Genomic DNA, 55198 nt, shown 5'->3' with positions numbered 1-55198 from the left:
TAAACTCATTGCATGTGCCCGGGTCCAAGGCCCACTGGCAATCAATGGGACGAACGCAATGGCTACCTTTCAGGTCGTAACCGAGCAACATGGCGAACTCAACTGTTGGCGTATCAACAGTGACCGCGCCGAACTCCTGATCGCCCAGCAGGGCGCACAGGTCCTCAGCTACCAGCAGGTAGGCGAACCGCCGCTGCTGTGGCTGAGCGACCAGGCCATCTTCCGCCAGGGCAAGTCGGTACGCGCCGGGGTACCAGTGTGCTGGCCATGGTTTGGCAATCTGCAGCGCAACCCTCAGGCTGCCCAGGCCATGTACCAGGGAACACCGGCGCCTGCCCACGGGCTTGCGCGCACGCGTGACTGGAAATTGCTGGGTATCGAGGAAGTGGGCGAGTTCCTGCGGATCAAGTTCGAGCTGCCTGAAGCGCGGGGCGACCTGCCGGGTTGGCCTCATGATGTCGAGCTGAAACTGGTGGTGGAGATGGGCACAGAGCTAAAACTGAGCCTGACCAGCCGCAACATGGGCAATACCCCCGTGACCATCAGCCAGGCCCTGCATAGCTACTTCGCGGTCAGCGATGTGCGCCAGGCGCGGGTCGAGGGTGTCGACGGGCTGGGTTATATCGAGACCCTGGCGGGCTGGGAACAGCGCCAGCAGCAGGGGGCACTGACGTTTGCCGGGGAGACGGACCGGATCTACCTGAACACCCCACAGACCCTCAGCATCGTCGACCCGCATTGGAGTCGGCGGATTACCTTGACCAGCAGCGGCTCGCGCTCGGCGGTGATCTGGAACCCGTGGACCGAGCGGGCCAAGGAGCTGGCGGACATGGCTGACGATGGATGGCAGCGGATGTTGTGCATCGAGACAGCGAATGTGTGGGATGACCTGGTGGAGCTGGAGCCTGGGGCGAGTCATTCGCTGGGCGTCCAGATCGGTTGTGAAAATATCTGAGCCCTGCTCTTTTATTACCGGCCTCTTCGCGGGCTTGCCCGCTCCCACAGGTTCTCCACAAGCCTCGAAACTGTGGGTTACCTGTGGGAGCGGGCAAGCCCGCGAAGAGGCCGGGGCAATTATCAAAGGTCTGCGTCTTCCACCACCCTCACCTTGTTTGCATCCAGCGCATAGGCCGCATCGGCCAGGTCATTGCTGACCTTTTCCACCTTCAGCTTGCCGCTGACCCACAGCGGTGTGTAGATGTCATCGATCTTCAACCCTTTCGGGTAGCGCACCAGCACCAGCTGGTTCGGCGGCGGTGGTGGCACATGGATGCACGCGCCTGGGTACGGCACCAGGAAGAACAGCGTGCTGTTGCCCTTGGCATCGCTTTCCAGCGGTACCGGGTAGCCGCCCAGGCGGATATCCCTGTTGTTCATGGCCGCCACGGTCTTGGTCGAGTACATCACCGCCGGCAAACCCTTGCCCTGCTTGAGGCCGCCCTTGTCAGTGAAGGTGCCCATGGCTTCCGGCGAGTTGTGGTCGATTTCAGGCATTTGTTCCAGCGCCTTCTGATCCGACTTGGGCATCAGCTCCAGCCAGTCGGTTTCGGGCAGTTCGGCATGGGCCAGCGTACTGGCCAACAGCAAGGGGACAAGGAAAAAGGCACGCATGAAAATGCTCGGCAACTCGAATGAATTGCCGAGCATTCTAACCAGTAATCAGCGTTTCTTGATGAATCCGTAGATCACCAGCAGCACCACGGCACCGACCAGCGCGCCAAGGAAGCCCGCCGCTTGCCCAGCCTGGTATATACCCAGCGCCTGGCCGCCATAGGTAGCCAACAAGGAGCCGGCAATACCCAGCAGGATGGTCATGATCCAGCCCATGCTGTCATCGCCCGGCTTGATGAAGCGGGCCAGCAAGCCGACGATGAGGCCGATGAAGATGGTTCCAATGATACCCATGGCAATCCCTCTGCAGTGAAGTTGGAACAAGCCAAAGCCTAGACGGGCTTCGGCTTGCTGCCATATTCAGAGGGCGTGCCGCTTGCAGAAGTTCGATTCGATGCCCGATCAGTTGCTGATCAGCGCCTCTACTTCGGCAATCTTGCGCTCGAGGGTGGCCATATCAGCGCAGCGCAGGGTGGCGTGTCCAACTTTGCGGCCAACCTTGAAGGCTTTGCCGTAGTGGTGCAGGTGGCAGTCCCCGATGGCGAGAACCTTGTCCACGGCCGGCACTTCACCGATGAAGTTGAGCATCGCGCTCTCGCCCACCTTGGCGGTCGAGCCCAGTGGCAGGCCGGCAACGGCACGCAGATGGTTCTCGAACTGGCTGCACTCGGCACCTTCGATGGTCCAGTGCCCGGAGTTGTGCACGCGCGGGGCGATTTCGTTGGCCTTCAAGCCACCATCAACTTCGAAGAACTCGAAGGCCATCACGCCAACGTAATCCAGCTTCTGCAACACGCGGCCGACGTAATCTTCGGCCAGCGCCTGCAGCGGGTGTGCCTGACTGGCCACCGACAGGCGCAGGATGCCGCTCTCGTGGGTGTTGTGCACCAGCGGGTAGAAGCGGGTTTCGCCATCGCGGCCACGCACGGCCACCAGCGATACTTCGCCAGTGAACGGCACGAAGCCTTCCAGCAGGCATGGCACGCTGCCCAGCTCGGCGAAGGTACCCACCACGTCTTCTGGCGTGCGCAGCACCTTCTGGCCCTTGCCGTCGTAACCCAGGGTGCGGGTTTTCAGTACGGCCGGCAGGCCGATGCTGGCCACTGCGGCGTCCAGATCTGCCTGCGAGAGGATGTCGGCGAAGGCCGGAGTGGGGATGCCCAGGTCGCGGAACATGCTCTTTTCGAACAGGCGGTCACGGGCGATGCGCAGCGATTCGGCGCTGGGGTACACCGGCACGAACTGCGAAAGGAAGGCGACGGTCTCGGCCGGGACGCTTTCGAACTCGAAGGTGACCAGGTCGACTTCGTCGGCCAGCTGACGCAGGTGGTCCTGGTCGCCGTAGTCGGCACGCAGGTGCTCGCCCAGGGGCGCAGCGCAGGCGTCCGGTGCCGGGTCGAGGAAGGCGAAGTTCATGCCCAGCGGGGTACCCGCCAAGGCCAGCATGCGGCCCAGCTGGCCGCCACCGATTACACCGATCTTCATGGGTTGAGCCTCAAGCCTGGCGCGGGTCTGGGTTGTCCAGCACGGTGTCGGTCTGTTCCGTGCGGAACTGCTTCAACGCCGCGTGGTACTGCGGGTACTTGGCGCCCAGAATGCTGGCCGACAACAGGGCAGCGTTGACTGCACCGGCACGGCCGATGGCCAGGGTGGCAACCGGCACACCGGCAGGCATCTGCACGATCGACAGCAGCGAATCGACGCCCGACAGCATCGACGACTGCACCGGCACGCCCAGCACCGGCAGGTGGGTCTTGGCGGCGCACATGCCTGGCAGGTGGGCTGCGCCACCGGCACCGGCGATGATCACCTCGATGCCACGGCCCTCAGCCTCCTCGGCATACTGGAACAGCAGATCCGGGGTGCGGTGGGCGGAAACCACCTTCACTTCGTAGGGAATGCCGAGTTTTTCCAGCATATCGGCGGTGTGGCTAAGGGTGGACCAATCGGACTTGGAGCCCATGATCACGCCAACCAGTGCACTCATCGTCGAGCCTCTCCTGCAAGCGCCTTCTGGCGCGCTAAAAGCAACAAGCCACGCAGGTGGGCCGGCGTGGCTTGTCATACGGATTCTGAATCGACCAGTCGGCCGAAGGCGCGGGATTGTAACGTATTTAAAGGCTGGCCGCCCACCCCTACAAGCACATGCCGGATCAAAGGGCAAGCTGTCTCGTGGGACAACTTTTTCCTGCTGCCTCGGGGTCGACGAGGGCTGCACGCTCGCAGCCCTTCCTCGAGCACTTTGGTACGTCTACATGAAAACTCCATGCTTCTTCGCACTTTCGTTTGGTCTGGCACTCAGCGTGCAATTGCCTAGTGCTTCGGCAGCCCAAGCGCTCACCGTCACCGTCTATGTGCACGACGACCTGGCCGATATGCACGACGGGCAATTGAACGAAGACTTCTTCCAGCATTGGCTGAACGAAATGCGCAGTTTCAGCCAACATCCCATTGAAGTGATATTTCAACGCAATATAAAACACATAACCGATATTGCTTATGCAGGAATGCCGTCCGAAAAGCTCCTGGATGCTTTCAGCCGGCAGGTGTACGCACAAAAGCGACACCGACTCTACTCTCTCATGGATAAACATCTCCTGCTCACCCGCAACAGCTACGATCATCGCGGCCTGAACTACAACGCCGGCTTGGCCTATTTCAAGCAGAAAACGGCCATTGCCTCTGTGGCCGCATACGGTGCTGCAGCTCATGAAATTGGCCATCTGCTAGGCGCCACCCATGAAGACGCCGAACTGAAGTTCAATGGCTGGGTGTGCGAAACGTACACGCACCCCCGTGTACCAGCACGCTCCGACTGCTACCGCTACAGCGACAGGAATCGTGCAAATATCACTGAATACCTGAAGGACAATTCAAAGTGACGCTTCACCTTGTGCTCCAGACGACTCCAGCTTGCGCCATAGCAAGCGGACGTTAGCCTTACGCACCAGCGCGCAGCGGTACAGGCGGATTTCCAGCGGCACATGCCATTGGCTACCGCCGCAGATCGCCAGTTCACCGCGTTCGAGCTCGCCACGCATGGACAGGCGCGGCACCCAGGCGATGCCCATCCCTTCCAGGGCCATGCTCTTGAGGCTGTCGGCCATGGCGGTTTCATAGACGGTGGTATACCGCAGGTTGCGCTGGCGCAGCAGTAAGTTGACCGAGCGGCCGAGGAATGCGCCGGCGGTATAGGCCAACAATGGCACGCTGCCCTCGCCTTCCAGGTCGAACAACGGCTTGCCATCGGCATCCACGGCGCACACCGGCAGCATTTCAGTGGTACCCATGTGCAGTGACGGGAAGATTTCGGCATCCATCTGCAAGGCCGCGTCCGGATCGTAGAACGCCAGCATCAGGTCGCAGCCGCCCTCGCGCAGTGCATGTACGGCATCTCCGACGTTGGTCGCAACAAGGCGGGTGGCGATGTTCAAACCGTCGTTGCGCAACTGGGCCACCCAACGGGGGAAGAAGCCCGACGCCAAGGAGTGTGCCGCAGCGACTTGCACCACTTCGCCCTGCCCGCCTTCAAGATGATGCAAATGGCGGAGAATTTCGCTCAACTGGTCGACAACAGTACGCGCCGTGACGAGAAATAGCTGCCCGGCCTCGGTCAGCTCGATGGGTGTGCGAGAGCGGTTAACCAGTTGCAGGCCCAACGCCGCCTCAAGGCTGCGAATGCGCCGGCTGAAGGCCGGTTGGGTAACGAAACGCCGCTCTGCCGCCTGGGAAAAACTGCGGGTAGCGGCCAGAGCGCTGAAGTCTTCCAGCCATTTGCTTTCAAGGTTCACAAAGCACATCTCCCGGCGTGCACCAAAATGGAACACGCTCGAATATCAATTGGCGTCACATGAAACACTATGCCGTTTGTGCATAGGTTAGCGTGCAATAGCATTGGCCGCAAAAACACCTTCAGGCCTAGGATTGGCGCCATTCCGGCATGTGCCGGGTCAAAATCGAGATGATATACATCATGTCCTCTGCTGCATCGTTCCGCGTCGAAAAAGACTTGTTGGGTACCCTTGAAGTTCCTGCAGATGCCTACTACGGCATCCAGACCCTGCGCGCTGCCAACAACTTCCACCTCTCCGGTGTTCCGCTGTCGCACTACCCGAAGCTGGTCGTGGCCCTGGCCATGGTCAAGCAGGCCGCTGCCGACGCCAACCGTGAGCTGGGTCACCTGAGCGATGCCAAGCACGCTGCCATTTCCGCAGCCTGTGCCCGCCTGATCAAAGGCGATTACCACGACCAGTTCGTAGTTGACATGATCCAAGGCGGCGCTGGTACTTCTACCAACATGAACGCCAACGAAGTCATTGCCAACGTTGCGCTGGAGGCCATGGGCCACCAGAAGGGTGAGTACCAGTACCTGCACCCGAACAACGACGTGAACATGGCGCAGTCGACCAACGACGCCTACCCGACCGCAATCCGCCTGGGCCTGTTGCTGGGTCACGACGCGCTGCTGGCCAGCCTTGATAGCCTGATCCAGGCCTTTGCTGCCAAGGGTAAAGAATTCGACCACGTACTGAAGATGGGCCGTACCCAGCTGCAGGACGCCGTACCAATGACCCTGGGCCAGGAATTCCGCGCCTTCGCCACCACCATGAACGAAGACCTGCAGCGCCTGCGCTCGCTGGCTCCGGAACTGCTGACCGAAATCAACCTGGGTGGTACCGCCATCGGTACTGGCATCAACGCCGATCCTGGCTACCAGGCCTTGGCCGTACAGCGCCTGGCCACCATCAGCGGCCATCCGCTGGTACCGGCTGCCGACCTGATCGAAGCCACCTCCGACATGGGCGCCTTCGTGCTGTTCTCCGGCATGCTCAAGCGCACAGCGGTCAAGCTGTCGAAGATCTGCAACGACCTGCGCCTGCTGTCCAGCGGCCCGCGTACCGGCATCAACGAGATCAACCTGCCGGCGCGTCAGCCAGGCAGCTCGATCATGCCAGGCAAGGTCAACCCGGTTATTCCAGAGGCTGTAAACCAGGTGGCCTTCGCCATCATGGGCAACGACCTGGCCCTGACCGTCGCCGCCGAAGGTGGCCAACTGCAGCTGAACGTGATGGAGCCGCTGATCGCCTACAAGATCTTCGACTCGATCCGCCTGCTGCAACGCGCCATGGACATGCTGCGCGAGCACTGCATCGTCGGCATCACCGCCAACGAACAGCGCTGCCGCGAACTGGTCGAGCACTCGATCGGCCTGGTTACCGCACTGAACCCGTACATCGGCTACGAAAACGCCACCCGTATCGCCCGCGTTGCCCTGGAAAGTGGCCGCGGCGTACTGGAACTGGTGCGCGAAGAGAAGCTGCTGGACGACGCGATGCTCGACGACATCCTGCGTCCGGAAAACATGATCGCTCCACGTCTGGTTCCGCTGAAGGCGTAATCAGGCCGCTGTAAACAGTCTCACCAGGTCGAGGGACTAGACACCTCTCAACCTTTCCAAGGCCCGAGCGCTTGCTTCGGGCCTTTTTTTTGCCTGAAGGTTTTGGGGGCCGCTTTTGCGGGCCTTCGCGACACCAGACCGCGCCTGCAGAGTATGTGGTTTACCTGCAGCCCCGGATATCGGCACACAACTTGCTCCATAATGCGTCCCAGCCCCACGGGATTACCCAGCATGCTGCACAGCCACCTGACCACCCTCAACGCAGTTTCGCTGATTCTCAACGTCTTCCAGGCAGACGGTTGCGAGGCTTCGGCGCTGCTGGCCGGCAGCGGCATTGGCCCGGCAGACCTGGGGCATGCCGATGCGCGCATCACCACCCAGCAGGAGTTGCAGGTTTGCGCCAATGCCGTGGCCCGACGCGAGGACATTGGCCTGGAGCTGGGCCAGCGCATGCATGTGTCGTGCTACGGCATGCTCGGTTACGCGCTGCTCTCCAGTGCCACTTTGGGTGACGCCTTACGCCTGGCGCTGCAATATCCGGCACTGCTGGGAACAGTCTTCAAGCTGCGCTTGCTCGACGACGGCCAACGTGTCTGGTTCAGCGCCAGCGATTACCAGGACAGCCCGGCGCTGAGCGCTTTCAACGCCGAATTCTGCCTGGTGTCGCTGAAAGTCATCTGCGACGACCTGCTTGGCCGTCCGTTGCCGCTGCTTGGCGCACGCTTTGAACACCCTCGCCCTGGTTACCACGCGCTCTATGCCGGAGCGTTTCCATGCCCGATCGGTTTCGCCGCCGAGGACAATGCCTTTGCCTTCGAACGGCGATGGCTGGATATGCCGCTGCCGCTGGCCGACCCGATTACTCACAAAGCCATGAGCGAGCGCTGCCGGCGCCTGAACCTTGAATTCACCGGTCGCCAGGCATGGCTGGGACGGATTCGCCAGTTGCTGGCGCAGCAACTGGATGCAGCCCCTGGGCTGGAAGGGCTTGCGCGGCAGATGAACTGCTCGTCGCGCACCCTGCGCCGGCATTTGCAGGCGCTGGGCTGCAGTTATCAACAACTGCTGGACGAACTGAGGTTCGAGCGGGCCAAGCAGTTGCTGACTGATGAGCAGATGCCCATTTACCGGATTGCCGAGACACTGGGGTTCAGTGAGACGGCCAGCTTCCGGCACGCCTTCCAGCGGTGGAGTGGCGTGGCGCCCAGCCATTTTCGTGGTTGACCTGTTCTGGCCTCTTCGCGGGTAAACCCGCTCCTACAGGGGCGTCACAACCCCTGACGCCTTGGTGGCCATTGTAGGAGCGGGTTCACCCGCGAAAGGGCCGAGCCTGCCGGCCAATGTCCAAAGGCCGTTCACCGTTGCCGCCGCTGCCTTACCCGCGACGAGGCTGGGATAGGTCACCGCCCATCTGGCCATAGACCTTGGCCATATCGATCCCCTTTTGGCCGTTTGCGTCGTTCTCCCCTACTGATCAGCCCGTGACAATGGACCCACGCCAGTCCCCACCGGAGAACAACAATGCTGACGATCTATTCCGATGACCACCGCCTGCACCACGGCCGCTGCGAGCTGATCGATGGCAAGCTGATGCCCTGTTTCGAAATGCCTTCGCGCGCCGACCATGTGCTCGACCAAGTGAAAAAACGCGACCTCGGCGATATCCAGGGCCCCACCGATTTCGGCCGTGCGCCGTTGCTGCGCATCCACAGCGCCGACTACCTGAATTTCTTCGAAGGCGCCTGGGCCCGCTGGGCTGCACTGGGCCACGAGGGTGACCTGCTGCCCTTCACCTGGCCGGCCCGCACACTGCGCCAGGTCAAACCGACCGGCCTGCATGGCGAACTGGGTTACTACAGCTTTGATGCCGGCGCCCCCATCACCGCGGGTACCTGGCAGGCGGCCTATAGTGCTGCGCAAGTTGCCCTGACCGCACAGGCAGCGATTGAGCAAGGCGCCCATGCGGCGTTCGCCCTGTGCCGTCCGCCAGGACACCACGCTGCCGGTGAAGTGATGGGCGGCTACTGCTACCTGAATAACGCCGCCATCGCCGCCCAGGCCTTCCTCGACCAAGGCCGAAGCAAGGTCGCCATCCTTGACGTCGACTACCACCACGGCAACGGCACCCAAGACATCTTCTACAGCCGCGACGACGTGTTCTTCGCTTCGATCCACGGCGACCCGCAGGACGAATTCCCGTTCTTCCTAGGCTATGCCGATGAAACCGGCGAAGGCGCAGGCCAGGGCTACAACATCAACTACCCCTTGCCGGCCGGTAGCGACTGGGCCGCCTGGAGCGCAGCCCTGGAAGATGCCTGCAAGCGCATCGCCAGCTATGACGCCGACGTGCTGGTCATCTCCCTGGGTGTGGACACCTTCAAGGACGACCCCATCTCGCAATTCAAGCTGGACAGCCCGGACTATCTGGAAATGGGCAAGCGCATCGGCCAACTCGGCAAGCCGACCCTGTTCGTGATGGAAGGCGGCTACGCTGTGGAAGAAATCGGCATCAACGCGGTCAATGTGCTGGAAGGCTTCCAGCGCGCCCAGCCAGGAGCCCGATAATGGTCCGACTCAAACGTCTGCTCGCCCCGCTCATCACTGCCACCCTGTTCGCGGGCGCGCTGCACGCACAAGCCGAGCAGCGTACCTTGCGTGTATACAACTGGTTCGATTACATCACCCCGCAGACCTTGACTGCGTTCCAGAAGGACAGCGGCGTCAAGCTGGTGTACGACATCTTCGACACCAACGAGGCGCTGGAGGCCAAGCTGCTAACCGGCAACTCCGGTTATGACGTGGTAGTGCCGTCCAACGTGTTCCTCGCCAAACAGATCGAAGCCGGGGTGTTCCAGCCGCTGGATCGCAGCAAGCTGCCGAACTGGAAACACCTGGACCCGGCGCTGATGAAGCTGATCGAAGCCAATGACCCGGGCAACAAGTTTGCCGTGCCGTATATGTACGGCACCGTGCTGATCGGCTTCAACCCGGCCAAGGTCAAGGCTGCACTCGGCGACAACGCGCCGGTGGACAGCTGGGACCTGATTTTCAAGGAAGAGAACATCGCCAAGCTCAAGCAGTGCGGCGTGGCCCTGCTCGACTCGCCGTCGGAGATTCTACCGGTGGCCCTGCAGTACCTGGGCTTGCCGCCGAACAGCGACAAACCGGCCGACTACAAGAAGGCCGAGGCGCTGATGCTGAAGATTCGTCCGCATATCACGTACTTCCACTCCTCGAAGTACATGGCAGATATCGCCAATGGCGACATCTGCGTGGCGGTGGGCTACAGCGGCAGCTTCTCGCAGGCTGCCAACCGCGCCCGCGAGGCGAACAACGGCGTGGTGGTGGACATGCGCCTGCCCAAGGAAGGCGCGCCGATCTGGTTCGACATGCTGGCGATTCCAAAGGGCGCAGCCAACCCGGAGGATGCGCATACCTTCATCAACTACCTGCTGCGGCCAGAGGTCATTGCGCCGATCAGCGACTTCGTTGGGTATCCGAACCCGAACAAGGATGCGACCGACAAGGTGAATCCGACGATTCGCAACAACCCCAACCTGTATCCGACGGCAGAGGCGATGGCCAAGCTGTATACCCTCAAGCCTTTGACACGAAATGCCGAACGGGCCAGGACCCGCGCCTGGACGCGGATAAAGTCCGGTACCTGATATTGAACTGGGGGCTGCTTTGCAGCCCCCTTCATTTTCTCCAGACTTTGCGTAGTTTCATCAAGGCCTCGGCTATCTCGCCCTCCGGCACCGCAGCAAAGCCCAACACCAGCCCTGCCCGTTTATCCACAGGCTCCTCGCTGTCCGCCAACCAGAAATTACTCAGTGGCGTCACCTCCACCCCCACCGCCTCGGCCCTGGCCACCAGTTCCTGTTCCCGAGCAAAGTTATCCACATCGACCTTCACATGCAGCCCAGCCGCCACTTCCAGCATTGCGCCCAACCCCGGAATATCCACAGGCCAACCGGCCATGAGCACATCGCGCCGCTTCAACGCCGCCTTGCGCATGCGGCGGATATGCCGCTGAAAATGGCCTCGCGCCATGAACTCGGCCATCACGCACTGGCTGCTGACCTCCGAATGCCGTACCGCCAACGCTTTGCCCTGGCTGAACGCCTGCACCAGACTCGATGGAAGCACCAGGTAGCCCAGACGCAACGCCGGGAAGGCTATCTTGCCGAAAGTACCGACATACAGCACCCGCCCGTGCCGGTCGAGCGCCGCCAGCGGCGCTAGCGGGGCACCGCTGTAGCGATACTCGCCGTCGTAGTCGTCCTCGATGATCCAGCCGCCACTGCGTTCAGCCCAGGCCAGCAATGCCAGGCGACGTGCAAGGCTCATGGTCACCCCGGTCGGGTATTGGTGCGCAGGCGTGACATAGGTCAGCCGACAATCCGTCAACTGTTCGAGCCGGTCGCAGTCCAGCCCGTCTTCATCCACAGGTACGCCAACCACCCGCCCCCCCGCGAGCGTGAAGGCATGCGCGGCCGCCCGATAGCCTGGGTTTTCCACAGCCACACCGTCGCCCGATTGCAGCAGCAACTGTGCACAAAGGCTGATGGCCTGCTGCGCACCGCTTGTGATCACAATTTGTTCAGCTGTGCAGTTCAGCCCCCGCGAGCGGCGTAAGTAGGCCGCAATCAGATCGCGCAAAGCCGGTTCACCTGCCGGGTCACCATAGCCCAGTTGCGCAGGGGACGGGTTGCGCCAGAAACCCGCCTGTAGCTTGGCCCATACGTCAAACGGGAACAGGTCGAATGCCGGAATGCCGACTCGAAATGCACGCGGCGCGCCACTTCTGGGAGGTGGTAAATGGTTGCTTTTCAGGCGCTGCAGAGGCTCACGGAAAAGTCTTTCGCTGGATAAATCCTCAGTGTTTTCTTCAGGAAATGTGGATAAACCTGTTGATAAGCACAGGGATAACCCTGTGGATACTTCTGTGGACAGTTTGGGCAGTAGGCTAACGTAAGTGCCATCGCCGACCCGACTTTCGATGAAGCCCTCGGCATACAGCTGATCATAGGCGCGCACCACACTGTTGCGTGAAAGCGCCAACATGGCAGCCAGGTCGCGCGTGGCCGGCAGCCGCGTACCACTGCTCAGACGCCCATCCAGTACCCGTGCTCGCAACGCCTGATACAGCTGCTGGCTAAGCCCGCGGCGGCGATCAAGGGCAATCCCGGCAGGGTCGAAAGGCAGTATGAGGGGGGACTCACTCATGGTATTGGACCTATCAAAACAGGCAGAAATGGCTCTTACATAGAACCAATAGCCTGCCTAGGATGGAGCCATTCGACAAGGATCCCGCCATGTACACCAGTAAGCCCCACCAGGAACATGACCTCACCCGCCTGCACCAGCACATGCTAGACACCCGCCTGGCCGTTCTGATCAGCCAAGGCGAGCAGGGCCTTCTGGCCACACACCTGCCGGTGCTGGTCGATACCGCCGAGGGCGTTTACGGCACTGTGTATGCTCACCTGGCCCGGGCCAACCGCCAATGGCAAGACCTGCAGCAAGGCGCAGAAGCGCTGCTGGTATTCCCGGGCGCCGATGCTTATGTCAGCCCCAGCTATTACCCAAGCAAGGCCGATAACCCCAAGGTGGTGCCGACCTGGAACTACCTGGCGGTGCACGCTTATGGCCCGGCCGAAGTCATCCATGAGGCCGAGCCGCTACTGGCTATCGTAAGCCGCCTGACCGACCGCCACGAACAGGGTCGCAGCGAACCATGGAAAGTCACCGATGCACCTGCCGACTACATCGAGGGCATGCTGCGTGCCATCGTCGGCATCCGCCTGCCCATTGCGCGCCTTCAAGGTGCACGCAAGCTCAGCCAGAACCGCTCCGGGCAAGACGTCGCTGGCGTGCGCGAAGGCCTGACCGCCAGCCCCGATCAACTGGACAAACAACTCGCGGCGCACATGCGCCAAGCCTGAAGGAATAGCCCCATGACCAGCGTTACTCTGCGCCCTGTCACTGCCCAGGATCACGCCGCCTGGCACACCCTGTGGCAGGCCTACTTGCACTTCTACGAGACCAAACTGGCCGATGCCATCAGCCTGAGCACCTGGCAACGCTTGCTCGACCCCAACGAGCCAACCCATTCGGCACTGGCCTGGGTCGACGGCAAGGCGGTGGGGATGGTCAACTTCATCTACCATCGTTCCAACTGGAGCATCGAGAATTCCTGCTACCTACAGGACCTGTATGTGGACAGCACGCAACGTGGCCTGGGCATTGGTCGACAGCTGATCGAGTACGTCTACACCACTGCCAAGGCCGACAACTGCATCAAGGTGCACTGGCTGACCCACGAAACCAACGCCACTGCCATCAGCCTGTACCAGCAGGTTGCAGAGCGCTCGGGTTTCATCCAATTCCGCAAAGGCTTGTAGGTCGAACATGACAGACGCATTGAACTGGAAACCCGCCGCCACCCCCAAGGCCGAGCCAATTGAAGGCCGCTTCATCCGCCTGGAGAAGCTCGATCCAGAGCGCCATGGCGAAGACCTCTGGGAGGTGCTGCAGGGCCCAGCCTCCGATCCGGTGCTGTGGGACTACCTGCCCTACGGCCCGTTCGCCGAACGTGCCGCCTTTGACCGCTGGCTGGAAGGTAATGCTGCTGGCCGCGACCCGCTTTTCTACACCGTCATCGACCGCGCCAATGGCCAGGCCCAAGGCATTCTCAGCCTGATGTCGATCGTGCCTGACCACGGCCGAATAGAGATCGGGCACATCGCCTTCGGCGCCGCCATGCAGCGCACGCCCAAGGGTACCGAGGCGGTATACCTGCTGGGCAAGCTGGGCTTCGAGCTGGGTAATCGGCGGCTGGAGTGGAAGTGCAATAACGCCAATGCCCGCTCCAAACGTGCGGCAGAGCGATTCGGCTTCGTCTACGAAGGGGTGTTCCGCAAGCACTTGGTGGTGAAAGACCATAACCGCGATACGGCGTGGTATTCGATTACCGATGATGAATGGCCGGCGGTAGCTGCCGGGTTTGAGCGGTGGCTGAGCGAAGAGAACCAGCAGCCGGGTGGCCAAGTGGATAGCCTTGAGGTGTGCCGCAAAGGTTGAACGGTGTGCTGAATCAGCGGGCCTTTTCGCGGATGACCCCGCTCTTGCGGGGGATGCGCGTCATGAGGTGGACTACCCGCGAAGAGGCTAGTGAATCCGGCACAAAAAAAGGGGAGCATCCGCTCCCCAGAGGTTAACCACTTGTAGATGAGGGCTTAAATCAGCCTTCGATCTCGATCAGGATCTCACCCGGCGTCACGCGATCACCCTTGGCCACATGGATGGCCACGATCTTGCCGGCGATGGCTGCCTGCACTTCGGTTTCCATCTTCATGGCTTCGGTGATCAAGACCGCCTGGCCGGCCTTGACCATGTCACCTTCCTTGACCAGCACATCAACGATGTTCCCTGGCATGGTGGTGCTTACGTGGCCAGGGTCAGTAGCTTGTTTGCGCTTGCTACCGCCACCGCTGACGAACTCGTTGAGCGGCTCGAATACCACTTCTTCCGGCATGCCGTCGATCGACAGGTAGAAGTGACGCTTGCCTTCGGCCTTAACGCCCACACCGGTGATGTCGACGCGGTAGGTTTCGCCGTGAACGTCGATGACGAACTCGGTCGGCACGCCTTCACCACCTGGGGCAGCCACGGCACCGGCTTCCGGAATCGGCAGCAGAACTTCAGGCGTCAGCGTGCCAGCTTCGCGTTCTTCGAGGAACTTGCGGCCAATGTCCGGGAACATGGCGAAGGTCAGCACGTCTTCTTCGCAACGGGCCAGGGCACCGATGTCGCTACGCAACTTGGCCATTTCCGGCTTCAGCAGGTCAGCCGGGCGCACATCGATCACTTCTTCGCTGCCGATAGCCTGGCGACGCAGTTGTTCGTTGACCACACCCGGGGCCTTGCCATAACCACCTTGCAGGTACAGCTTCACCTCATTGGTGATGGTCTTGTAGCGCTCACCCGCCAGCACGTTGAAGAAGGCCTGGGTGCCGACGATCTGCGAGGTCGGGGTGACCAGCGGCGGGAAGCCGAGGTCTTCACGAACACGCGGGATCTCGGCCAGCACTTCGTTCATGCGGTTAAGGGCGCCCTGCTCCTTGAGCTGGTTGGCCAGGTTGGAAATCATGCCGCCCGGTACCTGGTTGACCTGCACGCGGGTGTCCACCGTTGTGAACTCGCTTTCGAACTGGTGATACTTCTTGCGCACGCCATAGAAGTACAACCCGATTTCCTGCAGAAGCTCCAGGTCCAGGCCGGTGTCGAATTCGCTGCCCTTGAGTGCAGCAACCATCGACTCGGTACCCGGGTGGCTGGTGCCCCAAGCGAAGCTGGAGATGGCGGTGTCGATGTGGTCGGCGCCATTTTCCACGGCCTTGAGCTGGCACATGGCAGCCAGACCGGCGGTATCGTGGGAGTGGATGAACACCGGCAGCGACTGTTCAGCCTTCAGCGCCTTGACCAACTCGCCAGTGGCGAACGGGGTCAGCAGGCCAGCCATGTCCTTGATCGCCACCGAGTCGCAACCCATGGCTTCCATCTGCTTGGCCTGCTTCACGAAGGCTTCGATGGTGTGTACCGGGCTGGTGGTGTAAGCGATGGTGCCCTGGGCGTGCTTGCCGGCGGCCTTGACCGCTTCGATGGCCACGCGCAGGTTACGCACGTCGTTCATGGCGTCGAAAATGCGGAACACATCAATGCCGTTAACCGCAGCCTTGGCGACGAAGGCCTTGACCACGTCGTCGCTGTAGTGGCGGTAGCCCAACAGGTTCTGACCGCGAAGCAGCATTTGCAGGCGGGTGTTGGGCAGCGCTGCACGCAGCTTGCGCAGGCGCTCCCACGGGTCTTCCTTGAGGAAGCGCACGCAGGCGTCGAAGGTGGCACCACCCCAGACTTCCAGCGACCAGTAGCCAACCTTGTCGAGCTTGTCGCAGATCGGCAGCATGTCTTCGGTACGCATGCGGGTGGCCAGCAGGGACTGGTGAGCGTCGCGCAGGATCGTGTCGGTTACGTGAATTTTCTTGGACATTATGGGGTTCCTCACAGGCCTGCGTGGGCGGCGATGGCGGCAGCGATGGCCAGGGCCAGCTCTTCGGGTTTGCGCTTGATCGAGTAGTTGGTCAATTCAGGGTGGCTTTCGACGAAGCTGGTATTGAACTGGCCGCTACGGAATTCCGGATTGCGCAGGATTTCCTGGTAGTACGCGGCGGTGGTCTTCACCCCTTGCACGCGCATGTCGTCCAGGGCCCGCAGGCCGCGGTCCATGGCTTCTTCCCAGGTCAACGCCCACACCACCAGTTTCAGGCACATGGAGTCGTAGAACGGCGGAATGGTATAGCCGGTGTAGATCGCCGTGTCGGTACGCACGCCTGGGCCGCCGGGGGCATAGTAACGGGTGATCTTGCCGAAGCTGGGCAGGAAGTTGTTTTTCGGGTCTTCAGCATTGATACGGAACTGCAAAGCGTAGCCACGGTGCTGAATATCTTCCTGCTTGACCGACAGTGGCAGCCCCGAGGCAATGCGGATCTGCTCGCGAACGATGTCGATCCCGGTGATTTCCTCGGTAATGGTGTGTTCCACCTGCACCCGGGTGTTCATTTCCATGAAGTACACTTCGCCATCGGCGAGCAGGAACTCCACAGTACCGGCGTTCTCGTAATTCACCGCTTTGGCCGCACGCACCGCCAGGTCGCCGATGTAGGCTCGCTGCTCGGGAGTGAGCTGTGGGCTCGGGGCAATTTCGATGAGCTTCTGGTTACGGCGCTGGATAGAGCAGTCGCGCTCGAACAGGTGCACTACGTTGCCGAAGCTGTCACCGAGAATTTGCGCCTCGATGTGCTTTGGGTTGACGATGCACTTCTCCAGGAACACTTCGGCCGAACCAAAGGCCTTGGTCGCCTCGGAAATTACCCGCGGGAAGTTCTGTTCCAGTTCTTCACGGCTATTGCAGCGGCGAATACCGCGGCCGCCACCACCGGAGGTGGCCTTGAGCATCACCGGATAACCGATGCGGTCACCTTCGCTCAGGGCTTCATGAATATCGGCAACGTTGCCTTCGGTGCCCGGGGTTACCGGCACACCGGCGGCAATCATGGTGCGGCGCGCTTCGGTCTTGTCGCCCATACGGCGGATCACGTCGGCGGCCGGGCCAATGAACTTGATCCCGCGCTCGGCGCAAATCTCTGCCAGTTCGGCGTTTTCCGAAAGGAAACCATAGCCCGGGTGCAGGGCATCACAGCCGGTTTCCACAGCCAGGTTCACCAGCTTGCGCGGGTTCAGGTAACCGGCCAGCGGCTCGGCACCGATGCTGTGGGCTTCGTCAGCGCGCTTGACGTGCAAGGCATGCCGGTCGGCGTCGGAAAAGATCGCTACCGAGCGAATGCCCATCTCGGCGCAAGCACGCACGATCCGAACTGCGATTTCACCTCGGTTGGCGATCAGGATTTTTTTTATCACTGGAGTCTTCCCAAAGCCGTAGGAACAGTCGAGCCGGTTCTACCGGTCGGCGCGTGACCAGACGTTGCTGGCCAGTCGCGTATTCACCCTAGCGCTGTAGGTCGATAAACAAAAATCAATATTTGTTAGAGGCTGTATTAGTAAAAGCTTATAGTTGGGTAACAGGGTGTTGCCGAAGAGCCGATTAAAATGCGTAAGTCCTTGATGCGTATGACATTGCGTCAACTCCAGATCTTCAATGAGGTGTGCGATTTGCGCTCGTACAGCCGTGCTGCGGAGGAGATGGCGCTGACGCAACCCGCCGTTAGTCTACAGATTCGCCAGCTTGAAGAGCTGATCGGCCAGCCACTGTTCGAGTACGTGGGCAAGAAGCTCTACCTGACCGAGGCGGCCGAGGCCCTTCAGCGCGCCAGCCACGATATCTTCGGGCGCCTGGAAAGCCTGGACATGCAGCTGTCGGACATGCAGGGCTCATTGCAGGGTCAGTTGAAACTGGCGATTGAGTCCAGTGCCAAGTACTTCGTGCCACACCTGTTCGCCGCCTTCAAGCAGCGTCACCCGGAGGTCAACCTGACCCTGACGGTAGTCAACCGCGCCCAAGCCATCCGCCGCCTTTCCGATAACCGCGACGACCTGATCATCATGTCGATGGTGCCGCAAGACATGGGCCTGGAGTTTCTGCCGTTCCTCAACAACCCGATCGTTGCGGTTGCCCCGCCGAACCACCCGCTGTGCAAGCTGGAGCAGTTGCGCATGCAGGACCTGGAGCCTCATACCCTGTTAGTCCGCGAGCAGGGTTCGGGAACACGCAAGGCGTGCGAAGAGTACTTCAAGGACAAGCGCGTGCATTTCGCCCAGACGCTTGAGGTAGCCTCGGCCGATGCCCAGCGCGAATGCGTGATCGCCGGCTTGGGGATCGCCCTGCTGACCCGTCACGCAGTCAACCTGGAACTGGCCACCGGTGTGCTGAAGGAATTACCGGTCGAGGAACTGCCGCTGTACCGTAGCTGGTGCGTGGTGCAGGCCAAGGCCAAGCGGCAGTCGCCGGTGGCCTTGGCGTTCCTGGCATTCATCCGCGGCGAACGTGCATTGATCAGCGCGCTTGTTGAACGTTTTTCGGGGAAGTTGCCGCCGATGACTGCCATACCGTGAGTGCTTGCAGCTCAGGGTAGTCCGCCAGGTCGCGGAGCAGTTGACGTTGGTCGCAATAGCTTTCGATCGCGCGGCGGTATTCCATGCGGCGCTGATCCTTTTCCTGCTGCTTGCGAGCCTTGGCGTTGGGTTGGTACGTACCGTCGAAGTCACGAGCCATTGCCTGTCTCCCAGATAGGATGCGAGAGTTTCAGACTGGCCTTGATGGTTTACCGTTTTGCGGTGGAATGGTGACAGAATCGTGAATTTTCACGGCCTGTACCGGCCTCTTTCCACAGGAATTGCACCGATTTATAGAGGTGCACAGTACCTGTGGAAGCGGGCAAGCCCGCGAAGAGGCCAGTACAGGTTGAATTCAGTCGTCTGTAGCCTTGATCGACTTGGGCGACAGACGCAGGCTGCGCAAGCTGCGCTTCACGCTCTTCAGGTGGTTGACCAGGCTAGGCCCGCGCGCCATGGCAACGCCCATGGCCAGCACGTCGATCACCACCAGGTGGGCAATACGCGAGGTCAGAGGGGTATAGATCTCGGTGTCTTCATGCACGTCGATCGCCAGGTTGACCGTCGACAGCTCGGCCAGCGGCGTCTGGCTGGGGCACAAGGTAATCAGGTTGGCGCCGCTCTCACGCACCAGGTTGGCGGTGATCAGCAGGTCCTTGGAACGGCCCGACTGGGAAATACACACCGCCACATCACCCGGTTTCAGGGTAACCGCCGACATCGCTTGCATGTGCGGGTCGGAATACGCTGCCGCGCTGAGCAGCAGGCGGAAGAATTTGTGCTGGGCATCGGCTGCAACCGCACCGGACGCGCCAAAGCCATAGAACTCTACCCGCTGCGCCTGGGCCATGGCGCTCACTGCTTGTTGCAGCGCCTGCGGATCAAGGTGCTCGCGCACTTCCATCAGGGTGTGCAGGGTGGTGTCGAATATCTTCAGACTGTAGTCAGCGACCGAGTCATCTTCGTGGATGGCGAACTGACCGAAACTGGCCCCTGCAGCCAGGCTTTGTGCCAGCTTCAGCTTCAGGTCCTGGAAGCCCGAGCAGCCAATGGCCCGGCAGAAACGCACGATGGTCGGTTCACTGATACCCACGCTGTGCGCCAAGTCGGCCATGGAGCTGTGCATGACGGCAGCCGGGTCGAGCAGCACGTGGTCGGCCACTTTCAGTTCCGATTTGCGCAGCAGGTGGCGCGATTGGGCGATATGTTGCAACAGATTCACAGGCTGGACTCGGTTATGATCGGCTTGCCGGGTTGTAGCTTTCTTGTAGTTATACTACATGGACGCCAACCCGCCCAGTTAAACGAACGTGGAGAGTGGCGGTTTGACTATTCCTTGCGACATTCTGGTCTTCGGCGGCACCGGTGATCTGGCCCTGCACAAATTGCTTCCGGCGCTCTACCACCTGTTTCGCGAGGCCCGTCTGAACCCTGCCGTGCGGGTCATCGCACTGGCCAGACGCAACCTGCCACGCCTCGACTACCTGAAACTTGCCGAACGCCATTGTCGCGCGCAGATTGCCCGCAGCGACTTCGACGAGGAGGTGTGGCAGCGGTTTTCTGCACGGGTCGACTACTTCCCGATGGATGCTTCACAAAGCGCCGACTTCGGCCGCCTGGCACGCTACCTGGGCGAACCCGGTGGGCTGACGCGCATCTTCTACCTGGCCACCGCTCCCAACCTGTTCGTGCCGATTGCCAACCACCTGCGCATTGCCGGACTGGCCGACACCGAAGCGCGCATCGTGCTGGAAAAACCGATCGGCCATTCGCTGGAATCCGCCACTGCCATCAATGAAGCGATTGGCACGGTGTTCGAAGAAAGCCAGGTGTTCCGCATCGACCACTACCTGGGCAAGGAAACCGTGCAGAACCTGATGGCCCTGCGTTTTGCCAATGCCCTGCTGGAGCCGGTGTGGCGCAACAACCAGGTCGACCATGTCCAGATCAGCGTTTGCGAGACGCTGGGCGTAGAAAACCGCGGTGCCTACTACGATCGCGCCGGGGCTATTCGCGACATGCTGCAGAACCACCTTCTGCAACTGCTGTGCCTGGTGGCCATGGAGCCACCTGCGCAGTTCGAGGCCGAAGCGGTACGCGACGAAAAGGTGAAAATCCTGCGCGCCCTCAAGCCGATCACTGGCCAGGATGTGCAGGACAAGACAGTACGCGGCCAATATGGCGCCGGGCGTATCGGCGGCCAGGAAGTGCCGGCCTACTACTTTGAAAAGGATGTCGACAACGACAGCGATACCGAGACTTTCGTGGCCATCGAGGCGCACATCGACAACTGGCGCTGGGCGGGCGTGCCCTTCTATCTGCGCACCGGCAAACGCATGGCGCGGCGCGCTTCGCAGATCGTCATCCAGTTCAAGCCAGTGCCTCACGAACTGTTCAGTGGCGGCCAGGTAAACCAGCTACTGATACAGCTGCAACCGGACGAACGCATCAGCCTGCGCATGATGACCAAGAGCCCAGGCAAGGGCATGCGCCTGGAGCCCGTGGAGCTGGACCTTAATCTGGCCCAGGTGTTCAGCCAGACTCGCCGCTGGGAAGCCTACGAGCGTTTGCTGCTGGATGTGCTCGAAGGTGATTCGACACTGTTCATGCGCCGCGATGAAGTGGAAGCAGCCTGGGCCTGGGTAGATCCAATCATCAAGGGCTGTGAAGAGCACTTCCAGGCGCCCCGCCCCTACCCGGCTGGCAGTTCTGGGCCCGAGCAAGCCAACAGCCTGCTCGCCAGGCATGGCAGGCACTGGCATGGCTGAATTACCTGCGCGTTGACGCTACCTTCAATCTGAAACAGGCGCAGATAAAGTTCAAAGGGGCGAAGTCCTTTGCCTTGAAGGCCATTGACTGACCATGCGTCAGCCAGCTTGCGCAGGCCGTAAGCTGACCCCGGACCGATGAGCGGGATGCAGCCAGGTGAATATTCATACAGTAGATATTTGCCCCTTACCCGGCATCGCCCTAGAATGGCCCGATGCGCACAGACGACCTCTCTCTCCTGCTGAACTCCCTCAACGATGCCCAACGCCAGGCCGTAGCGGCCACGCTCGGGCGTCAACTGGTGCTTGCCGGTGCCGGTTCCGGTAAAACCCGCGTGCTGGTACACCGTATCGCCTGGCTGATCCAGGTCGAGCAGGCATCGCCGCACTCGATCCTGTCGGTGACGTTCACCAACAAGGCCGCAGCAGAAATGCGCCAGCGGATCGAACAACTGCTGGGCATCAACCCGGCAGGCATGTGGGTCGGCACCTTCCACGGCCTGGCCCATCGTCTGTTGCGGGCCCACTGGCAGGAAGCACGGCTGGTGCAGAATTTCCAGATCCTCGACAGCGACGACCAGCAGCGTCTGATCAAGCGGGTGATGCGCGAGTTGGGCCTGGACGAGCAGAAGTGGCCGGCACGCCAGGCCCAGTGGTTCATCAACGGGCAGAAAGACGAAGGCCTGCGCCCGCAGCATATCCAGGCGGGGGGCGACCTGTTCCTGGCGACCATGCGCGAGGTCTACACCGCCTACGAGCAGGCTTGCGAGCGCGCCGGGGTCATCGATTTCTCCGAGCTGCTGCTTCGCGCCCTGGACCTGTGGCGTGACCACCCGGGCCTGCTGGAGCACTATCAGCGACGCTTCCGCCACGTGCTGGTGGACGAGTTCCAGGATACCAACGCCGTGCAGTACGCCTGGTTGCGCCTGCTGGCACGCGGCGGCGACAGCCTGATGGCGGTAGGCGATGACGACCAGTCGATCTACGGCTGGCGCGGCGCCAAGATCGAAAACATTCACCAGTACACCGCCGACTTCCCCGACGCCGAAATGATCCGCCTGGAGCAGAACTACCGCTCCACCGGCGGCATCCTCAAGGCGGCCAACGCGCTGATCGCCAATAACAGCGGGCGCCTGGGCAAGGAACTGTGGACCGACATGGGCGAAGGCGAACCACTGACCCTGTACGCGGCCTACAACGAGCACGATGAAGCGCGCTATGTAGTGGAAACCATCGAGAGCCTGGTCAAGCAGGGCAATGCGCGCAACGAGATCGCCATCCTGTACCGCTCCAACGCCCAGTCGCGAGTGCTGGAAGAAGCCCTGCTGCGTGAGCGTATCCCCTACCGCATCTATGGCGGCCAGCGCTTCTTCGAGCGCGCCGAAATCAAGAATGCCATGGCGTACCTGCGCCTGATCGAAGGGCGTGGCAACGATGCCGCTCTGGAGCGGGTGATCAACGTGCCGCCGCGCGGTATTGGTGAAAAAACCGTCGAAGCCATCCGCGAGCACGCCCGCCACAGCCAGCTGTCCATGTGGGAGGCCATGTGCCAGCTGCTCGCCGCCAAGGCCCTGAAGGGTCGCGCCGCCAGTGCCCTGGGGGCCTTTATCGAGCTAATCGAGGGGCTGGCCGCCAAAGTCGTGGACATGCCGCTGCATACCATGACCCAGACCGCCATAGAACAGTCCGGCCTGATCACCTATCACCAGGAAGAAAAAGGTGAAAAGGGCCAGGCACGGGTAGAAAACCTTGAGGAACTGGTCAGTGCCGCACGCAACTTCGAGTCCACCGACGAAGACGCCGACCTGTCTCCGCTCTCGGCTTTCCTTGGCCACGCCTCACTCGAAGCTGGCGATACTCAGGCTGACGAGCATGAAGACAGCATCCAGCTGATGACCCTGCACAGCGCCAAAGGCCTGGAGTTCCCCTATGTGTTCCTGGTGGGCATGGAAGAAGGCTTGTTCCCGCACAAGATGAGCCTGGAAGAACCCGGCCGCCTGGAAGAGGAACGACGCCTGGCCTATGTAGGCATCACCCGCGCCATGCGCCAGCTGGTCATGACCTACGCCGAAACACGCCGCCTTTATGGCAGCGAGACGTATAACAAGGTGTCGCGTTTCGTGCGTGAAATTCCGGCCGGCCTGGTTCAGGAAGTACGCCTGTCCAACAGTGTCAGCCGCCCGTTCGGCGGGGCCAAGACGGCCACCAACAGCAACCTGTTCGCCAATGCCAGCATTCCGCAGACCGCGTTCAACCTGGGTCAGCGTGTGCAGCATGCGGTATTTGGCGAAGGCGTGATCCTCAACTTCGAGGGTTCTGGCGCTCAGGCGCGGGTGCAGGTGAATTTTGCCGAAGGTAGCAAATGGCTGATGCTTGGGTATGCCAAGCTCGAGGCTGTCTAAAGCCCACAAGGGTCGGGCCTGCCAACTTTGTAACATCAGGCAAAAGCTCGAAACACTATGTCGCTGGTCATGTGCCCGGGAACCTGTGCACCATGACGCGCGTGCAATCCACAACAGGGGATATCCCACTTATGCAACGTTTTCTTAGCATCGCACTGGCGCTCTGCGTCGGCCTGACGCTGAGCCTGGACGCCAGCGCCAAGCGTTTCGGCGGCGGCAAGAGCTCGGGCTCCGCGCCTATCCACCAGACCCGCCAGGCTACGCCAACCACGCCTGCAGCCGCGCCGACCGCACCTGGCCGTGCACCGGCTGCCGCCAGCGGTGCTTCGCGCTGGTTGGGCCCACTGGCCGGCCTCGCCGCCGGTGGCCTGCTGGCTTCCATGTTCATGGGCGACGGTTTCGAAGGCTTCCAGATCATGGACTTCCTGATCGTGGCGCTCATCGCCTTCCTCGTGTTCCGCTTCATCGCCGCGCGCCGCCGCCAGCAGCAGCCACAAATGGCCATGCCGGGCCATGCGCCGATGCAGCGTGAGGCTCACGCTCAGCCTGCGCAACCGTCGATTTTCGGTGGTTCGGCCGCACCTGCTGCCGCAGCAGCCCCGGTGATCAACGCGCCGGCCTGGTTCAACGAGCAGAGCTTCCTGGCTGCAGCCCGTAGCCATTTCCAGTCGCTGCAGCAGCACTGGGATGCCAACGAAATGGACAAGATCAGCGAGTTCGTTACCCCGCAAATGCTCGAGTTCCTCAAGCGTGAGCGTGCTGAACTGGGTGATGGCTTCCAGTCTACCTACATCGATAACCTGGAAGTGCAGCTGGACGGTGTCGATGATCGCGCCGACCGCACCGACGCTACCCTGACCTTCCGTGGCGTGTCGAAGAATTCGCGCTTCGACCAGGGCGAAGTGTTCAGCGAAAGCTGGCACATGGTTCGCGCCCAAGGCGAGAACCAGCCTTGGCTGGTAGCCGGTATCCGTCAAAACGGCTAATCGCTGCGTGCTAAACAGAGAACCCCGGGCTTGCCCGGGGTTTTTGCTTTTGCCAAAGTGGGCTACTAGGGTATAAGGCGCAGCGTTGTCATCTAGGTTAGAGGAAGTGAACCGTGGAAGAAGTGATCGAACAACTCCGTGAAGCGAATGAGCCGGTACCGGTGCCCTTGGAGCTTCCCGACGAAGACCAGCTGGTAGAGATCGAAGAGCAGCTGTTCATCAATATTCCATTCGTGTTCAAAGAGTTTCTGCTGACCGTAAGTGATGTGGTTTACGGCTCCCTTGAGCCTGTTACCGTCACTGATCCGCAGTCGCACACCTACCTGCCAGATGTGGCATCCAATGCCTGGGATGCCGGCGTACCGCGTGACCTGATTCCGCTGTGCCAGGACGGCGACAATTACTATTGCGTCGAAGAAGACGGCACCGTGGTGCTGTGGGATGCCGAAGAGGAAATTGTCGGCGAAGACAGTTGGGAATCGGTGTGGCACTGGGCGCGAGATGTTTGGCTGGAGAGCTGATCGCTAGAGCCTATAGAGAAGCTCGCGATCTGAGGCAGGAAAAATGACGTCTTAGCGCGTCAAGGTCGTTAAATCGCCAGGCTTTCCATGCCTGGCGACATCGCTATAGCCCTTCTTCTTGGCGAACGGGAGATCTTGCCTCGGGCGCAACCCCTCAGTGCGAGTTTTCGCGACTGTTCTCCAGCGTCTCCAACAACGCGATCTGCATGCGCGTGTGCACACGGATGAACCAGCGCCACAACAACGCCACCACCACCGCAGCCACCACGGCAATCACCAGCAGCAATTCGCTGGTGGGCAGAATGCTGGCGGACAATGCCGACAGCAGCAGGAAAATCACCAGCAGCGACAACAGCGGGATCACTTCGGCGATCACACGGCGCACGCGCTGGGTATGTCGCCCGGCCATTTCCGGCTTCACGCCCATCTCTGCCAGTAGCATCGAGAGTGCCTTTAGCTTGCGGTACGCGGCGATCAGGAAAGGCAGTGACAGCAGCAATGCAGCCCCCCAAATGATGGCCTTCTGCTGGCTTACATCGCTGACCCACTCACTGAGCCAATTGCCGATACGCCCTGCAAAGTAGCCGCCACTGAAGAAGATGGCGATCACCAGCGCCAGGTTCACCCCCACCTGCAACAGGATGCGCCGGATCATCGCCGCCAGCATGGCACTCTCGCCCTGCGGCTGGATGTTGCGCAACCACTCACCATACAAAGACAGTACGCGTGCGAGGCGAGCGGGCACCACATTGCCCAGTTTTTGCGACAACGGGTCAGCCGCGCGGATCAGGTAGGGTGTCAGCAGCGTAGTGATTGCCGATACTGCCACCGCCACCGGGTAAAGGAAGTCGCTGGTCACCTGCAGGGTCATGCCCAGCGCGGCGATGATGAAAGAGAACTCGCCGATCTGCGAAAGCCCCATGCCAACACGCAGTGACGTGCGCCCATCATTGCCGGCAATGAACGCTCCCATGCCACAAGACAGCATCTTGCCCAGTACCACCGCCAACGTAATGACCACGATCGGCCAGGCATAGTCGAGGAGCACCTGAGGGTCAATCATCAGACCAATGGCGACGAAGAAGATGGCGCTGAAAAGGTCGCGTACAGGCTCGATCAAGCGTTCAATTTTCAATAGCTGGCGTGATTCGGCCATGATCGCGCCAATCAGGAAAGCGCCCAGTACCATGCTGTATTCCAGCTTCACAACCAGCAGGCAGAAGCCGAAACACAGGCCCAGAACGGTGATCAGCAACATTTCGTTGCTTTCGAACCTGGCGACGTAGGCCAATAACCGCGGCACCAGCAAAATACCGATGACCAGGGCGACGATCATGAACAGCGACAGTTTGCCGACAGTGGAGAACACCTCACCCGAGCTGACCGTGCCGCTGACCGCGATACCTGACAGCAGGGCAATGATACCGATGCCAAGAATGTCCTCGACGATCAACACGCCAAAAATCAGCTGGGCAAAGCGCTCGTTCTTCATCTTCAAGTCGTTGAGCGCCTTGACGATGATGGTGGTGGAGGAAATGGCCAGGATGGCGCCCAGGAACAGTGAATCCATGGTGCTCCAGCCAAACCAGCGGCCAATCTCGAAGCCGATCCAGATCATCAGGACGATTTCCAGGAACGCTGCGATGAACGCCGTGGCGCCAACCTTGAACAACTTGCGCAGGCTGAACTCGAGCCCCAGACAGAACATGAGGAATATCACGCCCAGTTCAGCGAGGATCTTGATGGTTTCTTCGTCATGAATAAGGCCGAATGGGGGAGTATGTGGGCCAATGATGAAGCCGGCGACAATGTAGCCCAGCACCACCGGCTGCTTCAGGCGGTGAAAAAGAATGGTGACGACGCCAGCGATCAGCATGATGACTGCCAGGTCCTGGATGAAGCTGATGGCATGCATGGCGTGATACTCCTTATCTCGTCTTTTTATGGATGCCTGGGCAGACCGCTCCTGCCGAGGCAACCCTGAGCGAGCAGCAAGTACATACTGTATTGAATGCAGCGACGCCCATGTTGCATGGGCGCACTCAGGTTAACATCGCACTCCGCCGCTAAAAGTCGGTGCAATATGCAGAAACAGATCGGCTGGAAAAGCGCTCGTGATGGCATGATCAGCGTGACGACAGCGCGCCAGCCAACGTCCCGTATCAGCAAGGCAAGTTCAAAGAGGGGAACAGAAGTGTCAGCAGATAACGCCCTCCATTCGCCCGATTCAGCGCAACCTCACCGTGAGCACACTATGGAACCTGGAAACGCCCAGCTGAGCATGACCGTCCTGATGACCCCGGACATGGCCAACTTTTCTGGCAACGTACATGGCGGCACCCTGCTCAAGTACCTCGACGAAGTGGCTTATGCGTGCGCCAGCCGTTATGCCGGCAGCTATGTGGTGACCCTGTCGGTCGACCAGGTGATCTTCCGTGAACCCGTACATGTGGGTGAACTGGTGACCTTCCTGGCGTCAGTCAACTACACCGGCAACACTTCGATGGAAGTTGGCATCAAAGTTGTGACCGAGAACATTCGCGAGCGCTCGGTGCGCCATTCCAACAGCTGCTTCTTCACCATGGTCGCGGTCGATGACAACCGCCGCCCAGTGCCGGTGCCGCCGCGCCAGCCGTACAGCAGCGAAGAAAAACGCCGCTTCCTGCAGGGCCAGCAGCGCCGGCAGATCCGCCAGGAACTGGAAAAGCGCTACCAGGACCTGAAAACCGACGCCATTTAAAGCGCCAGCAACTGCGCCTCGAAGCGCACCCGTGGGTGCGCAATGCGGTCCTGGGCCCGTACCAGCTGCAATTCGTAGCTGGCGCAGGCCTGGGTTTCCAACAGCACTTCATGCACCGCCGCAGCAGTGAACTCGAATGCCTGCACCCAGCTGTCGCCAAGCAGCACGCGGGCCAGGAACAGGCCTGAGGTCAGGTCACCCACCCCAACCGGCTGACGCGGGAACGCCAGCAGCGGGCGGCGCAGGTGCCAGCTGTGCTCGGCGGTCACCAGCAACATTTCGAACTGCTCTTCGGCCCGCCCGGGGTACGCCAGGTGCTTGACCAGTACAACCTGCGGCCCACGCTGCAGCAGGCTACGCGCCATGTTCACGCAATCCTCCAGCGACTGGGCGCGGCGCCCACAGAAGCTGTCCAGCTCCAGCTGGTTGGGGCACAGGATGTCCGCCGTGGCTGCCGCCTCGTCAAGCAGGAACTCACTGACTTCCGGCGGCACGATGCAGCCTTTTTCCGGGTGCCCCATGACCGGGTCGCACAGGTACAAGGCTTTTGGGTTTACCGCCTTGATCCGCTCGACGCCGGCCAGGATCGCTCGCCCTTGTTCGGCGCTGCCCAAATAGCCGGAAAGCACTGCATCGCAGTGGCCCAGCTCGCCGATGTTGGAAATGCCTTCCACCAACGCAGGAATTTGCGCTGGGGCAAGCACTTCACCCGCCCACTGGCCATACTGTGTGTGATTGGAGAACTGCACGGTATTGAGTGGCCAGGCATTGACCCCGATACGCTGCATGGGGAATACCGCGGCGCTGTTGCCGGCGTGGCCGAACACCACGTGGGACTGAATGGCGAGCAGGTGCGGGGTACGTTTCATGCGGGAGGTTTCCAAAGCTGTTTCAAGGATTGTGCACAGCGCAGTATGAACTCGATTGCTACCTGTACGACAGGCCAGGAACGCAGTTAAGCTGGATCTACCTGTTTGGAGCATATGCAAATGTTGACCCTGGAGAACCTCTTCGTCCTGATGCTGGTAGCCACGGCAGGCGCTTGGTTGTGGCACAACCATGGGTTGCGTGAAAAGGCCCTGGAACGGGTCAAACAGCATTGCGCCAAACTCGACCTGGAGTTGCTTGACGATGCCGTAGCGCTCAAACGCATCGCCTTTGTCCGGGATGCCAATGGCCGAAAGCGCCTGGCACGCGTCTATGCCTTCGAGTTCACCGTCACGGGTGAGCAACGTCACCCCGGCACCGCGACCCAGTTCGGCGCCCACAGTGTGCAGATCGAACTGGCGCCCTACCCGTTCGAAATCAAGACCCCACCACGCGCCGACAACGTCATAGAGATGCAGCAATGGCGCCAGGAGCACAACCGCTGGCGCAACTGATCAACTGACGCGACATTCATTCAACCCGGCTTGCAACGCGGGTTGCGGTTGCGGCTGATCGAAAATCAGCTCGATACGGCTGTCCCTGCGCCAGTCGCTGGGCTGCCAAGCGGGCATATCCCCATTCAGCCCATTGAATGACCACCAGCCTTCCATGCTGTGGATAACTCCCTTGGCCCGTCGCCATGGCAAAGCACACAAGAAAGCCTTTAGCCGCTGTGGATAAAACTGTTGGCCAGGGTGCCAGCGCCAGCCAATACTCCAACCGCCCTCCCCTTGCTGGGCAAGGCAGATCGGCTGACGGGGGTCTGTCCACAGTAATGCGGGAGCGATTCCAGGATTGTCGACAATCTGGTTTTTCAGTAATGAGCTGTCAACAATCTGTTCGGGGGCCGTCGGGAGGCCGGACAGAGGCAGTTGCCCTTGTACGGTCCACACAATGTTCTTTTCTTTAAATTTATTAGTTATCAACAACTTATGTTGTTCATCCACAGCCTCTGATTTATTGAAAACCACGTGTTCAGAGGCGTTGAAAGCCTGCTGTTGAGCCTCTGGAAGCGGCTCGTTTCGAGCCATGGCCTGGGCATCCACAACCATCAAGAGTGGCTGAATTGTCAGCACTCCAACCCAAGGCGCTTGTTGCAACTGAGCCAGCAGCTGCAACGGATGGCCCAAGCCGGAAGGTTCGATAAACAGCCGGTCAGGCCGCGATTTGCGTAGCAATCGGCCCAGGGCCACCTGGAACGGCATGCCGTTGACGCAGCACAGGCAGCCGCCTGCAACCTCGCCGATGGCGATGCCGTCCTCGTCACGGCTAAGTAAGGCTGCATCCAGGCCGACAAGGCCGAACTCGTTGATCAATACCGCCCAGCGCTCGTTTGCGGGGCGCTGGGCCAGCAATTGACGGATCAAAGTGGTCTTGCCAGCACCCAGCGGGCCAGCAATTACATGGGTGGGAATGTTCTGCAACATGGCGTGGCTTCAGGCGGCGGTGATGCCTCACTATGCGCTGTCAGGCCAGCCAGTCAAGGCTGAGCAGCAAACGCCCCTGCTGTGCCGAAGGGGACCGATGAACCAGGCCTGCCCCTTCATTACCCTGCCATTTTTCACCTTTGAGTATCGCCACCTCACCGGCTTGCAGTTGCTGGATGTTATCCACAGATGGTTCAGCTGTGTGTAACTCACCACGACCGCTATCCCGTTCTTGCAACCATTCGCTACCTGGGCCGACGTAGGTGGTGAGCAGGCGCAAAGGTACGTTATCCACATGGAAGCGTGGACACATGGGACCGTCCAGAACGCGCAAGCGCAAACCGACCCGACGTGCGCCAACCAGGCAGGTATAAGCCGCCACCAACCAGGTCACATCAGCAACGAAAGCTTCATATCCATGCAAATCCGCCGCTTCACGCAGCAGATCTGGCAATACCGGCTTCTTTTCCTCGTCCACATCAATTACCCGCTGATCAGCCAAGGGCTGGCCAAGGCTAATCACCAGTGCGGCAAAGTCCTCCAGTTGGGCCGGCAAGCGCCGCCGCCATACGGCCAGGTTCACGCCATCCTGCAGCACTTCGGCCAGCACCTGGGGCGTCTCGCCAAACACCTGAAAGATATCCACAGGTCGGTGCGCCAGGTTCATGCTGCCGCCTCCTCATGCCATGGGCCAAATGGGTCAGGTAGGCGCAACCAGCCCATGTGGCCCAAGTCCATTTCTTGATCCGTCAACAGGCATGCATCGAGGGCTGTGGATAATTTTTCGAAGTCGATATTCTGCCCGATAAACACCAACTCCTGGCGGCAGTCACCGGTCTCAGCGGTCCAGTGTTTCAAGATCTCGCTGGTGTTATCCACATCCTGTGGCCACTGCTCGCGTGGCACAAAGCGCCACCAGCGGCCAGCCAGACCATGGCGCATCATGCCGCCCGCTTGCGACCAGCTGCCAGCTTCCTGATATTTGCTGGCCAACCAGAAAAAGCCTTTGGAACGCAGCAGCCTTCCGTTTTCCCAGTCCTTGTGGATAAAGTCGTAAAAGCGCTGTGGATGAAGCGGGCGTCGAGCCTGCCAGGTCATGGCCGCGATACCGTACTCTTCGGTTTCTGGCACATGCTCACCGCGCAACTCCTGCAACCAGCCTGGTGCTTGGGCCGCCTGATCGAAGTCGAACAGCCCGGTGTCGAGGATACGTGCCAGCGGCACTTGGCCCATGACCATGGGTACGATCTGCGCCCGGGCATTGAGGCTGCGCAAAATGGCAATGAGTTCTTCGCGCTCATGTTGGCTGATCAGGTCGATCTTGCTCAGCAGCAGCACATCTGCGAACTCGACCTGCTCGATCAGCAAATCACTTATCGACCGCTCGTCTTCTTCGCCCAACGTTTCACCGCGGCTGGCCAGGCTGTCTGCTGCCTGATAGTCGCGCAGGAAGTTCAAGCCATCGACCACGGTGACCATGGTGTCCAGCCGCGCCATATCAGACAGGCTGCGGCCTTGTTCGTCGCGGAAAGTGAAGGTCTCAGCCACTGGCAGTGGCTCAGAGATACCGGTGGACTCGATCAGCAAATAATCGAAACGCCCCTCTTCGGCCAGCCGCGCAACCTCCTCAAGCAGGTCCTCGCGCAACGTGCAGCAAATGCAGCCGTTGCTCATCTCGACCAGTTTCTCTTCAGCGCGGTTGAGGCTGACATTTCGCTGCACCTCGCTGGCATCGATGTTGATTTCACTCATATCGTTGACGATAACCGCGACCCGAAGGTTGTCGCGGTTGCGCAGCACATGGTTGAGCAGCGTGCTCTTGCCGGCGCCGAGAAAGCCGGACAGCACGGTGACGGGGAGACGATTGGACATGGCGAACCTCTTCAGGCAGACGCATTCGAAACGATGCATTGCATAATGTTATAAGATAACAATACACTTTCGCCAAGTGGTTCTCGACGGACGAGTGCTCACAGAGGATGAAAAATGAATCTGCCACGCGTCATGGCATTGCTGTTGCTCACCATGCCCGCCTCGCTGTTGGCCATGCCGCAAGACAGTAAATTGGCCCTCTGTACGCGAAGCGCGACGCTACTCGCCTGCCAGGACGGCAAAGGCAACTACTACAGCGTGCGCACCGAAGGCAGCACCTTCTACCTTCGCGGCTACGACTTCACCACCCGCCGACTGTGGGCACAAACCAACAGCCGCTATGGCACGTTGACTTTTTTTACCGGCTTGGCCAGTGATGGTGAGACCTGGGTGGGTTACAGCCGTCGCGTAGGCTGGACCACCTTGAACCGCGTATCCAGTTCCAGCGGGGAGCGCTTCAAGGTGCATTGCAGCTTGATCGAGGGTTGCCGTTGACGCCTTCTTTTGTTTGGAAGGCTTTTCCTCTGCTGCCTATTTGCACGTCAGCTTCGAGCACTTGCTGAAAACGCCGGCCTTGATCAGCTCTCCGTCAGGCCGAAAAGCTAAGCCGCAACCACATCGAGGCAAGGACCGAAAATGAAATGTTCCACGTGGAACTATTCGTTTCCCGACCGACTCCTGGAACTACCCAGGCTCGGCTGCTCGAACGACAGCAGAGGCCTGCATGCCCACGACGGGGTTGCCACCAGCCATTGGTAATGGAACTTCAGCTGCGCGGTTTGACCGCCCCGCAGTCATTGCCTAACCACACCGCACGCGTGTTCATGCTGCCTTGCTGCTGCACACCCGAAGCGTTGAACGTGCCACTGACCTGGGTGGTGAATTCCCGATCACTGAGGAATGTAGCCTGACCACTTCCCTGCGCCTTCGGGCAGCTGAACTGGAACTTCCAAACGTTACCGGTACGGTCGGTAATCTTCTGCGTGCAGCCCGATTGCGGGTCTTGCAGAGGAATGTCATTCGTTGCCACCTGTTCTGGTGTCAGGCACGAACGCACACCCTTGCCACCTACACTGACCCCTTGTTTGGCCAACACCCCTTCCATCATTGCGCGCTGCTCGGGCGGCAGGTTTTTCAACTGGCCGAGCATGAATTCCATGTCGGGTAGCGGTTTGCCATCGACCTGCATGTTGCTGGTGGTCAGCTCCCACAAACCCGGTTGCAGCATCTGGGCTTGCACCAGCGGACTACTCATGCCTAGGGCCAACGCCAACAGTGGCAGACGAATCTTCATGGATGAACGCTCCTGGAAAAAAGCCGGTCAAACGGGCCGGACTGAGCCTTAGACGCCAAATCCACCTGCAGGTTGCAGGCGGACCGGGAACGTGTTCTGTTACCTCAAGTGTACTCGGCAAGCAGGATGCATATGGATTACCACAGCCCCTACTTCTTTGGTTACCTACTCGGCCTGATCCACCTGCTGGGTATGGTCGCCGCACTGCATGCGCTGTTCACGGTGCGGACAGCTCAGGGGGCCATTGCGTGGGCGATGCCCTTGCTCTTCATCCCCTACCTCACCTTGATCCCCTATCTGATTTTCGGTGCCCGCTCGTTCTATGCCTACATCAAGGCTCGGCGTCAGGCCAACCAGGAAATGCACGTGGCCATGGCCAACCTCAACTGGCGGCCCTGGGTTGAAGAAGCCCTTACCGCTCGCGAGTCCGAAAGCTACACAGCCTTGCGCGCCATGCCCAAGCTGGGTCGCATGCCATGCCTGGCAAATAACCAGGTGAAACTGCTGATCAATGGCAAGGCCACCTTTGATGCCATCTTCGCAGCCATCGAAAAAGCACGCGATGTGGTACTGGTGCAGTTCTTCATCATTCATGACGACAATCTCGGCAAGGCACTGCAGCGACTCTTGCTACGCAAAGCCGCCGAAGGCGTGCAGGTGTTCGTGCTGTACGACCGTGTCGGTAGCCACGCCCTGCCGGCCAGCTACAGCCAGGTGCTGCGCGACGGTGGTGTGCAGATCCATGCATTCGCCACCCGTCGCGGCTGGTTCAACCGCTTTCAGGTGAACTTCCGCAACCATCGCAAGATTGTGGTGGTGGATGGCTTGCTCGGCTTCATCGGCGGTCACAATGTGGGAGACGAGTACCTGGGTGAACATCCACAGCTTTCCCCCTGGCGTGACACCCACGTACAGATCAGCGGGCCGGTACTGGCCTGCTTGCAAGAATCTTTTGCCGAGGACTGGTACTGGGCCACGCGCCAGCTACCGCCGCTGATCCTGCCCGATACGTACCCGGATAACGGCGTACTGTGTCAGGCCTTGGCCAGCGGCCCGGCAGACCCACAAGAAACCTGCTCGCTGTTCTTCCTTGAAGCGATTCATTCGGCCACCCGCAGGGTGTGGATCACCAGCCCCTACTTCATCCCTGACGAGGCCGTGTTCGCCGCCTTGCGACTGGCGGTGCTACGGGGAGTCGATGTGCGGGTACTGATCCCGTCACGGCCTGACCACCGCATCGTCTACGCTGCCTCCAGCCTGTTTGCCTTCGAAGCAGTTCGCGCGGGGGTACGTATGTTCCGTTACCAACCCGGGTTTCTGCATCAGAAGGTGGTACTGGTGGATGACGACATCAGCGCCATTGGGAGCGCCAACCTGGACAACCGCTCGTTCCGCCTGAACTTCGAGATTACCCTGCTGACAGTCGATCGCGGCTTCGCCGACCAGGTCGAGCACATGCTCCACGAGGACTTCGAACAAGCGCGGGAAATTACTGCAGAAGACACCCAGGACACCCATCGACTACAGCAATTGGGGATGCGGATTGCGCGACTGATATCGCCGATTCTTTAGGGTGAGCACACCCGTTGAAAGCGGCCTTTTCGCGAAAAAGGCCGCTCCTGCAAAGCCATATCAGGGCTGTGACGCTTACGATTTCAGCGGTACAAGTCTTCCCGCGTCCAAGGCAGGTCATGATGCCCGTCGGCGTATGGCTTCACTGCCAATATCTGGTGCAGGTTGATCCAGCCCTTCTGAAAGGCGTAGGCACACCCGGCCAAGTACAAACGCCAGATCCGCAGAGTCTTCTCAGGCACCAGCGCTGCTGCCTTGTGCAACTGGTTCTCCAGGTTCTCGCTCCAGTGGTGCAAGGTTTTAGCGTAGTGCAGGCGCAGGCTCTCCACGTCCACTACCTCCAGCCCGGCTTCACAGATACTGGCGCTGATCATCGACAGGTGCGGCAGTTCGCCGTGGGGGAATACATAGCGATCGATGAACTCACCCGCCCCGCGCCCGACCGGTCGGCCATCGACGTGCTTGGCAGTGATGCCGTGGTTCATCACCAGTCCCCCTTCCCTCACCGCCCCGAACAGCTTCTGGCAGTACAGCGCCAGATTGGCATGCCCGACATGCTCGAACATACCCACGCTGACAACCTTGTCGAAGCGACCATCCTGGGGCAGATCGCGGTAGTCGAGAATCTGCAGGTCGACCTTGTCAGCAAGCCCTTCCGCTTGCACACGCTTGCGGCCTAACTTCAATTGCTCCTTGCTCAGGGTAATGCCGAACACCTTGGCGCCATACTCACGGGCAGCGAACCGCGCCAGCCCACCCCAGCCACAGCCGACATCGAGCAGGTAGTCACCGGCATCCAGACGAAGCTTGCGGCACAGGTGGTCGAACTTGTCCTGCTGCGCCTGGTCGAGCGTATTGTCCGGCTCACGGAAGTAGGCGCAAGAATAGGCCATGTCCTGGTCCAGCCAAAGCTGGTAGAAGGCGTTGGACACGTCATAGTGGTAAGAGATCGCTTTGGCGTCGGTGCTCTTGTCATGAGACAAACGTTGCGGTGGCGTTTCATCCTCATCCGCCAGCAGCGCTTCACTCAGCTCGTCGCACACGCGGATGGCCTCACCGATATCGCCTTCAAGCTCCAGCTTGCCTTCGACGAATGCAGTGCCCAGCTGGTCCATGCTTGGGTGGGTCAACTGGCTGATCAGCTGCGGTTCCTTGACCAGAATGGTGACCTGAGGACTAGGCCCAAGATCAAAATGGTTGCCGTCCCACAGCTTCAGCCTCAGCGGCAGATGCAAGCTCTGCAATGCAGGTGGAAGTTGAGCAAGCATGAAACACCCCTCCTGTCCGTAATTGGCCACGACGCCTAATATTTCGAACGTCATCGGATCAGAGTAGTTCATCTGTAGGATGTTTCCTCTAAGCAAGACCATGGTCTAGAACCAACTGATCTTATCCACACAGCAGATTGTATACAATTTCCGCATCTCAGCTTAACCTTGTGCCCCTCTCGCGCTTCTACATCCTGGAGTTGAACCCATGAAAGTCTATGACGTGGTGATCATCGGCGGTGGCCCTGGCGGCTACAACGCAGCCATCCGTGCTGGCCAGTTGGGCCTGAGCGTTGCCTGCGTGGAAGGCCGCTCGACCTTAGGCGGTACCTGCCTGAACGTCGGCTGCATGCCATCCAAGGCACTGCTGCATGCTTCGGAACTTTACGAAGCGGCCAGCGGTGACGAGTTCGCCCACCTCGGTATCGAAGTCAAGCCTACCCTCAACCTCGCCCAGATGATGAAACAGAAGGATGAGAGCGTGGCAGGCCTGACCAAGGGCATCGAATACCTGTTTCGCAAGAACAAGGTCGAGTGGATCAAAGGCTGGGGCCGCCTGGATGGCATTGGCAAGGTCGTGGTAAATGCCGAAGACGGTAGCGAAACCGCGTTGCAGGCCAAGGACATCGTCATTGCCACCGGCTCTGAGCCCACCCCTCTGCCAGGTGTGACCGTCGACAACCAGCGCATCATTGACTCGACCGGCGCGCTGTCGCTGCCGCAAGTGCCCAAGCACCTGGTCGTCATCGGTGCTGGCGTGATCGGTCTTGAGCTGGGTTCAGTCTGGCGCCGCCTGGGTAGCCAGGTCACCGTCATCGAATACCTGGACCGCATCTGCCCAGGCACTGACACGGAAACTGCCAAGACCCTGCAGAAGGCGCTCGCCAAGCAAGGCATGGTGTTCAAGCTGGGCAGTAAAGTGACTCAGGCTACCGCAGGTGCCGATGGCGTCAGCCTGACGCTGGAGCCTGCCGCTGGGGGTACCGCAGAATCGCTGCAAGCCGATTACGTGTTGGTGGCTATCGGCCGCCGCCCTTATACCAAAGGGCTGAACCTGGAAAGCGTGGGCCTGGAAGCCGACAAGCGCGGCATGCTCGGCAATGAGCACCACCGCACCTCAGTACCAGGTGTCTGGGTGATTGGCGACGTCACTTCGGGCCCAATGCTGGCGCACAAGGCCGAAGACGAAGCGGTGGCCTGTATCGAACGCATCGCCGGCAAGCCCCACGAGGTCAACTACAACCTCATCCCTGGCGTGATCTATACCCGCCCGGAGATGGCCACCGTGGGCAAGACTGAAGAGCAGCTCAAGGCCGAAGGGCGTGCCTACAAGGTTGGCAAGTTCCCCTTCACCGCCAACAGCCGTGCCAAGATCAACCACGAGACCGAAGGATTCGCCAAGGTCATCGCCGATGCCGAAACCGATGAAGTACTGGGTGTGCACCTGGTGGGCCCAAGCGTCAGCGAGATGATTGGTGAGTTCTGCGTGGCTATGGAGTTCTCGGCCTCGGCAGAAGATATCGCCCTCACCTGCCACCCGCACCCGACACGCTCCGAGGCCCTGCGCCAGGCGGCGATGAATGTGGATGGCATGGCCATGCAAATCTGACGAGTCTCATTCGCTGCCTCAGGCCATGAACATGATCTGGATCGAATGAGTTAGTGGCCGTTTTTTGACAATCAGAAAAGAAGCCCTCCGGATGGAGGGCTTTGGGATTCAGAGAATTAAAACTCTGGCCAGTTCCGCCCTGTTGTGACCGGCCGCTATATTGGTCGCAAGCAGTCGTTTGCGAGTGACCGTTATCGGCCCCTTTGCAGCCGCTCAAGGTGTCTAGAAAACCAGAGGCGATTGACCTTTCCTGGCCATGCTGGAGAGGTACTCTCGGTTGGACCGATGCGCTTCCTGTCAAAAGATTTAGGTTGCTGAGAACGGGATGCCATACCCCGCCCCATAAGATGACACCAAGCCTAGAGCTTAAGCCGACACCGGTCGGTGCCGGCAGCTCTAGAGAAAGGAGTGTTTGCTATGAAATCTTTTAAAGCGATGTTGGTTGTGGCCCTCCTGGGTGTCACCGCTGTGGCGATGGCCGAAAACGGTGGTGACCGCGTCGTTGCGCAGATGGATGCCACGCGTCATACAGCGATGCAGCATTACGCTCAAGTCGAGCAAATGCACGCGCATGCTCAGTCGGTAGCCAGCAACCAAAATCAGACTACTCATCGCATCGAACACACTAGGTAAAAGGTGATTGCTCACGAGAAAGGTCAGGCGGTACGGCTATTGCTCCGTAGTGATGCGACGCCCAAGGGTCATCTAACCACCGTCTTGATCTGGGAACTGGCTCGCCGAGCGGCAGCCGCTTCCTGCCTGTTGGGTACTCGCAGATACCGGAGCATGCCGAGTATCAGCGCGGAGGACAGCGGCTCATAGTTAGCCGCTGTCTTTTTCCATACTGGAAACTTGGTTGGTGCTGCCGTGTATCCCTTCTGGTATCTCCAGCCTGTAGCCAGCGCCGGGGACAGTGACAATCAAGGAAACGTCGAATCCGTCGTCGAGCTTTCGACGCAAGCGATGGATGTGCTTGTCGATGACGTTGTCGTTGGGGTCGAAGTCATAGTCCCAAGCGCTTTCCAACAGCATTAAGCGCGTCACGATTTGGTCGGGATGCAACATGAGCTTTTCCAGGATTAGCGTCTCGCGTGGGCCAAGGGGAATTCGATGTCCTTGGCGAATCGCAAGATGTTGAGTGCTGTCCAGTTGCAGTTCACCGATCTGCATTTGGCCCGGCTTATTACCGGGCGCAGGTGTACTTGGCCGCAGCAGTGTTTCCAAGCGTGCGAGCACTTCGACGAATGCGTACGGTTTGCCCAGGTAGGCGTCGCACCCTGCCTGAAAGCCTTCGACGCGTTGCTCGGTGGACGCCTTGGCACTAAGCATCAGGATTGGCACCGATTGATCTTTACTGCGCAAGGCACGCACCACTTCCAGGCCGTCCATGCCCGGCAGGCTCCGGTCTATTACCAGGGCATGGTAGATGCCCTCCAGTGCCATGGCCAGGCCTGTCCTGCCGTCGTGTATCGTGTCGACGACATGTCCGGCTTCGGTTAAACCGCGCCGTAGGTAGATGGACGTACGTTTATCGTCCTCGATCAAGAGAATTCTCAAGTAGACCTCGACACAAGACTCGCCATTCCTCCACCCGCCCTTGCCAATAGCCAAGCTGGGCCTTACACAGACTAAGCTAGATGGACGGGGCGAACACTGCGCTTCAATTTTTCAACCATTGGATGGTAGCCGCTGATTGTCATGACCCACGTACTGGTCGTCGAGGATGACCTTAAAACCTCGCGTGAAATCGAGTCAGCCCTTCAGGATCATGGTTTTTCCGTGATCACGGTCGACAATGGTCGTGACGGGTTGCTCCAGGCTGCTGCCGGCAACTTCGACCTCATCGTGCTGGATCGCATGATGCCGGGCAACCTCGAAGGGTTGGGCATGCTGACGGCGTTACGGGCCTCAGGGGTTCAGACGCCTGTGCTGATCCTGAGTGCCCTGAGCGACCTCGACGAACGTGTCCGAGGATTGCGTGCGGGGGGGGGACGACTACCTGACCAAGCCCTTCGAGTCCATCGAGTTGACCGCGCGACTTGATGCGCTGGACCGGCGAAATCACCAGCCAACAAACCAGCCCCAGGCCAACCGAGCGCGAATCGGTAATCTCGAGATCAACCTGCTTCGTCGTACGGTGCGTCGCGGCGAGCGGCAGATTGATCTCCTGCCCCGCGAATACGCGCTTCTTGAATACCTTGCCGAGCATGTTGATCAGGTGGTAACCCGAACAATGCTCTTCGAGGCCGTTTGGAACTATCAATACGACGACCAGAGCAACGTCATTGAAGTGCACATAGGTCGTCTGCGCCGAAAGATCGATAGTGAGGGCGAACTCCCAATGCTGCACACCATACGCGGAGCTGGTTATGTTCTTCGCACGCCTGAGTGAGGTACCACGCACTACCAGCTTCCGCACAGCGCTGATCTTTCTGTCGCTGTTTATCTGCTCGTTCCTGGCACTGTTCGGCTACATCTACTGGCAAACTACAGGGTATCTGCTCAACGATGTTGATGCAGAGCTCAACAGAACGATTGAGAGTCTAAGCCAGCAGCCTATGCAGATACGCCTGAAGGAGATGCTCGACCACAGTATAAACGACCGCAACAATTTGGCGCCCTCCACGCTGTTTAACGCCAGTGGTAAACCCATTGTTGGTCCGATGAAGAGCGTTCCGGCATTCGGCTCCTTTGATCAACCCTATGAACTCAGTTGGAGCGCATCGGGGAGCCACAATCGACCGGTACGTTTCATCGTTCACCGGCTGGATGATAGTTCCACGCTGGTAGCTGCAGAAGATATTCATGACATTCGTGAATTCCATGAGCTTTTGATGAATGCGCTCCTCTCCGGAGGCTCGCTTTTGATTCTGGTTGGTCTGATCGGAGCTGTGGCGCTGGGTTACTCAGCTAGGCGTCGACTGGACGGCCTGACGCGCTCGATTCGCCATATCGTTGAGGGAGACCTAGGCCGACGGCTCCCGGTTCGCGGCAATGGCGACGACATCGACCGTCTCTCGGAAGTGGTCAATGGTATGCTGGATGCCATTGAGCGGCTCATGGGCGAGCTTAAGGGTGTATGCGACGATATCGCCCATGATTTACGCACTCCACTGACTCGCTTGATCGGCGGTCTAGAGCGCGCACGTCGTCATAAGCTGAGTGAAGCTGAGTACGTGGAGGCACTGGACGAGGCGCTCGATGAGGCCAAGGGGCTAATGCAGACCTTCCGTGCGCTACTGCGTATCTCTCAGATTGAAGCAGGCGCCCGCCGAAGCCAATTCTCTATCGTCGACCTAAACAGGATCGCCGCCGATGTCTCGGAGTTGTTCGAGCCGCTGGCCGAGGAACGCGACATAAACCTATCACTCGTCGCTGCACCACATCCGGCGTGCATTTCTGGCGATCCCCAATTGCTCTTCGATGCGACCTGCAACCTGCTAGATAACGCCCTGAAATTCGTGCCCAATCATGGGCGTGTAGAGGTTCGGGTGATCGCGGATGCCAGCCGAAGCGGTCTGAGCATTTCCGACAACGGTCCTGGTATCGCCGCCGAAGAGCGTGAGGCCGTCTTCCGCAGACTCTATCGAGGCGATGCCAGTCGCAACAAACCGGGTAATGGGCTAGGTCTTAGCATGGTATCGGCGGTGGCGCGGCTGCACGATATGAGCTTGGAGGTCCATGACGCACTGCCAGGTTGTCGCATGGAGATCATTGGCAAGGCAGTGAATAGCTAAGCGCTGAGGCAAGTGGAACGTCGTGTCAGCGCTCATCATTATGGGATCTCAAGCCGAAGAGATCATATGAGAATCCTGGCAATTTGATTCCAACGCAATCCAGATCTGAAATGTCCGGTTCGCAGATTAAGCGCCTCACGAAAGCTATGGAAAAGAATGGGTTCAACCCAAATCATCCGGTTGATGTTTGGAGGAATCCCAGCACAGGGCGACTGGAAATCCAAGACGGACACCATAGGGCGGCAGCAGCCAAAAAGCGGGCATTGAAAAAATTCCAGTCGAAGTTTAGGAGTGATGTAATGACTAAACAATATAAAGCTGCATTTATAGTCCCGATCAGGGCCAGCAGGATCCTCGGAGAGGATGGCTGGGAGTTTGAAAGCTCTGAGCGCTTGTCTAAAAATTTTTGCAATCACTTAATTGAAAATCTAAGAGTTAAGTTTATAGAAGAGTATTGCGACATAAATAAATATGCAGGCGAAGGCATAAGGATGTCTTTACTGCTCGACGATAATCAAGAGGTAGAAGTTATTTATTTACAGTTATCAGTCGAGGCATTAGCTTCCCTGTCCGAGATGTGCCAAAGCATTGATATCTCTTCTGAAGCAGAGTTTTTTGTGCCTTGAAAAATTCAATCTTTTGGGGTAGTTCTATAGATGGACTGAAGTAGCCTCTGTTTTTCGCGCCCGCAAGCTAAGTCGTATGGGGCTCCGCAGGACGTCTGCCCAGAACCTATAGGCTCTGACGGCTCAACCCGCATGCCCATGACATAGCGGGTACCAGCAGTGTTCACGGCCACCGCTACTCCTCTCTAACGCAGTCAGGGCAGAACCAAGCAACCGGCTCACTGTATTGCACACCGGGAGAAATATAGTCGCTTCCGGAGTATGAAATATCCCAATCATTCTTAATGACATGAAATGCGGCGTGCATCGTGTGACAGTGAACAAGCCGATTGAAACCATAGCAACCAGGCCACCCGAATTCTGCAGCGAGCATCCGGACTGCATCGGCCTTGATCACACGGCTAGTAGCAGCCAGGGTTTCGAATGTAGCTGCCTTTGGATCGCCCCAACAGAGGAGCAAGTTTCTTCTCACGTATGACTGAAGAGATTCATCAACCTGTATGGGAGGGGCATCAGAAAACGCCAGATTTCGGTAGGGAGGGGTGGACCGGGCAGGAGGGTGAGCCGTCCGATGGGGGGAAGCGAGAGCTTTCCTCCATCGGCGACAGTTTTAATTGTTCGAAAACAGTTTTAATTCAACAAAACCATTTCTGGTCTTCCTCAATAAAGACCGTATTTTCAATCGGTTATAGATTGAAGGCTGCAGACACTGCTGACATCTTCATCAAGCTGTCATGATCGGCAAAATTTAGGGTTGCAATCAAAAACACAGACAATAAATCCTGTAAAATCACTTAAGCTTATGATTTTAGATGTCTTTTTCAAGCTGCCTTAACCACAACGGCATTTCCTGACCCTTGGATTGAGCTCTCGCTGGAAAGACTGGAGGGCGTGGTTGCAACCCGGTCAAGGATCTCAGGATAGGTTTCCAAATACTTCTGAAAACGTCGGGCAGTGCGATAGCTATTGAAGGGCGACGAAATGAGCGCGGCTCCAATAATGAACATTGCCTGTGCCCCCATACCTCCTAGGAACGCTCCGAAGCTGCTCGCCTTCGCAATGATCATCAGCCCACTGATGGAACCTATGATCATAAGGAAGAATCCAACCAAGCGCGCAGACCAGGCCCCCGCTGTCTCGACTGCGGTGATTCGTAGCGTTAGCCGAGGCTGCTCGGGCGTGACCCACAGATACCGAGCGATTTGTCGAATTTGCCAGTGATTCCAATGACCCGTGCGAGCCAAGCGCATCAGAAAATCGGCTTTGGTCCGGTCTGCTCGAACACCACTGGCAATACGAAAGCTTTCTAGATAGAGCGCGTCATCTAGGTACTGAGCGTATAGCGATTCAGAACTTTCAGCTGCGCGAAGCTCCTTCAAGAGCTTGTGCTGCCTTCGCGCTAAGTGACTGTCGTATAAGTGTAACAACTGGATTGCTTTCGTTGGTACGAGACACAAAACACCTACGACTGCTGCGACGGCGGTCCAACCGCTGTTGAACTGCGCTGCAAATTCTTCAAGCATAAATCCAATCCTTGAGTTTTAGTTAATAGCCGTATCCCTGATACGTTCCTAGTCTGCTTTCGCGTGGGCAATCTGCTTTTTTGAAGGCTCGGCAATGCCTTGTATCAGCCAGTGGAGCATCAACGCAGTGAAGAAAAAAACTGGGTAGGCGACTAGCCATGTCGTTGCAGGCCTCAGTTTTCATGGTACTGCCCTTTCCTGTCTTGAAGCTGTGGATCATGAAGCAGGCCCGGCAGTGCCAGAAGCCATTGTTACGTCAAAGCGTTGGCTCCCGAGGTCTGTAGCACAAGGGATCTGGATTCATGATGAACTTGAGGCTGACTGGCTCACAGGCTGGTTCGCGATGCCCCCGGCCAGGCGGTTCGGGGGCACCAGCACCGTGGCTGCACAAAGATCGGCGCTTGATCGAATTGAAAGTCCGCACCCTGCCCTCCATATCCTCGGGTTAGGTCTCAATCCCGAGTCCTAATCACCGGAAGGGTTGCACCATGAAAAATCCGCTTCAAACGCAACAAACCCGCGCACGGAAAGAGTTCAAAGCTCTTCACCGAGCCGAAGAAAATGGCGTCACTGACGCCGAGATCATCCAGGAAATCGCAAAAAAACACGAAAATCCTGGCTCGGCTGAGGCCGTGATAGCGGCGGCCACCACAGTTATATACATGCGCAATGTAAAAGAAGGTGCGACGCCAATCACCGATGCAGTGAACACCTGCTTGGAGCGAAAGCGTCAAGCAAAGGCAAGCACTCGCTCAGCCGCGGGCGCAATTCCTAACCCAGCCTAACCGGCCGCTAAACCTGCAATCCCTCACTTCTGCATTCGAGCGGAAGTGAGGGGTTGCATCCACTTGTTGTTGCCCACTGTAAGCTGCACCCAGCTTGAATTGCCGTAGGTCCATGGGCGTTTTTACACGAACTACTTGGCCTCTATTTCAACCGCTTCGGACCGTGCTGCCTGCTGAACAGATACCTGCTCGGCAAACTTCCCTACCGGGTCGGTCAACCCTGGGCTACGAGTACTGTAGGCCCACGTGGGAAATTTCAGTGCACTTGATCAGCTGTTCGCATCGACGCTCGATCTGAATCCTCGGCTCAAGACTTGAACAGCTCCTATTGGATATACCATTATGATATCAAATCGACTTCACAGCGCAGACAGTCGATCCTGGGATATCAGTCAGCCGGGGGCTGCATGGACGCACAGACTTCATCTTCACCGAAAGACCGTTTCGACCCATCAAAGACGGCTGAACAATTTGTCATCCTGCCGCCAGAGATTCGTGACGGCTGGATGAGCATCAGTACATACCAACGCATTGCGAAAACGACCGACAAGCTGCCAGACGCCGGATTGGAGCTCACGATACTCGGGCTTTTCGGTGAGGTTGGCAGCCTGTTGAGTGCCTTCAAGAAACTGCAGCGAGACCGGGCAGCCTTTAAGCGCTACAGCGCAACCATCCTTGAGGAGCTTGGTGACACGCTCTGGTATTTCTCAACACTGGCCACGCGAGCCCAGCTCGACCTGCCGAATATTGCTCAACAGGCCTTTCGCGACCTAGAAGACTGGGAGAGCGTGATGCCTGAAGATCCCAACTTGGGTTTTGCAGACCTGCAGTGTCGAGATGGAAAACCGGTTTCGGAAGAGTCGTTCAGCACACAGGTCCTCGCGCTCGCCGGATGTGTGGGCGATCTGCTCAATGACTTCAAAATCGGCACATTCAAGCGCAACCGCGACCAGCTTTCTGCTCACATGGTTGAGATATTTAGGGCACTGGTCGCCGCAGCAAATTCAGCCGATGTGGACATGGGCGCCGCGGCGCTTGGAAACCTCAAGAAGACTTTCAGTCGTTGGCCGGCAGAGACGACCTACCCGTCGCGCTTTGATGTTGACATGCCTAAGAATGAACGATTCCCTCCACGGCTCGAGTTTTACATTGCCGAGGAGACCGTAGGCGAGAAGCAGTACGTCATTCAGAAGTGCAACAAAATCATCATCGGCGATCGCCTGACTGATAACAAAATGGAGCGCGATGACTACCGCTTCCACGATGTCTTCCACCTGGCGTTTGCAGTTCATCTGGGGTGGTCACCCGTGCTCCGGGCACTCCTCCACCTGAAACGCAAATGCGCTCCTGAAATTGACGAAAACCAGGACGGCGCCAGGGCCATCCTCATCGAGGAAGGAGTAGCCACGTTCATCTTTGGCCGCGGCCTTGAGTGCGAGCTGTTCGAGAACGTCGATCACGTCGACTATGACCTGCTGAAGTCTATTCAGGATTTCGTCAGGGGCTACGAGGTTGCCTGGTGCGCATTGTGGCAATGGGAGAAGGCGATCATGGACGGCTTCAGCATCTTCCGGCAGCTCGTTAATAAGCGAAAAGGCTACGTCATGGCGGACTTCGAGAATCATACGATTAGCTTTCGCGAAGGCTATGACGACGATGAATAGCCGCCATGCGTCTATTTCGTCCTGGAACGCTGGCCACAACGCTTTCCTTGAGGTCATCCAAATAACAACACACCCGGTTGAGGAGTTTCACTAATGAGCGATAAGGCATGTATCGTCTTTACGACAGGGCTCGAACATAAAGCCCAGGTAGTGTCGCAACAACTGAACGAAAGAGGTTACGAGGTCTGCATGACCGGAGCCGAGCAGCCTGAAGTTGAGGCTGCTCAGGCGGACCAGCCTGTCTCCGATGAGATCCAGAGCTGCATCGACAACGCCGTGATCAGCATTTTCCTGATCCCGGAGGAAGGCTACGAGTGCCTAGAAGGTGCAGCTAACCATGCTGCAATCTGTGGTACACGTATCGTGGCCATCGCCGAAGACGTTGAGTCACTGCCTCAGGTATTCGATGAACACGCCTACTCCGTACTTACGATCGACAGTCCGCGACTGGATGAGGTCATAGGGGGAGAACCGGTCTGGGAATGCGCAGACGGCAGTCCTCGCGGGGAACGCGAAATTGATCGGGTTGAGTGCCAATGATTGATCTACCGAAAGTTTTCTCCTACAAGCTCGTGAGGGATTACGGCTTCGCACCAAATCCGTTTCACGGCATCTGCACTCTGGGCACCTGCAAACCACAGATCAGGGAAGGAGCCCAGATAGGAGACATCATCATTGGCTGTGGCAGCAAAGCGCTGAAACTTGAAGGTAGGATGATCTTCGCGATGCGGGTGTCCCAGAAAATGTCCTTTCAGGAGTACTGGGAGCACGAAGCGTTCAGAATCAAGCGACCCAATCTGCGTGCTAGCAAAAGCATGGCCTACGGGGACAACATCTACCGGCGGGGAGGCGATGGCTGGATTCAAGAAGACTCACATCACAGTTTCGCTGGAGGAGCACTGAATCGGGATAACCTGAACAGAGATACCGGGTCGGACAACGTACTGATCGGTGAAGAATTTGTTTACTGGGGAGCGAGCGCCGTAGAGATTCCTAATCATCTACGCGACTTCGAAGGAGACGATCTGTACCCACATTCGAGAAATTACAGGAACGGGTTCTCGAAAGACTTTAGGGCAGAAGTCGATGCTTGGTTCAAGAAGATCACTGATCGGGGCTGCAGAGGTAGGCCAGCTTCCTGGAGCTAATCTACAGACAGCATTCGAGGATCATGCCAGCGTTGTATCCCAGAAAAAACTAGGGGAGACGTTGGCCATGTCCGTCAGTATCCCCCCCCTCAAGCGCCATTTGAATCCCTTCAAGGAAATGACGAATCACCCCCTCGCTATGCGGCCATGTGCGAATGATCGCCTGCACCGTATCGACCACGCTTTCGGAGGGAACGTGCTGACCATCCAGCGTGTGCGGGATGTGCAAAAAATTACAAATAGTTAGCAAATTTTTACTTAGCAATTTGCATTCCCCCCGCTCCATCTTGGAGATCTGGGTGTAGTGAACACCTGTGCTATCTTGTAGACCCTTCAAGGTATAGCCCTTCCGTCTACGCACTGCTTTTATGCTTCTACCGAGATCTGATACATTCATTTTGGTTGAGAAATTTGCTAACTATGTGCAAAATAGTTGCATATTTTCCTGTTCAAGGCGAGCACCATGGCGGTTTATGTTGATGCGGAGGGAATCAAGTGGCGCGGCCGTGAATGGAGCCACCTGGTTGCCGATTCGTTGGACGAATTGCATACCTTCGCCGACAAGCTTGGCCTGAGGCGCAGCTGGTTCCAGTCCAAGACGCTTTATCCGCACTATGATGTAACCAAGTCCGTCAGGACTCGGGCACTGGCAATGGGTGCGCACGGCGCAGCCCGAGAAAAAATTGTCAGTTGCGCAAGGAAAATGCGATTCGAGATGATTCAGGCTCATCGAGATGCCCTCTCTGGCATCTAACCGTGGAAAGGGACCTTCGATGCCGGTACCGACACCGCAACTAACCTCGCTATCCATCCCTCAATACCGACTGAAAGCCGGCGGCACCAACCAGTTCCAGACGGATGAAGATGGTTACCAGAAGCTGAAGTTCGGCTATTTCGGCGAAGTGGGTGGATTGCTCTCCGCAGTCAAAAAGGTCGGTCGTGACCGCCTAGCAGCCTCTGTCAGCGACTTGGCTGCCGAGGAGCTAGGGGATGCGCTGTGGTATCTCATCAACATTGCGGCGTCCGTTGACGTCGGCCCGGATGAAATAGGTACCAGCTGCATCGCCTATCTGCGCTCGGAATTTGGGGAAATCGAGAAATCACCCATACTGCCCGTAACGTTCCGGCACATCGACAGCATCATGGAGATGCACAGAAGCCCGGAGAATGTCGATCGCTCCTCCCAGCTCGCCAGATTGGCAAACCGGGCAGGTGTGTTGGCCGAGGTTTCGTTTACCTCCATGCGGGCCTTGTCTCCCTCGTCGCGCAGCCAGAACTTGGGGATTCATCTGGCCGAGTTGGCCATCGCCTGTGCCAGCTTCGATCTGAGATTCGAGGACGTGGCACGAAGTAACATCGACAAGATCCTCAGCCGGTGGCCGGATGACGAAGCCGTCTATCCGCCGCCGTTTGATCTCAAGTGCCCTGATCATGAACAATTCCCCGCCGAATTGGCCATGGAGTTCAATGAACGGGGCACCCGCGAGAACGGCTACGTTGTGCAGAGCTTGAAGGGTGTGTTCATCGGGGACCGGCTCACAGACAACAGTAACGAGCCGGACGACTACCGCTTCCACGACGTATTCCATCTGGCCTACGTTGCGTTTCTGGGCTGGTCGCCCGTGCTGCGGGCACTGCTTAAACGCAAGCGCAAGTCCGATTCCAAAAAGGACGAGAACGAAGACGGTGCCCGAGCGATGATCATCGAGGAAGGTATCGCGACCTGGATCTTCAACCATGCCAAGAGCCGCAAATTTTATATCGACGCCAAGCCAGGAGCCCTGGATTACAGCGTGCTAAAACAAATCGAAAGCATGGTCGAAGGCTACGAGGTCGAGGCGTGCAAGCTGTGGCAATGGGAAAAAGCGATCCTTACCGGTTTTCAAGTTTTTCGCGAACTGCAGAGACATCGATGTGGCACCGTACATGTCAACGTGCTTGAACACTCCATGCACTTTGAACCTTTAGAAAAGAAAGAGCAGCCATGAACCCTACCGCCTTTGTGAATGCCCTGTCTGAGCTGAAGCTGGACAACGTATTCAATCCCTACGCTGACAAGTGTCCAGTCCACGATCGCAGCGATGCTGTCGCCGCACGCCGCCGCAATCTGCGTGGCTACCTCAAGGCCGCGACCGATATCGGTGTGGACACCATCTGGATGGGACGGGATTTGGGGTATCGCGGTGGCCGACGAACCGGACTGGCTCTGACCGACGAATTCCATCTTCCAGAAATGATGCAGCGTTATCCGGGCTCGGACTTCAAGCAGGCCACGCTAGGTCCGGCAGTGGTCGAGCGCACGGCATCTGAAATCTGGTCAGTGCTCAGGGCACTCAAGCTTCCACCGCTGCTGTGGAACGTGTTCCCGTTTCATCCGCATGAGCCAGGCAATCCGTTTACCAACCGCAAGTTCACAGCACGCGAACTTAAAACGGTCGATCTGCTCAATGAGACCTTAATCAAATGGCTGGGCGTACGTCGAGTAGTCGCCATTGGCGGTGATGCCTATAACTATGCGAACCGCTTTGATGTCGAAGTCATTGCCATCCGCCATCCGAGTTATGGCGGTATCAAGGACTTCCGTAACGGGATGAGTGCCCTATACAACATCCCAGTAGAGGAATTCAGTTCGAAACGCCAGAGCACCCAGGGTTCACTGTTCTAGATCCGGAAACAGCGCGAGCAATTGTTTGGCGGCTTTCGCGCCGCCCAGCGATTCCACATCTAGGAATGCATGGGTGGCGATGCAAGTCAGAACCCCACGTTCAAACTCGGACTCATCACTGACAAACTTATGCAGGTTGCTCAGCCCGATCAGGTTGCCCAAAGCCCTCTGACCATACCAGTGGGATCGGTAGATCGCAGTCAGATCCAGCTTGTCGCCGGTCACCTTAAAACTGAGGTGACTTAAGCACGGCATGTTCATCGGCTTTTTCCTGTCGATTGCCGGATCGTATAGCGGCAATTCAAAACCGAATCCATCATCATCAAGGTCGTACTCAGCATCAACGACGCCCAACTCGTACACCGCTTGGAAGCAGCGTCCTTCCTTGGAGTCCTGGAGCTTTCGTACGATTACCTCCAGTGGATTGAAGGTCGTCTTTCCGTTCCGACTGACTCTGCGCATCATCCTGTAGGCGTAGGTACCCCACGTCCCCCTCTTCATACCGCGAGCCATCGCATTCAGGTAGGTGTCATAAAAACCGGGACGCCCCTCTCGACGGTAGATCTCGTTCGGGAAGATGGTTCCCGCTACAGTCTGTACGCTGAGGCCACGCCAGCGTCGCCGAATGGCAGCATCGACAGCACCAATGATATCTCTATCTTGTGCTTCCAGTGCCCCAGGCGAGGCGATTTCTAACACTAGATTTCGAGCCGTGTACTCTGGGCAGGTCAACAGATGGCGGGCTGCGGCCAGCCAGGCGGATACTACTCGGTCACGCTGAATCAGGACTGCCATGTTCCACTCCAAATGCGCATGTCGCATACGCAGCAATATATGCAGCCGGGACCCAGGCATGTCCGTTCTGGCCCCATTCCTGTCCCCAGCTGTTGCGGATCAAAAACCAGGTCTCGCCTTGAGCGTCATGGCCCAACCCCACAGCCACCACCGCGTGCTGCATTACCCCGGGAAGTAGCGAATCGCTGAATGGGATGACGCCATCGACAGGCGAATAAAACTGGTAGGTGAGTCGCAGAGCGAGACCAATAGGCACTCCCACGCGCATGCTATCGATTAGCTCGTCGATATCGGCATTAAAAAAGTTGATAGGATGGCCAAACAAGTCCATGGCATCAGGCAACGCTTCAAGAGGAACAACGGGCTCATCGACCTGATATGGAAAATCGGCCTCTCGCGCATGACCAGCCTGCGACGCTTCAGCCGCGGCTGCGGCCTGGACCCCGTCACCAGGCTGCCAACCGGGAATCTTCTGGATCGTCGCACGGTAAAAATATTCAGGCCCAAGGTCATCATCAGCAAAGCCACGATTCAGGTCGGTCACTGCGAAAGCCAGGCACGTCGGACGATTGCCCTGATTTTTTGCTCTGACCGGGGAGCTGTCGACCAAGCATTCGGTGGTGATCACGAGCCGACGACCTCCTGAATCAACGCGTGCTTCGACTCGCGGGTCAGTCCTTCAGCGATCGGTTCGAAATGCGCCTTGGAGTGGAACGAAGCGTCGCCGGCCTGCCTGCCCATCCATGGACGACTTTCGCAGAGCGTTACTGTTTGAGGTCCTTCGGCATCAACCTCCTGCGCTGACAGCACATAGTCCAGCGTGGAATCAGCACCAAACACAACGGATTGCGGATCCAGAGATCGCGCAGATGGCAATGGAGCCAGCGTGAAGCCTTGTTCGGCTACCTGCTCCACCGATTCTGCCCGCCACAGATAGCCAGCGGACGCATGGCTTTGCAAGCGCACCACCAAGTGATCTTCCGGCCGTGGCTCCAGCACCGATGATTGATCGGTTTCGTCAAACAGCCAGACGTCCTTCGTGGCATCCGGCAATTGCCCCTGAAGCAGAGATTGCTTGATCGAGGCAGGCGATACTTTCAACAACCCCTGAACAACGTCATACGTCAGTACATTGTGCCGAACCAAAGACCAAGCCGCGGCGGTGTAGCTGATGCCCAGACGAAGAGACATCTGATAGAGCACGTGAGGATTGGTCAGCGATTTTCTGTTCCATCCCTTTCGCTTGCAGATGATGCTCAGTAGAGACTTCGGAACCAGCAGGTGGTAGCCGAAGGTTTCAGCCTCCTGCTCCATCACTTCGGCCTTGCCACCGTAGTCAATGGTTTCGTCCATCGCGCTCTGATGCCCCATGAAGTAGTGGCCTAATTCGTGGGCGCAGGTCATGTGAATAAGGCCGGCAGAACGAGCCGAGTTCACCAGAATCCCCGGCCGCTCCTCGCGCAGGAAGGCACCGAGCAGCTTATCCATGGGCCGTAGCAACACCGAAACGCCTTCGCCTGCAGCGATACGAAAGGGATCAATGCGCGTGTAGCCGTCCTGCTCGACGCGCTCCATGGCGCGAGAGGATGCAAAGACCTCGGCAGCCACCTTGGCTGTCGCCACCGCGATGTCGCGTGCAGCCATGACCTACTCCCTGCGGTTACGAGACGATTGCTTCAGAAATTCAGCAAACCGTGCTACTTCTTCCAGATCTTTGTCGGACAAGCCTTTCACCGCCCGAGCCAGGAATGCCAGTTGCTCCGGCCCGCTCGGGGCTGGCTCGACACCTGTCAACAGGTACTCCAGTGTCCGCCGATACAGCTTGGCCAGTTTGCCTAACTCAGTCGCCTCAACCTTTCTGGCGCCCAGCTCGATGTTGGTGATCGACGGACGGGATAGCCCTAGCACCGTCGCAACTTCTTCTTGCGAAAGCCCTACATACTCGCGGGCTTGCCGCAGACGATCACCGAAATCATTGCCTCCCGACGACATAACATCACTCATTTCGGTTGCTCCTTGAGATGGCGGAGAACCTTGTCGGTAATATCAGTGACGAACTGGTCCTTGGAGTTGTATCCCCCGTGGCGAATGATCAGCTCGACGGGTAGCTTGCGCTGCACCAGCTTGTCGATCCCGACAAAAGCGTCGACAGCAGAGATGGAGTCGAGAGGAGCCCCCAGCTCATCGGTCGATAAGGGGTCATCGATGATGTCCTGCGCTCGCTTGTCCCAAAAGTTACTCAACAAAGTCTCGATTTGCTTCCTAATATCCATCACGCTCTGCTCGTAAGAAAATCAAACAATAGACGTAAGAAAACTATGCGTCAAAGCGAAACACCGGCCAAAGAAGCGTCATCGTTCGGATGCCGATAGTAACATTGGATGCTAAACAAAAATCAAATTGCCACTATCACCTGTATGCTGGTGACATAGGCTCGACACATTCACAAGGGGGGCGAACGAAGCCCGAGACAGCGAGTGTTGAAGGCTCGAAAAGACAGCCAGTCAATCCACCCAACTTTGGGACGCAGACGACTCTCAGATAGGCCCGCCGGTTTAAAGTGGTCAGGCCACTACCCCAAACCTCAGTACCGAGAAACGCCGAGCTGAATTAGCGCGCACCGACGTTTCTAATCAGGGCAGCGAGCATTTCGTCTCTTGGAAAATGACTGCTGGCCTATGCTCAAAAAATGCCGCACCAATCAACGCACAGCCCGATCAACCTACCACCCGCAGCTGCCCGCTGGGATTCGAGTTATCATCACAGCGGGCTAGCCGGATGTCTCGGTCCTTTGAGAGAATGAATCTCAAATGCATCATTTATCCCGACAGTGCGTTGGCAAATCTCCTAAGGCTACAGGGCTCATCCAGTCGAGGCTCGATAGGCATACGGCGCAGATTGCATCACCACCCCCTTCCTGGTTAATTGGCTGAAACACCCGTTGGATCATACCGCAATCAACGCACTCGCCTCGTTCCGCCCGAAACAGCACAACCAGTGAGGGCTCTCCCGGTTCACGAGGAGGTATAGACCAGTGTGTGGCCCCCCAATCCAGCGCATCCTTCACCGTGGTGGTCACCAGGTAAAAAGAGGGAGTCAAACGAAGTGGCTGTCCGTTGTCCACAAGCTCTTGCACTGAAGCAAATTGCCATAGGACCGACAATCGCTCACGTGCTTTCTCCTCCAGCATAACGCCGCTCTCATACGCTCGCTCTAATACATTGAGCGCGTTGGCCACCTGACGATCGCGAACGACCTTAGAGCTAATTCTGTGAGCCTCGTCAGCCTTAGCAGCAAGCTTTTGCAAGAGTACCTGGATCAGGGGAGAAGGCTCGAACTGAACCGATGACTTTGTTCCATTGCACACGCTGCAGGCCGGCAGCCAATTTTCAAAGGAATTCAGGTCGAACGAAGCGGGAAGGCCCAGTTTAGATTTAGCGGCGCTGCAAGCTGAGGGGCTATCGAGAAGGCACTCGGGCAGAACATGGTCGACCACCATCGTGGAGAGGTCGATCGGGATATTGCACAGATAGCACTTCATGCCATGCACAAGAAAAATCGCCCATCGTTCCGCGCTGGAGAACTTATACCTAGACATGATGCAATCCTCGCCTCCTCACCAATCTTTAATTGCCTAGAATAGTGAAACCGGCCGGCAGAAGGCCAATATGACATCCAATTGGCCACTAGACTGCCTACCGACCGCTTGTGGCCAAATGCAGACATCTGCGAGCGTCCGGAGTGGGTCGATAGCGGCCCTTGTGGAGGTTGGTGTCTACGGAGCCGGTTTAGTCATTCAGAATCTCCAATGTCACCTCTGTTAGGCCGGCACCGCCATGCATCAGATCTTGATTGACACGCGTGCCGCCTTGGATAGTCTTGCAATTGAGGGCTGCAACTGCGCATTTGTCGGGCCTGGGTACCAGCATGAGCCCCCCGCAATTTTGGCAGCAGAGGAAGCTGGTTCCTCTGAAGTAGTGACGGCGGGCATTGCCGGTCGGATTCTGAACCCAAGGTCGCCAGACTGGGAGCTAAAGGATCGCTGCGACTACTCCTCATACCTAACCGAAAAAGCACGCGTCGGTCGTGAAGGGTAAATCGACCCTTGTTTCTTAGACATCTCGAACGACTGCTCTGGGTCCAGCGGCCATACGCGAACGGCTGCTATCGACCCAGGCTGTGTGAAAACTCGCGGAATGCGTTGAAGGTCGTGGCTATCTAGGGGC

The 55198-nt window shown here is 58.4% G+C and carries 56 protein-coding genes and 1 pseudogene; 31 read left to right on the top strand and 26 right to left on the bottom strand.

Features of this window, described 5'->3' with window-relative positions; translation table 11 throughout:
- Nucleotides 1–58: 58 nt before the first annotated feature.
- Nucleotides 59–955, top strand: a complete 897-nt coding sequence (locus tag ACF8EA_RS15810) for a D-hexose-6-phosphate mutarotase (protein WP_392522575.1) — start codon at nt 59–61, stop codon at nt 953–955.
- Nucleotides 956–1077: 122 nt separating this feature from the next.
- Here ACF8EA_RS15810 and ACF8EA_RS15805 read toward each other — a convergent pair whose 3' ends face one another.
- The 4 genes from ACF8EA_RS15805 to purE all read right to left on the bottom strand — a co-directional run bounded on the left by ACF8EA_RS15805 (nt 1078) and on the right by purE (nt 3598).
- Complete coding sequence (locus ACF8EA_RS15805; RefSeq protein WP_392522573.1) at nt 1078–1647, bottom strand: DUF3299 domain-containing protein; 570 nt, start codon at nt 1645–1647, stop codon at nt 1078–1080.
- Nucleotides 1648–1659: 12 nt separating this feature from the next.
- The gene (locus ACF8EA_RS15800) at nt 1660–1905 is read right to left on the bottom strand and encodes a GlsB/YeaQ/YmgE family stress response membrane protein (RefSeq protein WP_003253308.1); all 246 of its coding nucleotides are present in this window, start codon (nt 1903–1905) and stop codon (nt 1660–1662) included.
- A gap of 108 nt (nt 1906–2013) precedes the next feature.
- Nucleotides 2014–3096, bottom strand: coding sequence for a 5-(carboxyamino)imidazole ribonucleotide synthase (locus tag ACF8EA_RS15795; RefSeq protein ID WP_021785277.1), 1083 nt, complete (start codon nt 3094–3096; stop codon nt 2014–2016).
- Between the two features lie 10 nt (nt 3097–3106).
- The gene (purE, locus tag ACF8EA_RS15790) at nt 3107–3598 is read right to left on the bottom strand and encodes a 5-(carboxyamino)imidazole ribonucleotide mutase (protein ID WP_003253304.1); all 492 of its coding nucleotides are present in this window, start codon (nt 3596–3598) and stop codon (nt 3107–3109) included.
- 268 nt (nt 3599–3866) lie between these two features.
- Between purE and ACF8EA_RS15785 the strand changes: the two genes are divergently transcribed.
- Entirely contained in the window at nt 3867–4493 is a 627-nt protein-coding gene (locus ACF8EA_RS15785; RefSeq protein ID WP_392522571.1) for a zinc-dependent metalloprotease family protein, read from the top strand.
- Here the strand turns inward: ACF8EA_RS15785 and ACF8EA_RS15780 are convergent.
- Nucleotides 4485–5402 carry a LysR substrate-binding domain-containing protein gene (locus ACF8EA_RS15780; RefSeq protein ID WP_010955826.1) on the bottom strand — a complete coding sequence of 306 codons (918 nt, stop codon included), beginning with the start codon at nt 5400–5402 and terminating at the stop codon, nt 4485–4487. The two genes, ACF8EA_RS15785 and ACF8EA_RS15780, sit on opposite strands and share 9 nt — an antisense overlap.
- Nucleotides 5403–5584: 182 nt before the next feature.
- On the opposite strand from ACF8EA_RS15780, the gene aspA reads away from it, so the two are divergent.
- The 4 genes from aspA to ACF8EA_RS15760 all read left to right on the top strand — a co-directional run bounded on the left by aspA (nt 5585) and on the right by ACF8EA_RS15760 (nt 10677).
- The gene (gene aspA / locus ACF8EA_RS15775) at nt 5585–7009 is read left to right on the top strand and encodes an aspartate ammonia-lyase (protein WP_028697462.1); all 1425 of its coding nucleotides are present in this window, start codon (nt 5585–5587) and stop codon (nt 7007–7009) included.
- Nucleotides 7010–7240: 231 nt separating this feature from the next.
- Complete coding sequence (locus tag ACF8EA_RS15770) at nt 7241–8233, top strand: AraC family transcriptional regulator (RefSeq protein ID WP_392522569.1); 993 nt, start codon at nt 7241–7243, stop codon at nt 8231–8233.
- Nucleotides 8234–8530: 297 nt separating this feature from the next.
- On the top strand, nt 8531–9574 hold the full coding sequence (locus ACF8EA_RS15765) for a histone deacetylase family protein (RefSeq protein ID WP_021785282.1): 1044 nt from the start codon (nt 8531–8533) through the stop codon (nt 9572–9574).
- Nucleotides 9574–10677 carry an extracellular solute-binding protein gene (locus tag ACF8EA_RS15760; protein ID WP_392522567.1) on the top strand — a complete coding sequence of 368 codons (1104 nt, stop codon included), beginning with the start codon at nt 9574–9576 and terminating at the stop codon, nt 10675–10677. The genes ACF8EA_RS15765 and ACF8EA_RS15760 overlap by 1 nt, the downstream gene beginning before the upstream one ends.
- Before the next feature lie 31 nt (nt 10678–10708).
- On the opposite strand, the gene ACF8EA_RS15755 is transcribed toward ACF8EA_RS15760, so the two are convergent.
- A complete protein-coding gene (locus ACF8EA_RS15755) occupies nt 10709–12238 on the bottom strand; it encodes a PLP-dependent aminotransferase family protein (RefSeq protein ID WP_392522565.1) in 1530 nt (509 codons plus the stop codon).
- 89 nt (nt 12239–12327) lie between these two features.
- Between ACF8EA_RS15755 and ACF8EA_RS15750 the strand changes: the two genes are divergently transcribed.
- From ACF8EA_RS15750 to ACF8EA_RS15740, 3 genes are read left to right on the top strand one after another with little or no spacing between them, the layout of a single operon-like run.
- Complete coding sequence (locus ACF8EA_RS15750; RefSeq protein ID WP_021785285.1) at nt 12328–12957, top strand: FMN-binding negative transcriptional regulator; 630 nt, start codon at nt 12328–12330, stop codon at nt 12955–12957.
- A 12-nt stretch (nt 12958–12969) separates the two neighbouring features.
- Nucleotides 12970–13416 (top strand): GNAT family N-acetyltransferase, encoded by a 447-nt coding sequence (locus ACF8EA_RS15745; protein ID WP_021785286.1) that lies wholly within the window; start codon nt 12970–12972, stop codon nt 13414–13416.
- A 7-nt stretch (nt 13417–13423) separates the two neighbouring features.
- Nucleotides 13424–14095, top strand: coding sequence for a GNAT family N-acetyltransferase (locus ACF8EA_RS15740; protein ID WP_275966563.1), 672 nt, complete (start codon nt 13424–13426; stop codon nt 14093–14095).
- A gap of 160 nt (nt 14096–14255) precedes the next feature.
- Here the strand turns inward: ACF8EA_RS15740 and oadA are convergent, their stop codons facing one another.
- Together oadA and ACF8EA_RS15730 are read right to left on the bottom strand one after the other, a co-directional pair.
- Nucleotides 14256–16064 carry a sodium-extruding oxaloacetate decarboxylase subunit alpha gene (gene oadA, locus ACF8EA_RS15735; RefSeq protein WP_021785288.1) on the bottom strand — a complete coding sequence of 603 codons (1809 nt, stop codon included), beginning with the start codon at nt 16062–16064 and terminating at the stop codon, nt 14256–14258.
- Between the two features lie 11 nt (nt 16065–16075).
- Nucleotides 16076–17491, bottom strand: a complete 1416-nt coding sequence (locus ACF8EA_RS15730; protein ID WP_003253279.1) for an acetyl-CoA carboxylase biotin carboxylase subunit — start codon at nt 17489–17491, stop codon at nt 16076–16078.
- A 189-nt stretch (nt 17492–17680) separates the two neighbouring features.
- Between ACF8EA_RS15730 and ACF8EA_RS15725 the strand changes: the two genes are divergently transcribed.
- Nucleotides 17681–18643, top strand: a complete 963-nt coding sequence (locus tag ACF8EA_RS15725) for a LysR family transcriptional regulator (protein WP_021785289.1) — start codon at nt 17681–17683, stop codon at nt 18641–18643.
- Here ACF8EA_RS15725 and ACF8EA_RS15720 read toward each other — a convergent pair.
- Together ACF8EA_RS15720 and hexR are read right to left on the bottom strand one after the other, a co-directional pair.
- Complete coding sequence (locus ACF8EA_RS15720) at nt 18585–18803, bottom strand: PA3496 family putative envelope integrity protein (RefSeq protein WP_061405728.1); 219 nt, start codon at nt 18801–18803, stop codon at nt 18585–18587. The two genes, ACF8EA_RS15725 and ACF8EA_RS15720, sit on opposite strands and share 59 nt — an antisense overlap.
- Nucleotides 18804–18998: 195 nt before the next feature.
- Nucleotides 18999–19865 (bottom strand): transcriptional regulator HexR, encoded by an 867-nt coding sequence (gene hexR, locus ACF8EA_RS15715; protein ID WP_003253273.1) that lies wholly within the window; start codon nt 19863–19865, stop codon nt 18999–19001.
- Nucleotides 19866–19968: 103 nt separating this feature from the next.
- Between hexR and zwf the strand changes: the two genes are divergently transcribed.
- The 4 genes from zwf to ACF8EA_RS15695 all read left to right on the top strand — a co-directional run bounded on the left by zwf (nt 19969) and on the right by ACF8EA_RS15695 (nt 25320).
- Nucleotides 19969–21411 carry a glucose-6-phosphate dehydrogenase gene (gene zwf / locus ACF8EA_RS15710; protein WP_021785290.1) on the top strand — a complete coding sequence of 481 codons (1443 nt, stop codon included), beginning with the start codon at nt 19969–19971 and terminating at the stop codon, nt 21409–21411.
- Between the two features lie 215 nt (nt 21412–21626).
- Nucleotides 21627–23813 (top strand): DNA helicase II, encoded by a 2187-nt coding sequence (uvrD, locus tag ACF8EA_RS15705; RefSeq protein WP_021785291.1) that lies wholly within the window; start codon nt 21627–21629, stop codon nt 23811–23813.
- A gap of 131 nt (nt 23814–23944) precedes the next feature.
- Nucleotides 23945–24799, top strand: coding sequence for a Tim44 domain-containing protein (locus ACF8EA_RS15700; RefSeq protein ID WP_021785292.1), 855 nt, complete (start codon nt 23945–23947; stop codon nt 24797–24799).
- Between the two features lie 113 nt (nt 24800–24912).
- Nucleotides 24913–25320: an SMI1/KNR4 family protein gene (locus ACF8EA_RS15695; RefSeq protein WP_003253266.1), complete on the top strand. Its 408-nt coding sequence runs from the start codon at nt 24913–24915 to the stop codon at nt 25318–25320.
- A 154-nt stretch (nt 25321–25474) separates the two neighbouring features.
- Here ACF8EA_RS15695 and ACF8EA_RS15690 read toward each other — a convergent pair whose 3' ends face one another.
- On the bottom strand, nt 25475–27235 hold the full coding sequence (locus tag ACF8EA_RS15690; protein WP_021785293.1) for a cation:proton antiporter: 1761 nt from the start codon (nt 27233–27235) through the stop codon (nt 25475–25477).
- 339 nt (nt 27236–27574) lie between these two features.
- Between ACF8EA_RS15690 and ACF8EA_RS15685 the strand changes: the two genes are divergently transcribed.
- Entirely contained in the window at nt 27575–28060 is a 486-nt protein-coding gene (locus ACF8EA_RS15685; RefSeq protein ID WP_021785294.1) for an acyl-CoA thioesterase, read from the top strand.
- Here the strand turns inward: ACF8EA_RS15685 and pdxY are convergent.
- Entirely contained in the window at nt 28057–28929 is an 873-nt protein-coding gene (pdxY, locus tag ACF8EA_RS15680; RefSeq protein ID WP_003253261.1) for a pyridoxal kinase PdxY, read from the bottom strand. The genes ACF8EA_RS15685 and pdxY overlap by 4 nt on opposite strands.
- Before the next feature lie 120 nt (nt 28930–29049).
- Between pdxY and ACF8EA_RS15675 the strand changes: the two genes are divergently transcribed.
- Entirely contained in the window at nt 29050–29442 is a 393-nt protein-coding gene (locus ACF8EA_RS15675; RefSeq protein ID WP_003253259.1) for a DUF3301 domain-containing protein, read from the top strand.
- Here the strand turns inward: ACF8EA_RS15675 and ACF8EA_RS15670 are convergent, their stop codons facing one another.
- From ACF8EA_RS15670 to zigA, 3 genes are read right to left on the bottom strand one after another with little or no spacing between them, the layout of a single operon-like run.
- A complete protein-coding gene (locus ACF8EA_RS15670) occupies nt 29443–30414 on the bottom strand; it encodes a CobW family GTP-binding protein (protein ID WP_392522562.1) in 972 nt (323 codons plus the stop codon).
- 40 nt (nt 30415–30454) lie between these two features.
- Nucleotides 30455–31081 carry a DUF1826 domain-containing protein gene (locus tag ACF8EA_RS15665; RefSeq protein WP_392522560.1) on the bottom strand — a complete coding sequence of 209 codons (627 nt, stop codon included), beginning with the start codon at nt 31079–31081 and terminating at the stop codon, nt 30455–30457.
- Nucleotides 31078–32286 carry a zinc metallochaperone GTPase ZigA gene (gene zigA, locus ACF8EA_RS15660; RefSeq protein ID WP_392522558.1) on the bottom strand — a complete coding sequence of 403 codons (1209 nt, stop codon included), beginning with the start codon at nt 32284–32286 and terminating at the stop codon, nt 31078–31080. The genes ACF8EA_RS15665 and zigA overlap by 4 nt, the downstream gene beginning before the upstream one ends.
- Nucleotides 32287–32400: 114 nt before the next feature.
- Here zigA and ACF8EA_RS15655 point away from each other — a divergent pair, with 114 nt between their 5' ends.
- Nucleotides 32401–32781: a glutamine synthetase gene (locus ACF8EA_RS15655; RefSeq protein ID WP_392522556.1), complete on the top strand. Its 381-nt coding sequence runs from the start codon at nt 32401–32403 to the stop codon at nt 32779–32781.
- 271 nt (nt 32782–33052) lie between these two features.
- Here ACF8EA_RS15655 and ACF8EA_RS15650 read toward each other — a convergent pair whose 3' ends face one another.
- The gene (locus tag ACF8EA_RS15650) at nt 33053–33580 is read right to left on the bottom strand and encodes a DUF3617 domain-containing protein (RefSeq protein WP_021785299.1); all 528 of its coding nucleotides are present in this window, start codon (nt 33578–33580) and stop codon (nt 33053–33055) included.
- Between the two features lie 132 nt (nt 33581–33712).
- Between ACF8EA_RS15650 and cls the strand changes: the two genes are divergently transcribed.
- On the top strand, nt 33713–35152 hold the full coding sequence (cls, locus tag ACF8EA_RS15645) for a cardiolipin synthase (RefSeq protein WP_021785300.1): 1440 nt from the start codon (nt 33713–33715) through the stop codon (nt 35150–35152).
- An 83-nt stretch (nt 35153–35235) separates the two neighbouring features.
- Here the strand turns inward: cls and cfaB are convergent, their stop codons facing one another.
- Nucleotides 35236–36420 carry a C17 cyclopropane fatty acid synthase CfaB gene (cfaB, locus tag ACF8EA_RS15640; RefSeq protein WP_021785301.1) on the bottom strand — a complete coding sequence of 395 codons (1185 nt, stop codon included), beginning with the start codon at nt 36418–36420 and terminating at the stop codon, nt 35236–35238.
- Nucleotides 36421–36628: 208 nt separating this feature from the next.
- Between cfaB and lpdA the strand changes: the two genes are divergently transcribed.
- Both lpdA and ACF8EA_RS15630 read left to right on the top strand, forming a co-directional pair.
- Complete coding sequence (gene lpdA / locus ACF8EA_RS15635; protein WP_392522555.1) at nt 36629–38029, top strand: dihydrolipoyl dehydrogenase; 1401 nt, start codon at nt 36629–36631, stop codon at nt 38027–38029.
- Nucleotides 38030–38446: 417 nt separating this feature from the next.
- Entirely contained in the window at nt 38447–38662 is a 216-nt protein-coding gene (locus ACF8EA_RS15630; RefSeq protein ID WP_392522553.1) for a co-regulatory protein PtrA N-terminal domain-containing protein, read from the top strand.
- Nucleotides 38663–38851: 189 nt separating this feature from the next.
- Here the strand turns inward: ACF8EA_RS15630 and ACF8EA_RS15625 are convergent, their stop codons facing one another.
- Nucleotides 38852–39574, bottom strand: a complete 723-nt coding sequence (locus tag ACF8EA_RS15625; RefSeq protein WP_392522551.1) for a response regulator transcription factor — start codon at nt 39572–39574, stop codon at nt 38852–38854.
- 153 nt (nt 39575–39727) lie between these two features.
- Here ACF8EA_RS15625 and ACF8EA_RS15620 point away from each other — a divergent pair.
- The 4 genes and pseudogenes from ACF8EA_RS15620 to ACF8EA_RS15605 all read left to right on the top strand — a co-directional run bounded on the left by ACF8EA_RS15620 (nt 39728) and on the right by ACF8EA_RS15605 (nt 43130).
- Nucleotides 39728–40421 (top strand): annotated as a pseudogene (locus tag ACF8EA_RS15620) (response regulator transcription factor).
- A complete protein-coding gene (locus tag ACF8EA_RS15615) occupies nt 40399–41766 on the top strand; it encodes a sensor histidine kinase (RefSeq protein WP_392522549.1) in 1368 nt (455 codons plus the stop codon). The pseudogene ACF8EA_RS15620 and the gene ACF8EA_RS15615 overlap by 23 nt, the downstream one beginning before the upstream one ends.
- Before the next feature lie 110 nt (nt 41767–41876).
- The gene (locus ACF8EA_RS15610) at nt 41877–42392 is read left to right on the top strand and encodes a ParB N-terminal domain-containing protein (protein ID WP_392522547.1); all 516 of its coding nucleotides are present in this window, start codon (nt 41877–41879) and stop codon (nt 42390–42392) included.
- Between the two features lie 474 nt (nt 42393–42866).
- Nucleotides 42867–43130, top strand: coding sequence for a hypothetical protein (locus ACF8EA_RS15605; RefSeq protein ID WP_392522545.1), 264 nt, complete (start codon nt 42867–42869; stop codon nt 43128–43130).
- Between the two features lie 83 nt (nt 43131–43213).
- On the opposite strand, the gene ACF8EA_RS15600 is transcribed toward ACF8EA_RS15605, so the two are convergent.
- The gene (locus ACF8EA_RS15600; RefSeq protein WP_392522544.1) at nt 43214–43915 is read right to left on the bottom strand and encodes a hypothetical protein; all 702 of its coding nucleotides are present in this window, start codon (nt 43913–43915) and stop codon (nt 43214–43216) included.
- Nucleotides 43916–44403: 488 nt separating this feature from the next.
- On the opposite strand from ACF8EA_RS15600, the gene ACF8EA_RS15595 reads away from it, so the two are divergent.
- From ACF8EA_RS15595 to ACF8EA_RS15580, 4 genes are all read left to right on the top strand, one after another.
- Nucleotides 44404–44700: a hypothetical protein gene (locus ACF8EA_RS15595; protein ID WP_392522542.1), complete on the top strand. Its 297-nt coding sequence runs from the start codon at nt 44404–44406 to the stop codon at nt 44698–44700.
- A 407-nt stretch (nt 44701–45107) separates the two neighbouring features.
- Complete coding sequence (locus tag ACF8EA_RS15590; protein WP_392522540.1) at nt 45108–46364, top strand: nucleoside triphosphate pyrophosphohydrolase family protein; 1257 nt, start codon at nt 45108–45110, stop codon at nt 46362–46364.
- Between the two features lie 93 nt (nt 46365–46457).
- Nucleotides 46458–46904, top strand: a complete 447-nt coding sequence (locus ACF8EA_RS15585; protein WP_392522539.1) for a hypothetical protein — start codon at nt 46458–46460, stop codon at nt 46902–46904.
- Nucleotides 46901–47512, top strand: a complete 612-nt coding sequence (locus ACF8EA_RS15580; RefSeq protein ID WP_392522538.1) for a hypothetical protein — start codon at nt 46901–46903, stop codon at nt 47510–47512. The genes ACF8EA_RS15585 and ACF8EA_RS15580 overlap by 4 nt, the downstream gene beginning before the upstream one ends.
- 49 nt (nt 47513–47561) lie before the next feature.
- Here ACF8EA_RS15580 and ACF8EA_RS15575 read toward each other — a convergent pair whose 3' ends face one another.
- A complete protein-coding gene (locus ACF8EA_RS15575; RefSeq protein WP_392522537.1) occupies nt 47562–47909 on the bottom strand; it encodes a helix-turn-helix domain-containing protein in 348 nt (115 codons plus the stop codon).
- A gap of 66 nt (nt 47910–47975) precedes the next feature.
- On the opposite strand from ACF8EA_RS15575, the gene ACF8EA_RS15570 reads away from it, so the two are divergent.
- The 3 genes from ACF8EA_RS15570 to ACF8EA_RS15560 are packed head-to-tail and all read left to right on the top strand — an operon-like array spanning nt 47976 to nt 50177.
- On the top strand, nt 47976–48266 hold the full coding sequence (locus ACF8EA_RS15570) for a DUF4031 domain-containing protein (RefSeq protein ID WP_392522535.1): 291 nt from the start codon (nt 47976–47978) through the stop codon (nt 48264–48266).
- Between the two features lie 19 nt (nt 48267–48285).
- Nucleotides 48286–49500 carry a nucleoside triphosphate pyrophosphohydrolase family protein gene (locus ACF8EA_RS15565; RefSeq protein WP_392522533.1) on the top strand — a complete coding sequence of 405 codons (1215 nt, stop codon included), beginning with the start codon at nt 48286–48288 and terminating at the stop codon, nt 49498–49500.
- Complete coding sequence (locus tag ACF8EA_RS15560; RefSeq protein ID WP_392522532.1) at nt 49497–50177, top strand: uracil-DNA glycosylase; 681 nt, start codon at nt 49497–49499, stop codon at nt 50175–50177. The genes ACF8EA_RS15565 and ACF8EA_RS15560 overlap by 4 nt, the downstream gene beginning before the upstream one ends.
- Here ACF8EA_RS15560 and ACF8EA_RS15555 read toward each other — a convergent pair.
- From ACF8EA_RS15555 to ACF8EA_RS15530, 6 genes are all read right to left on the bottom strand, one after another.
- The gene (locus ACF8EA_RS15555) at nt 50166–50972 is read right to left on the bottom strand and encodes a hypothetical protein (protein WP_392522530.1); all 807 of its coding nucleotides are present in this window, start codon (nt 50970–50972) and stop codon (nt 50166–50168) included. The two genes, ACF8EA_RS15560 and ACF8EA_RS15555, sit on opposite strands and share 12 nt — an antisense overlap.
- Nucleotides 50950–51600 (bottom strand): C1 family peptidase, encoded by a 651-nt coding sequence (locus tag ACF8EA_RS15550; RefSeq protein WP_392522528.1) that lies wholly within the window; start codon nt 51598–51600, stop codon nt 50950–50952. Before ACF8EA_RS15550 ends, ACF8EA_RS15555 begins: the two co-directional genes overlap by 23 nt.
- Nucleotides 51597–52616, bottom strand: coding sequence for an ImmA/IrrE family metallo-endopeptidase (locus ACF8EA_RS15545; protein ID WP_392522526.1), 1020 nt, complete (start codon nt 52614–52616; stop codon nt 51597–51599). The genes ACF8EA_RS15550 and ACF8EA_RS15545 overlap by 4 nt, the downstream gene beginning before the upstream one ends.
- Before the next feature lie 3 nt (nt 52617–52619).
- Complete coding sequence (locus tag ACF8EA_RS15540) at nt 52620–52976, bottom strand: helix-turn-helix domain-containing protein (RefSeq protein ID WP_392522525.1); 357 nt, start codon at nt 52974–52976, stop codon at nt 52620–52622.
- Nucleotides 52973–53245: a hypothetical protein gene (locus ACF8EA_RS15535; RefSeq protein ID WP_392522523.1), complete on the bottom strand. Its 273-nt coding sequence runs from the start codon at nt 53243–53245 to the stop codon at nt 52973–52975. Before ACF8EA_RS15535 ends, ACF8EA_RS15540 begins: the two co-directional genes overlap by 4 nt.
- 542 nt (nt 53246–53787) lie before the next feature.
- A complete protein-coding gene (locus tag ACF8EA_RS15530) occupies nt 53788–54570 on the bottom strand; it encodes an HNH endonuclease (RefSeq protein WP_392522521.1) in 783 nt (260 codons plus the stop codon).
- Between the last annotated feature and the right edge of the window lie 628 nt (nt 54571–55198).

Origin of the sequence: Pseudomonas sp. YQ_5, from assembly GCF_043103305.1 — a bacterium.
GTDB lineage: Bacteria > Pseudomonadota > Gammaproteobacteria > Pseudomonadales > Pseudomonadaceae > Aquipseudomonas > Aquipseudomonas putida_Y.
Note: the sequence above shows the minus strand (reverse complement) of the source record. Positions and strands in the feature narration are given on the sequence as shown.

What these genes read in the sequence shown, in the direction of transcription:
- lpdA (WP_392522555.1), top strand. Translation starts at nt 36,629, where the DNA reads ATGAAAGTCTATGACGTGGTGATCATCGGCGGTGGCCCTGGCGGCTAC.
- ACF8EA_RS15555 (WP_392522530.1), bottom strand. Translation starts at nt 50,972, where the DNA reads ATGGCAGTCCTGATTCAGCGTGACCGAGTAGTATCCGCCTGGCTGGCC.
- purE (WP_003253304.1), bottom strand. Translation starts at nt 3,598, where the DNA reads ATGAGTGCACTGGTTGGCGTGATCATGGGCTCCAAGTCCGATTGGTCC.
- ACF8EA_RS15630 (WP_392522553.1), top strand. Translation starts at nt 38,447, where the DNA reads ATGAAATCTTTTAAAGCGATGTTGGTTGTGGCCCTCCTGGGTGTCACC.
- ACF8EA_RS15785 (WP_392522571.1), top strand. Translation starts at nt 3,867, where the DNA reads ATGAAAACTCCATGCTTCTTCGCACTTTCGTTTGGTCTGGCACTCAGC.
- ACF8EA_RS15675 (WP_003253259.1), top strand. Translation starts at nt 29,050, where the DNA reads ATGTTGACCCTGGAGAACCTCTTCGTCCTGATGCTGGTAGCCACGGCA.
- ACF8EA_RS15530 (WP_392522521.1), bottom strand. Translation starts at nt 54,570, where the DNA reads ATGTCTAGGTATAAGTTCTCCAGCGCGGAACGATGGGCGATTTTTCTT.
- zigA (WP_392522558.1), bottom strand. Translation starts at nt 32,286, where the DNA reads ATGTCCAATCGTCTCCCCGTCACCGTGCTGTCCGGCTTTCTCGGCGCC.
- ACF8EA_RS15590 (WP_392522540.1), top strand. Translation starts at nt 45,108, where the DNA reads ATGGACGCACAGACTTCATCTTCACCGAAAGACCGTTTCGACCCATCA.
- ACF8EA_RS15615 (WP_392522549.1), top strand. Translation starts at nt 40,399, where the DNA reads ATGTTCTTCGCACGCCTGAGTGAGGTACCACGCACTACCAGCTTCCGC.
- cls (WP_021785300.1), top strand. Translation starts at nt 33,713, where the DNA reads ATGGATTACCACAGCCCCTACTTCTTTGGTTACCTACTCGGCCTGATC.
- ACF8EA_RS15545 (WP_392522526.1), bottom strand. Translation starts at nt 52,616, where the DNA reads ATGGCTGCACGCGACATCGCGGTGGCGACAGCCAAGGTGGCTGCCGAG.
- ACF8EA_RS15700 (WP_021785292.1), top strand. Translation starts at nt 23,945, where the DNA reads ATGCAACGTTTTCTTAGCATCGCACTGGCGCTCTGCGTCGGCCTGACG.
- ACF8EA_RS15685 (WP_021785294.1), top strand. Translation starts at nt 27,575, where the DNA reads ATGGAACCTGGAAACGCCCAGCTGAGCATGACCGTCCTGATGACCCCG.
- ACF8EA_RS15580 (WP_392522538.1), top strand. Translation starts at nt 46,901, where the DNA reads ATGATTGATCTACCGAAAGTTTTCTCCTACAAGCTCGTGAGGGATTAC.
- ACF8EA_RS15610 (WP_392522547.1), top strand. Translation starts at nt 41,877, where the DNA reads ATGTCCGGTTCGCAGATTAAGCGCCTCACGAAAGCTATGGAAAAGAAT.
- ACF8EA_RS15745 (WP_021785286.1), top strand. Translation starts at nt 12,970, where the DNA reads ATGACCAGCGTTACTCTGCGCCCTGTCACTGCCCAGGATCACGCCGCC.
- ACF8EA_RS15535 (WP_392522523.1), bottom strand. Translation starts at nt 53,245, where the DNA reads ATGGATATTAGGAAGCAAATCGAGACTTTGTTGAGTAACTTTTGGGAC.
- ACF8EA_RS15765 (WP_021785282.1), top strand. Translation starts at nt 8,531, where the DNA reads ATGCTGACGATCTATTCCGATGACCACCGCCTGCACCACGGCCGCTGC.
- ACF8EA_RS15565 (WP_392522533.1), top strand. Translation starts at nt 48,286, where the DNA reads ATGCCGGTACCGACACCGCAACTAACCTCGCTATCCATCCCTCAATAC.
- uvrD (WP_021785291.1), top strand. Translation starts at nt 21,627, where the DNA reads ATGCGCACAGACGACCTCTCTCTCCTGCTGAACTCCCTCAACGATGCC.
- ACF8EA_RS15650 (WP_021785299.1), bottom strand. Translation starts at nt 33,580, where the DNA reads ATGAAGATTCGTCTGCCACTGTTGGCGTTGGCCCTAGGCATGAGTAGT.
- ACF8EA_RS15810 (WP_392522575.1), top strand. Translation starts at nt 59, where the DNA reads ATGGCTACCTTTCAGGTCGTAACCGAGCAACATGGCGAACTCAACTGT.
- ACF8EA_RS15750 (WP_021785285.1), top strand. Translation starts at nt 12,328, where the DNA reads ATGTACACCAGTAAGCCCCACCAGGAACATGACCTCACCCGCCTGCAC.
- aspA (WP_028697462.1), top strand. Translation starts at nt 5,585, where the DNA reads ATGTCCTCTGCTGCATCGTTCCGCGTCGAAAAAGACTTGTTGGGTACC.
- ACF8EA_RS15800 (WP_003253308.1), bottom strand. Translation starts at nt 1,905, where the DNA reads ATGGGTATCATTGGAACCATCTTCATCGGCCTCATCGTCGGCTTGCTG.
- ACF8EA_RS15720 (WP_061405728.1), bottom strand. Translation starts at nt 18,803, where the DNA reads ATGGCTCGTGACTTCGACGGTACGTACCAACCCAACGCCAAGGCTCGC.
- oadA (WP_021785288.1), bottom strand. Translation starts at nt 16,064, where the DNA reads ATGTCCAAGAAAATTCACGTAACCGACACGATCCTGCGCGACGCTCAC.
- ACF8EA_RS15760 (WP_392522567.1), top strand. Translation starts at nt 9,574, where the DNA reads ATGGTCCGACTCAAACGTCTGCTCGCCCCGCTCATCACTGCCACCCTG.
- ACF8EA_RS15605 (WP_392522545.1), top strand. Translation starts at nt 42,867, where the DNA reads ATGACTGAAGAGATTCATCAACCTGTATGGGAGGGGCATCAGAAAACG.
- ACF8EA_RS15690 (WP_021785293.1), bottom strand. Translation starts at nt 27,235, where the DNA reads ATGCATGCCATCAGCTTCATCCAGGACCTGGCAGTCATCATGCTGATC.
- ACF8EA_RS15540 (WP_392522525.1), bottom strand. Translation starts at nt 52,976, where the DNA reads ATGAGTGATGTTATGTCGTCGGGAGGCAATGATTTCGGTGATCGTCTG.
- ACF8EA_RS15585 (WP_392522539.1), top strand. Translation starts at nt 46,458, where the DNA reads ATGAGCGATAAGGCATGTATCGTCTTTACGACAGGGCTCGAACATAAA.
- ACF8EA_RS15770 (WP_392522569.1), top strand. Translation starts at nt 7,241, where the DNA reads ATGCTGCACAGCCACCTGACCACCCTCAACGCAGTTTCGCTGATTCTC.
- pdxY (WP_003253261.1), bottom strand. Translation starts at nt 28,929, where the DNA reads ATGAAACGTACCCCGCACCTGCTCGCCATTCAGTCCCACGTGGTGTTC.
- ACF8EA_RS15595 (WP_392522542.1), top strand. Translation starts at nt 44,404, where the DNA reads ATGAAAAATCCGCTTCAAACGCAACAAACCCGCGCACGGAAAGAGTTC.
- ACF8EA_RS15655 (WP_392522556.1), top strand. Translation starts at nt 32,401, where the DNA reads ATGAATCTGCCACGCGTCATGGCATTGCTGTTGCTCACCATGCCCGCC.
- ACF8EA_RS15725 (WP_021785289.1), top strand. Translation starts at nt 17,681, where the DNA reads ATGCGTAAGTCCTTGATGCGTATGACATTGCGTCAACTCCAGATCTTC.
- ACF8EA_RS15740 (WP_275966563.1), top strand. Translation starts at nt 13,424, where the DNA reads ATGACAGACGCATTGAACTGGAAACCCGCCGCCACCCCCAAGGCCGAG.
- cfaB (WP_021785301.1), bottom strand. Translation starts at nt 36,420, where the DNA reads ATGCTTGCTCAACTTCCACCTGCATTGCAGAGCTTGCATCTGCCGCTG.
- ACF8EA_RS15665 (WP_392522560.1), bottom strand. Translation starts at nt 31,081, where the DNA reads ATGAACCTGGCGCACCGACCTGTGGATATCTTTCAGGTGTTTGGCGAG.
- ACF8EA_RS15805 (WP_392522573.1), bottom strand. Translation starts at nt 1,647, where the DNA reads ATGCTCGGCAATTCATTCGAGTTGCCGAGCATTTTCATGCGTGCCTTT.
- ACF8EA_RS15755 (WP_392522565.1), bottom strand. Translation starts at nt 12,238, where the DNA reads ATGAGTGAGTCCCCCCTCATACTGCCTTTCGACCCTGCCGGGATTGCC.
- ACF8EA_RS15670 (WP_392522562.1), bottom strand. Translation starts at nt 30,414, where the DNA reads ATGTTGCAGAACATTCCCACCCATGTAATTGCTGGCCCGCTGGGTGCT.
- ACF8EA_RS15560 (WP_392522532.1), top strand. Translation starts at nt 49,497, where the DNA reads ATGAACCCTACCGCCTTTGTGAATGCCCTGTCTGAGCTGAAGCTGGAC.
- ACF8EA_RS15795 (WP_021785277.1), bottom strand. Translation starts at nt 3,096, where the DNA reads ATGAAGATCGGTGTAATCGGTGGCGGCCAGCTGGGCCGCATGCTGGCC.
- ACF8EA_RS15600 (WP_392522544.1), bottom strand. Translation starts at nt 43,915, where the DNA reads ATGCTTGAAGAATTTGCAGCGCAGTTCAACAGCGGTTGGACCGCCGTC.
- ACF8EA_RS15570 (WP_392522535.1), top strand. Translation starts at nt 47,976, where the DNA reads ATGGCGGTTTATGTTGATGCGGAGGGAATCAAGTGGCGCGGCCGTGAA.
- ACF8EA_RS15575 (WP_392522537.1), bottom strand. Translation starts at nt 47,909, where the DNA reads ATGAATGTATCAGATCTCGGTAGAAGCATAAAAGCAGTGCGTAGACGG.